At 70.8% G+C, this 57,029-nt stretch carries 46 protein-coding genes, 9 tRNA genes and 1 riboswitch (2 of these 56 cut by a window edge); of the genes, 28 read left to right on the top strand and 27 right to left on the bottom strand.

All coding sequences use genetic code 11. The features are described 5' to 3' along the window. From ACFY0P_RS11625 to ACFY0P_RS11610, 4 genes are all read left to right on the top strand, one after another. A protein-coding gene (locus ACFY0P_RS11625; protein WP_093501181.1) for an MFS transporter crosses the window boundary here: on the top strand, positions 1-944 show its 3' portion. Its footprint begins 481 nt before the window's first position; the window shows 944 of its 1,425 coding nt (coding positions 482-1,425); the start codon falls outside the window, past its left edge; it ends in the stop codon at positions 942-944. A 171-nt stretch (positions 945-1,115) separates the two neighbouring features. Then, positions 1,116-2,345, top strand: a complete 1,230-nt coding sequence (gene lhgO, locus ACFY0P_RS11620; protein WP_388910121.1) for an L-2-hydroxyglutarate oxidase — start codon at positions 1,116-1,118, stop codon at positions 2,343-2,345. Between the two features lie 41 nt (positions 2,346-2,386). After that, positions 2,387-3,283, top strand: a complete 897-nt coding sequence (gene trmB, locus ACFY0P_RS11615; protein ID WP_388910032.1) for a tRNA (guanosine(46)-N7)-methyltransferase TrmB — start codon at positions 2,387-2,389, stop codon at positions 3,281-3,283. A 10-nt stretch (positions 3,284-3,293) separates the two neighbouring features. Then, positions 3,294-4,646 carry a PrsW family intramembrane metalloprotease gene (locus tag ACFY0P_RS11610; RefSeq protein ID WP_388910029.1) on the top strand — a complete coding sequence of 451 codons (1,353 nt, stop codon included), beginning with the start codon at positions 3,294-3,296 and terminating at the stop codon, positions 4,644-4,646. Between the two features lie 116 nt (positions 4,647-4,762). Here the strand turns inward: ACFY0P_RS11610 and ACFY0P_RS11605 are convergent, their stop codons facing one another. The 4 genes from ACFY0P_RS11605 to ACFY0P_RS11590 all read right to left on the bottom strand — a co-directional run bounded on the left by ACFY0P_RS11605 (position 4,763) and on the right by ACFY0P_RS11590 (position 8,776). After that, entirely contained in the window at positions 4,763-5,707 is a 945-nt protein-coding gene (locus ACFY0P_RS11605) for an aldo/keto reductase (RefSeq protein ID WP_388910026.1), read from the bottom strand. Positions 5,708-5,859: 152 nt separating this feature from the next. Beyond that, on the bottom strand, positions 5,860-6,894 hold the full coding sequence (locus ACFY0P_RS11600) for a M23 family metallopeptidase (RefSeq protein WP_388910023.1): 1,035 nt from the start codon (positions 6,892-6,894) through the stop codon (positions 5,860-5,862). Between the two features lie 7 nt (positions 6,895-6,901). After that, positions 6,902-7,061: riboswitch (cyclic di-AMP (ydaO/yuaA leader) on the bottom strand. A 317-nt stretch (positions 7,062-7,378) separates the two neighbouring features. Beyond that, positions 7,379-7,452 (bottom strand) — tRNA-Met (locus tag ACFY0P_RS11595). A gap of 193 nt (positions 7,453-7,645) precedes the next feature. Then, positions 7,646-8,776 carry a dihydrofolate reductase family protein gene (locus tag ACFY0P_RS11590; protein ID WP_388910020.1) on the bottom strand — a complete coding sequence of 377 codons (1,131 nt, stop codon included), beginning with the start codon at positions 8,774-8,776 and terminating at the stop codon, positions 7,646-7,648. Positions 8,777-8,885: 109 nt separating this feature from the next. Between ACFY0P_RS11590 and ACFY0P_RS11585 the strand changes: the two genes are divergently transcribed. The 3 genes from ACFY0P_RS11585 (at position 8,886) to ACFY0P_RS11575 (ending at position 10,876) form a co-directional block, all read left to right on the top strand. Continuing rightward, entirely contained in the window at positions 8,886-9,410 is a 525-nt protein-coding gene (locus tag ACFY0P_RS11585; RefSeq protein WP_388910017.1) for a MarR family winged helix-turn-helix transcriptional regulator, read from the top strand. A gap of 180 nt (positions 9,411-9,590) precedes the next feature. Further along, on the top strand, positions 9,591-10,232 hold the full coding sequence (gene ribA / locus ACFY0P_RS11580; RefSeq protein WP_388910014.1) for a GTP cyclohydrolase II: 642 nt from the start codon (positions 9,591-9,593) through the stop codon (positions 10,230-10,232). Between the two features lie 56 nt (positions 10,233-10,288). Beyond that, on the top strand, positions 10,289-10,876 hold the full coding sequence (locus tag ACFY0P_RS11575) for an O-methyltransferase (protein ID WP_388910012.1): 588 nt from the start codon (positions 10,289-10,291) through the stop codon (positions 10,874-10,876). 539 nt (positions 10,877-11,415) lie between these two features. Here ACFY0P_RS11575 and ACFY0P_RS11570 read toward each other — a convergent pair. The 6 genes from ACFY0P_RS11570 to ACFY0P_RS11545 all read right to left on the bottom strand — a co-directional run bounded on the left by ACFY0P_RS11570 (position 11,416) and on the right by ACFY0P_RS11545 (position 19,172). Further along, a tRNA-Lys gene (locus tag ACFY0P_RS11570) sits at positions 11,416-11,488 on the bottom strand. A gap of 109 nt (positions 11,489-11,597) precedes the next feature. Further along, positions 11,598-13,124 carry an amino acid permease gene (locus ACFY0P_RS11565; protein ID WP_388910009.1) on the bottom strand — a complete coding sequence of 509 codons (1,527 nt, stop codon included), beginning with the start codon at positions 13,122-13,124 and terminating at the stop codon, positions 11,598-11,600. A 113-nt stretch (positions 13,125-13,237) separates the two neighbouring features. After that, positions 13,238-15,361: an FG-GAP repeat domain-containing protein gene (locus ACFY0P_RS11560; protein ID WP_388910006.1), complete on the bottom strand. Its 2,124-nt coding sequence runs from the start codon at positions 15,359-15,361 to the stop codon at positions 13,238-13,240. Between the two features lie 176 nt (positions 15,362-15,537). Beyond that, the gene (locus tag ACFY0P_RS11555) at positions 15,538-17,739 is read right to left on the bottom strand and encodes a DEAD/DEAH box helicase (protein WP_388910003.1); all 2,202 of its coding nucleotides are present in this window, start codon (positions 17,737-17,739) and stop codon (positions 15,538-15,540) included. Positions 17,740-18,207: 468 nt separating this feature from the next. Beyond that, on the bottom strand, positions 18,208-18,732 hold the full coding sequence (locus ACFY0P_RS11550; RefSeq protein ID WP_388910000.1) for a hypothetical protein: 525 nt from the start codon (positions 18,730-18,732) through the stop codon (positions 18,208-18,210). 86 nt (positions 18,733-18,818) lie between these two features. Beyond that, positions 18,819-19,172, bottom strand: coding sequence for a metallopeptidase family protein (locus ACFY0P_RS11545; RefSeq protein ID WP_218162377.1), 354 nt, complete (start codon positions 19,170-19,172; stop codon positions 18,819-18,821). A 105-nt stretch (positions 19,173-19,277) separates the two neighbouring features. Between ACFY0P_RS11545 and ACFY0P_RS11540 the strand changes: the two genes are divergently transcribed. The 4 genes from ACFY0P_RS11540 to ACFY0P_RS11525 all read left to right on the top strand — a co-directional run bounded on the left by ACFY0P_RS11540 (position 19,278) and on the right by ACFY0P_RS11525 (position 21,357). Beyond that, complete coding sequence (locus tag ACFY0P_RS11540) at positions 19,278-20,984, top strand: metallophosphoesterase (RefSeq protein ID WP_388909996.1); 1,707 nt, start codon at positions 19,278-19,280, stop codon at positions 20,982-20,984. Positions 20,985-21,074: 90 nt separating this feature from the next. Next, positions 21,075-21,147: transfer RNA gene (locus ACFY0P_RS11535), tRNA-Glu, on the top strand. A 37-nt stretch (positions 21,148-21,184) separates the two neighbouring features. Next, positions 21,185-21,259, top strand: a tRNA-Asp gene (locus tag ACFY0P_RS11530). 24 nt (positions 21,260-21,283) lie between these two features. Beyond that, positions 21,284-21,357 (top strand) — tRNA-Phe (locus tag ACFY0P_RS11525). A gap of 38 nt (positions 21,358-21,395) precedes the next feature. On the opposite strand, the gene ACFY0P_RS11520 is transcribed toward ACFY0P_RS11525, so the two are convergent. Next, on the bottom strand, positions 21,396-21,878 hold the full coding sequence (locus ACFY0P_RS11520; RefSeq protein ID WP_388909993.1) for a PH domain-containing protein: 483 nt from the start codon (positions 21,876-21,878) through the stop codon (positions 21,396-21,398). 184 nt (positions 21,879-22,062) lie between these two features. Between ACFY0P_RS11520 and ACFY0P_RS11515 the strand changes: the two genes are divergently transcribed. From ACFY0P_RS11515 to ACFY0P_RS11490, 6 genes are all read left to right on the top strand, one after another. After that, complete coding sequence (locus ACFY0P_RS11515) at positions 22,063-24,942, top strand: PKD domain-containing protein (protein WP_388909990.1); 2,880 nt, start codon at positions 22,063-22,065, stop codon at positions 24,940-24,942. An 18-nt stretch (positions 24,943-24,960) separates the two neighbouring features. Next, complete coding sequence (locus ACFY0P_RS11510) at positions 24,961-25,158, top strand: DivIVA domain-containing protein (RefSeq protein WP_388909987.1); 198 nt, start codon at positions 24,961-24,963, stop codon at positions 25,156-25,158. 68 nt (positions 25,159-25,226) lie between these two features. Further along, on the top strand, positions 25,227-25,514 hold the full coding sequence (locus tag ACFY0P_RS11505; RefSeq protein ID WP_388909984.1) for a hypothetical protein: 288 nt from the start codon (positions 25,227-25,229) through the stop codon (positions 25,512-25,514). A 276-nt stretch (positions 25,515-25,790) separates the two neighbouring features. After that, positions 25,791-29,735: an ATP-dependent RNA helicase HrpA gene (gene hrpA / locus ACFY0P_RS11500; protein WP_388909981.1), complete on the top strand. Its 3,945-nt coding sequence runs from the start codon at positions 25,791-25,793 to the stop codon at positions 29,733-29,735. A 94-nt stretch (positions 29,736-29,829) separates the two neighbouring features. After that, positions 29,830-29,904 (top strand) — tRNA-Asp (locus ACFY0P_RS11495). A gap of 586 nt (positions 29,905-30,490) precedes the next feature. Further along, positions 30,491-30,682, top strand: coding sequence for a DUF6274 family protein (locus tag ACFY0P_RS11490; RefSeq protein ID WP_388909978.1), 192 nt, complete (start codon positions 30,491-30,493; stop codon positions 30,680-30,682). 515 nt (positions 30,683-31,197) lie between these two features. Here ACFY0P_RS11490 and bldC read toward each other — a convergent pair. Next, on the bottom strand, positions 31,198-31,404 hold the full coding sequence (bldC, locus tag ACFY0P_RS11485) for a developmental transcriptional regulator BldC (protein ID WP_003949541.1): 207 nt from the start codon (positions 31,402-31,404) through the stop codon (positions 31,198-31,200). A gap of 619 nt (positions 31,405-32,023) precedes the next feature. Further along, positions 32,024-32,866, bottom strand: coding sequence for a hypothetical protein (locus ACFY0P_RS11480; protein WP_388909975.1), 843 nt, complete (start codon positions 32,864-32,866; stop codon positions 32,024-32,026). 254 nt (positions 32,867-33,120) lie between these two features. On the opposite strand from ACFY0P_RS11480, the gene ACFY0P_RS11475 reads away from it, so the two are divergent. Together ACFY0P_RS11475 and ACFY0P_RS11470 are read left to right on the top strand one after the other, a co-directional pair. Beyond that, positions 33,121-34,212 carry a Leu/Phe/Val dehydrogenase gene (locus tag ACFY0P_RS11475; protein ID WP_388909972.1) on the top strand — a complete coding sequence of 364 codons (1,092 nt, stop codon included), beginning with the start codon at positions 33,121-33,123 and terminating at the stop codon, positions 34,210-34,212. 300 nt (positions 34,213-34,512) lie between these two features. After that, positions 34,513-34,776, top strand: a complete 264-nt coding sequence (locus ACFY0P_RS11470; RefSeq protein ID WP_046733692.1) for a DUF3073 domain-containing protein — start codon at positions 34,513-34,515, stop codon at positions 34,774-34,776. A gap of 117 nt (positions 34,777-34,893) precedes the next feature. Here the strand turns inward: ACFY0P_RS11470 and purM are convergent, their stop codons facing one another. From purM to ACFY0P_RS11435, 7 genes are all read right to left on the bottom strand, one after another. Beyond that, on the bottom strand, positions 34,894-35,970 hold the full coding sequence (gene purM, locus ACFY0P_RS11465; RefSeq protein WP_388909969.1) for a phosphoribosylformylglycinamidine cyclo-ligase: 1,077 nt from the start codon (positions 35,968-35,970) through the stop codon (positions 34,894-34,896). A 34-nt stretch (positions 35,971-36,004) separates the two neighbouring features. After that, positions 36,005-37,534: an amidophosphoribosyltransferase gene (gene purF / locus ACFY0P_RS11460; RefSeq protein WP_388909967.1), complete on the bottom strand. Its 1,530-nt coding sequence runs from the start codon at positions 37,532-37,534 to the stop codon at positions 36,005-36,007. A 231-nt stretch (positions 37,535-37,765) separates the two neighbouring features. Then, positions 37,766-38,188: an META domain-containing protein gene (locus tag ACFY0P_RS11455; protein WP_388909965.1), complete on the bottom strand. Its 423-nt coding sequence runs from the start codon at positions 38,186-38,188 to the stop codon at positions 37,766-37,768. A 66-nt stretch (positions 38,189-38,254) separates the two neighbouring features. Next, entirely contained in the window at positions 38,255-39,052 is a 798-nt protein-coding gene (locus ACFY0P_RS11450; RefSeq protein ID WP_388909963.1) for a sterol carrier family protein, read from the bottom strand. Between the two features lie 24 nt (positions 39,053-39,076). Further along, complete coding sequence (locus ACFY0P_RS11445; RefSeq protein ID WP_388909961.1) at positions 39,077-41,095, bottom strand: esterase-like activity of phytase family protein; 2,019 nt, start codon at positions 41,093-41,095, stop codon at positions 39,077-39,079. Beyond that, the gene (locus tag ACFY0P_RS11440; RefSeq protein ID WP_388909959.1) at positions 41,092-41,436 is read right to left on the bottom strand and encodes a hypothetical protein; all 345 of its coding nucleotides are present in this window, start codon (positions 41,434-41,436) and stop codon (positions 41,092-41,094) included. The genes ACFY0P_RS11445 and ACFY0P_RS11440 overlap by 4 nt, the downstream gene beginning before the upstream one ends. A gap of 124 nt (positions 41,437-41,560) precedes the next feature. Then, on the bottom strand, positions 41,561-42,199 hold the full coding sequence (locus ACFY0P_RS11435) for a TetR/AcrR family transcriptional regulator (protein ID WP_388909957.1): 639 nt from the start codon (positions 42,197-42,199) through the stop codon (positions 41,561-41,563). Positions 42,200-42,294: 95 nt separating this feature from the next. Here ACFY0P_RS11435 and ACFY0P_RS11430 point away from each other — a divergent pair, with 95 nt between their 5' ends. Beyond that, entirely contained in the window at positions 42,295-43,746 is a 1,452-nt protein-coding gene (locus ACFY0P_RS11430; protein WP_388909956.1) for an MFS transporter, read from the top strand. Between the two features lie 7 nt (positions 43,747-43,753). On the opposite strand, the gene ACFY0P_RS11425 is transcribed toward ACFY0P_RS11430, so the two are convergent. From ACFY0P_RS11425 to purS, 4 genes are all read right to left on the bottom strand, one after another. After that, on the bottom strand, positions 43,754-44,266 hold the full coding sequence (locus tag ACFY0P_RS11425; protein WP_388909954.1) for a GNAT family N-acetyltransferase: 513 nt from the start codon (positions 44,264-44,266) through the stop codon (positions 43,754-43,756). 132 nt (positions 44,267-44,398) lie between these two features. Further along, a complete protein-coding gene (purL, locus tag ACFY0P_RS11420; RefSeq protein WP_388909951.1) occupies positions 44,399-46,657 on the bottom strand; it encodes a phosphoribosylformylglycinamidine synthase subunit PurL in 2,259 nt (752 codons plus the stop codon). Beyond that, on the bottom strand, positions 46,654-47,334 hold the full coding sequence (gene purQ, locus ACFY0P_RS11415) for a phosphoribosylformylglycinamidine synthase subunit PurQ (protein WP_388909948.1): 681 nt from the start codon (positions 47,332-47,334) through the stop codon (positions 46,654-46,656). The genes purL and purQ overlap by 4 nt, the downstream gene beginning before the upstream one ends. Next, positions 47,331-47,594, bottom strand: coding sequence for a phosphoribosylformylglycinamidine synthase subunit PurS (gene purS, locus ACFY0P_RS11410; RefSeq protein ID WP_093501106.1), 264 nt, complete (start codon positions 47,592-47,594; stop codon positions 47,331-47,333). The genes purQ and purS overlap by 4 nt, the downstream gene beginning before the upstream one ends. Positions 47,595-47,978: 384 nt before the next feature. Between purS and ACFY0P_RS11405 the strand changes: the two genes are divergently transcribed. The 8 genes from ACFY0P_RS11405 to ACFY0P_RS11370 all read left to right on the top strand — a co-directional run bounded on the left by ACFY0P_RS11405 (position 47,979) and on the right by ACFY0P_RS11370 (position 52,513). Beyond that, positions 47,979-48,296 (top strand): Lsr2 family protein, encoded by a 318-nt coding sequence (locus tag ACFY0P_RS11405; protein WP_388909944.1) that lies wholly within the window; start codon positions 47,979-47,981, stop codon positions 48,294-48,296. Between the two features lie 137 nt (positions 48,297-48,433). Further along, positions 48,434-48,505 (top strand) — tRNA-Gly (locus tag ACFY0P_RS11400). A gap of 81 nt (positions 48,506-48,586) precedes the next feature. Then, positions 48,587-48,662: transfer RNA gene (locus ACFY0P_RS11395), tRNA-Gly, on the top strand. A gap of 142 nt (positions 48,663-48,804) precedes the next feature. Then, a complete protein-coding gene (locus ACFY0P_RS11390) occupies positions 48,805-49,728 on the top strand; it encodes an ABC transporter ATP-binding protein (RefSeq protein WP_388909941.1) in 924 nt (307 codons plus the stop codon). Continuing rightward, a complete protein-coding gene (locus ACFY0P_RS11385) occupies positions 49,725-50,540 on the top strand; it encodes an ABC transporter permease (RefSeq protein ID WP_388909938.1) in 816 nt (271 codons plus the stop codon). The genes ACFY0P_RS11390 and ACFY0P_RS11385 overlap by 4 nt, the downstream gene beginning before the upstream one ends. A gap of 19 nt (positions 50,541-50,559) precedes the next feature. Continuing rightward, on the top strand, positions 50,560-51,807 hold the full coding sequence (locus tag ACFY0P_RS11380; RefSeq protein WP_388909935.1) for a sensor histidine kinase: 1,248 nt from the start codon (positions 50,560-50,562) through the stop codon (positions 51,805-51,807). Then, positions 51,804-52,418: a response regulator gene (locus tag ACFY0P_RS11375; RefSeq protein WP_388909932.1), complete on the top strand. Its 615-nt coding sequence runs from the start codon at positions 51,804-51,806 to the stop codon at positions 52,416-52,418. Before ACFY0P_RS11380 ends, ACFY0P_RS11375 begins: the two co-directional genes overlap by 4 nt. Before the next feature lie 22 nt (positions 52,419-52,440). Then, positions 52,441-52,513 (top strand) — tRNA-Gly (locus ACFY0P_RS11370). 89 nt (positions 52,514-52,602) lie between these two features. Here the strand turns inward: ACFY0P_RS11370 and ACFY0P_RS11365 are convergent. The 3 genes from ACFY0P_RS11365 to ACFY0P_RS11355 form a co-directional block, all read right to left on the bottom strand. Beyond that, positions 52,603-53,502 (bottom strand): phosphoribosylaminoimidazolesuccinocarboxamide synthase, encoded by a 900-nt coding sequence (locus tag ACFY0P_RS11365; protein WP_388909929.1) that lies wholly within the window; start codon positions 53,500-53,502, stop codon positions 52,603-52,605. 92 nt (positions 53,503-53,594) lie between these two features. Continuing rightward, a complete protein-coding gene (locus ACFY0P_RS11360; protein ID WP_388909926.1) occupies positions 53,595-55,091 on the bottom strand; it encodes a N,N-dimethylformamidase beta subunit family domain-containing protein in 1,497 nt (498 codons plus the stop codon). A 376-nt stretch (positions 55,092-55,467) separates the two neighbouring features. Further along, positions 55,468-57,029, bottom strand: partial view of a hypothetical protein gene (locus tag ACFY0P_RS11355; RefSeq protein WP_388909923.1) — the 3' portion only. 259 nt of this gene lie beyond the right edge of the window; 1,562 of the gene's 1,821 nt are visible here — the last part of the coding sequence; its start codon lies off the right edge, out of view — the gene reads right to left on this strand; the stop codon is at positions 55,468-55,470.

The raw sequence follows: 57,029 nt of genomic DNA, 5'->3' as shown, positions 1-57,029 counted from the left end.
ACGCCGTGGACGGTTCGGGCGCACCGCTCAAAGTCGGCCACAGCGACGTGCAGAAGCTGCGGGAGGCCGCCGAGGACGCCAGGCGCTGGGACTCCAAGTACGGCGGCGGCGACTGGCGGTCGTCGATGGTGCCGGAGTGTTTACGTGTGGAGGCGGCACCGCTGCTGCTCGGCGCGTACTCCGACGAAGTCGGGCGGGCGCTGTTCGGAGCGAGTGCCGAACTGACGCGGCTGGCCGGGTGGATGGCCTTCGACACCGGACAGCAGGAGGCCGCTCAGCGGTACTACATCCAGGCGCTGCGGCTCGCCCGCGCGGCGGCCGACGTACCGCTCGGCGGCTACGTCCTGGCATCGATGTCCCTGCAGGCGACGTACCGGGGCTTCGGCGACGAGGGCGTCGACCTCGCGCAGGCCGCCGTGGAGCGCAACCGGGGGCTGGCCACCGCGCGGACCATGAGCTTCTTCCGGCTGGTGGAGGCGCGGGCACACGCGCGTGCGGGCGACGCGCAGGCCGCGGGGGCCGCGCTGAAGGCCGCGGAGGGGTGGCTGGAGCGGGCGCGGGAGGGGGACAACGATCCCTCCTGGCTCGGTTTCTACGGCTACGACCGGTTCGCCGCGGACGCGGCCGAGTGCTACCGGGACCTGAAGGCCCCGCGGCAGGTGCGGCGCTTCACGGAACAGGCCCTTTCCAAGCCGACCGAGGAGTTCGTGCGGTCGCACGGGCTGCGGCTGGTCGTGTCGGCCGTCGCCGAACTGGAGTCGGGGAACCTCGACGCGGCCTGCGAGCAAGGCGTGCGGGCGGTGGAGGTGGCCGGGCGGATATCGTCCGCGCGGACCACGGAGTACGTGAAGGATCTGCTGCACCGGCTGGAGCCGTACGGGGACGAGCCGAGGGTGGTGGAGCTGCGGGAGCGGGCGAGGCCGTTGCTGATGGCGCCGGCGTGAGGATCGCCTGGTCGTCTGCCGGGCCGCTGTGGTCCTGCGGGTGCGGGTGCATGGGGGCTGGTAGGGCAGTTCCTCCCCCAGCCTTCGGCCGGGGGTACCCCAGCGCCCCTTACAGGGCGCTTCACCAACCGTACGTTTGAAGTGGCTGTCAGTGGCGCAGTGCACTATCGGATGCGGGAGGTGGTGCAGGTGTCTGCCGGGGTTGCGTACGACTGTGATGTGCTCGTCGTGGGGGGTGGGATCGTCGGGCTGTCCACCGCGTATGCGATCACCCGTGCCGCGCCCGGGACCCGGGTCACCGTGCTGGAGAAGGAGGCCGGGCCGGCGAGGCACCAGACGGGGCGCAACAGCGGGGTCATCCACAGCGGGATCTACTACCGGCCCGGGTCGCTGAAGGCGCGGTACGCCGTCAAGGGTGCCGCGGAGATGGTCAAGTTCTGCGCGGAGTACGGCATCGCGCACGCCGTCACCGGCAAGCTGATCGTCGCCACCGAGCGGGCGGAGCTGCCCCGGCTGCACGCCCTGGTGCAGCGCGGCCGGGAGAACGGGATTCCGGTGCGGGAGCTCGGCGCCGCGCAGATCGGGGAGTACGAACCCGAGGTGCGGGGGCTCGCCGCCATACACGTCGGGACGACCGGGGTGGCCGACTTCGTGGGCGTCGCCCGGCAGCTCGGGGAGGCCTCGGGGGCGGAGATCCGGTACGGCGCCCAGGTGGTCCGCGTGGACCGGCGCCCGGAGCGGGGCGTGGCCGTGCTCACCTCGCGCGGGGACGTCGTACGCGCACGCGTGCTGGTCAACTGCGCGGGGCTGTACTGCGACGAGGTCGCCCTGCTGACCGGGGACGAGCCGGGGATGCGGATCGTGCCGTTCCGGGGTGAGTACTACGAGCTGGCGCGGCCGGAGCTGGTGCGGGGGCTGGTGTACCCGGTGCCGGACCCGGCGTTCCCGTTCCTCGGGGTGCATCTCACGCGCGGGATCGACGGAGGCGTGCACATCGGTCCCAACGCGGTGCCGGCGCTGGCCCGGGAGGGGTACGGGTGGGGCGTCGTACGGCCGCGGGAGGTCGCCGGGACGCTGGCCTGGCCGGGGTCCTGGGCACTGGCGCGGCGGCACTGGCGGTACGGGGGCGGGGAGCTGCTCCGGTCGGTGTCGAAGAAGGCGTTCACGACGGCCGTACGGCGGCTGCTGCCCGCCGCGGAGGAGGGGGACCTGGTACCGGCGGCCGCGGGGGTGCGGGCGCAGGCCGTGCTGCGGGACGGGACGCTAGTCGACGACTTCCTGATCAAGGAGGGGCCGCGCGCGGTCCACGTGCTGAACGCGCCCTCGCCCGCGGCGACCGCCTCGCTGCCGATCGGACGGGAGGTGGCACGGAGGGCGCTGGAGACGCTGGGCTCGGTGTGATCCCGTCGGCCGCCTGGCAGGGGCCGTAAAATCGACGCACTGTGTCTGACTCCCTCAATGCCCCCGAAGCCCACCGGCCCACCGAGACCGGCCCCGCCCGGCACGCCCCCGGTGAGCACCCCGACCACGCCCCCGGGGTGTCCGTCCGGCACACCCGGGCCAAGGGGGAGCCGCGGTTCCCGGACGGGCCCAAGGCCGATCCGGCCGGGTCGCACTTCGAGCGTCGGATCCGCAGCTTCCAGCCGCGCCGCAGCCGGGTCACCGCCGGGCAGGCCGACGCGCTGCAGCGGCTGTGGCCCAAGTGGGGCCTGGACATCGACGGGCAGCGGGTCATCGACCTCGGCGAGCTGTTCGGGAACGGCGACCCGGTGGTCCTGGAGATCGGGTTCGGGATGGGCGAGGCGACCGCGCAGATGGCCGCCGAGGATCCCGGTGTCAACATCCTCGCCGTCGACGTGCACACGCCGGGACAGGGGAACCTGCTCAACCTCGCCGACCAGAACGGGCTGTCCAACGTCCGCGTCGGGAACGGCGACGCGATCATCCTGCTCCGGGAGATGCTGACGCCCGACTCGCTGGACGGGCTGCGCGTGTACTTCCCGGACCCCTGGCCGAAGAAGCGGCACCACAAGCGGCGGCTGATCCAGCCGGAGTTCCTCGACCTCGCCGCGACCCGGCTGCGGCCCGGCGCGATCGTGCACTGCGCGACCGACTGGGAGCCGTACGCCGAGCAGATGCTCGAAGTGCTGGAGGCTCACCCGGAGTTCGAGAACACGCAGGCCGACGGCGGTTTCGCGCCACGTCCGGCGCACCGGCCGCTGACCCGTTTCGAGGGCCAGGGACTGGACAAGGGACATGTGGTGAACGATCTGCTCTTCCGTCGCGTACAGCACCGGGTGCCGCAGAGCGAGCAGCACCGTCAGGAGTCACCTCGTTAGGGTCGATACCGTGGCCACCTCCCCGCCGCCGTACTCGCCGTACCCGCAGCATCCACCGCAGCCGTCGTATCCACCGGACCCCGCCGGTCACGGTCTGCGGCATCCCCGCTGGTGGCAGCGGCGCTGGGTGCGGTACGGGGCGCTGAGCACACTGCTCGCCCTCTCCGGCCTGGTGATCCTCGCGCTGGTGCGGGAGCAGACCGGGACGGAGGGCTTTCTCGTCGGGCTCGGGCTCGCGGTGCTGCCCGTGCCGCTGCTCGTGGGCGCGTTCCGGTGGCTGGACCGGGTACAGCCCGGCCCCTGGCGGAACGTGCTGTTCGCCTTCGCCTGGGGCGCCTGCGCGGCCGCGCTCATAGCCATCGTCGCCAACAGTTTCGCGACGCGGTGGATAGCGACGGCGACCGCGGACCCGAGCAGCGCGGACACGCTCGGGGCGACCGTGATAGCGCCGGTCGTCGAGGAGTCGGCGAAGGCGGCGGCCGTGCTCCTCGTCTTCCTCTTCCGCAGACGGGACTTCACCGGGATCGTCGACGGGGTGGTGATAGCCGGGGTCACCGCCACCGGGTTCGCGTTCACCGAGAACATCCTCTACCTCGGTACCGCCTTCGGGACCGACCAGCTGACCGGTGACAGCGGGATCGCCTCCGTCACCGCCGCGACGTTCTTCGTGCGCATCGTGCTGTCCCCGTTCGCGCATCCCCTCTTCACCGTCCTCACCGGCATCGGCTTCGGCATCGCCGCGCTCTCCGGGGAGCGGCAGCGGGCACGGCGCGTGCTGGTGCCGGCGGCCGGGCTGCTGCTCGCGATGAGCATGCACGCGTTCTGGAACGGGTCCTCGACGTTCGGGCAGTACGGGTTCTTCGCCGTGTACGGCATGTTCATGGTGCCGGCGTTCGGGCTGCTGACCTGGCTGGCCGTCTGGACCCGTCAGCGGGAGCTGCGGACCGTACGGGAGGAGCTGCCGGCGTACGTCTACGCGGGGTGGCTGGGGGCGGCCGAGCCGTTCGTGCTCGGGTCGATGCGGGCGCGGCAGATGGCCCGGGAGTACGCCGCGTACCACTTCGGGAAGGCGGCGGGGCGGGCGGTCGCCGAGTACGAGGGGTACGCGACGGCGCTGGCACTGCTGCGGCGCCGGGGGCAGCGGGGGCGGGCGGGGGCCGACTTCGTGGCGCGGGAGCGGGAGCTCCTCACGGAGCTGTGGAGCCGGCGGGAACTGGTGCGGCCGGCCCTGGAGTACGCGGCGCGGACGGCCGCGCCGGGCGGGTGGCCGGGGTACGGCGGCCAGGCGCCGTCGGCTTACGGGGGACCGGGGTGGTACGGGGCGGCGGTGCCGTATCCGGCCCACAACCCGTATCGGAGTTAGCACTCCGGGGTCGCGGCCGGCTCGGCACCGCCGGGATGCGCCGTGGGCGCTGAGCACCGTTGCGGCCGAAAGATGTGTGAGCGGCGGGAGAAGGAGAAGGAAGGCGGCCGAAGCCGTCAGGCCGAAGCCGTTGTCAGCTTCGTCAGTTCCTCGTCCGTCAGGGTCAGGTCCGCCACGCCCAGCAGGGGCGGGAGCTGTTCGAGGGTGCGGGCCGAGGCGATCGGGGCCGTGATGGTGGGCTGGGCCGCCAGCCAGGCCAGGGCGACCGTGGGGATCGGGGCCTCGTGGGCCGCGGCGATCTCGTCCAGGGCCGCCAGGACCTTCTGGCCGCGCTCCGACTCGGCGTACTGGGCGGCGCGGCCCGCTCGCGCGCTGTCGACCGTCGTACCGGGGCGGTACTTGCCGGTGAGGAAGCCGGCGGCCAGCGAGAAGTAGGGGACGGCCGCGAGGCCGGTGCGGGAGGCCAGGTCCTGGAGGGGGCCCTCGTAGGTGTCGCGGGAGACCAGGTTGTAGTGGGGCTGGAGGGCGACGTACCGGGCGAGGCCCTCGCGGTCGGAGAGGTCCAGGGACTCCTGGAGGCGCTCGGCGGTGATGTTGGACGCGGCGATGTGCCGGACCTTGCCCGCCCGCACCAGCTCGTCCAGCGCGCCGATGATCTCCTCGACCGGGATCTCGGGCTTGTCGAAGTGCGTGTAGTAGAGGTCGATGTGGTCGGTGCCGAGACGGCGCAGGGACGCGTCGGCGGCGGCCTTGATGTTGGCGGCGGACAGGCCCGGGTAATCGGGGTGCTGGCTGACCTTCGTCGCGATGACGACGTCGTCGCGGTTGCCGCGCGCCTTGACCCACTTGCCGATGATCGTCTCGGACTCGCCGCCCTTGTTGCCCTCGATCCACGCCGTGTACGAGTCGGCGGTGTCGACGAAGTTGCCGCCCGCGGCGGCGTACGCGTCGAGGACGGCGAAGGAGGTGGCCTCGTCCGCGGTCCAGCCGAAGACGTTGCCGCCGAGGGCGAGCGGGAAGACCTCGAGGTCGGAAGAGCCGAGTTTGCGAAGAGCAGTCATGCCCAACTTCAACACGGGCCGCCCGGTGACCCATCCCGTCGATTACGAAGGTCTCGTAAAAGCGGAATCCCCGGCTCGTCACCCCGGCGGCCCTGACGCCGGAGGGGTGCCGTCAGGGCCGCCGGAGGCCGGTCGGTGAGGTCCGGATCAGGTCAGGGGTTGAGGCCCTTGCCGCGCAGCCAGGTCATCGGGTCGATGGCGGTGGCCTGGCCGTTCGGGTGGACCTCCAGGTGGAGGTGGGGGCCGGTCACGTTGCCGGTGGCGCCCACGCGGCCGATGACGTCGCCGGTGGCGACCTTCTGGCCGACCTTGACGCTGATCGAGGACTGGTGGCAGAACCACAGCTCGGTGCCGTCGTCGAGGGTGATGATCGTGCGGTAGCCGTAGGAGCCGGCCCAGCCGGCCTCGGTGACCGTGCCGCTGTGCACGGCCTTGATCAGCGTGCCGGTGGGCGCCGCGAAGTCGAGGCCGGTGTGGTAGCCGGAGGACCACATGGAGCCGGCCTGGCCGAAGGTGCCGGTGATCGTGTACGAGACGACGGGCAGCGTGTACTGCTTGGCCAGCTCGGCGAGGCGGGCGTGCTCGGCCTTCTGCTTCGCGGAGGCCTCGGCCTTCTCCTTGGCGGCGGCGGCCTTGGCGGCGGCCGCCTTCTCCGCCTTGGCCTCGGCGTCGGCGACCGCCTTGTCGGCGGCGGCGACGGCCTTGGCGCCGGCCTTGGTGTCGAACTGGTTCTGCTGCTGCGCGGCCTGGGCGATGATCCGGCTGCGCAGCGCCTCACCGGCGTCGGACGAGGAGGAGTCCGCGTCGGTGGCGGTCGTGGTGACGCTGCTCAACGCGGTCTGGGTGGCCTGGTGGCCGCCGTCCTCACCGAGCAGGGAGCCGACGGAGGACGGCAGGTCGGGCAGCGAGATGGAGACCGGCGGCTTGCCGGTGTTGGCGCTGGCCATGCCGCCCGCGCCGACCGCGGCGATCACGCCGACGCCGAGAACCGTGGAGCTGCGGGCGAGCCCGCCGCCCTTCTGCTTGGCGACCCGGTGCCGGCCGCGTACCGCGGAGAGGGACTCCTCGGTGGGGTTCCACTCCTCGAAGGGGCCCTCGTCGGTGCGGTAGCCGGGGTAGCCGAAGGTCTCGGGCTGACGCTGGCTGGGCACGAACGGGGCTGCCGGAGCAGGCGGGTTGGACGCCACGCGGGCGCACTCCTTTCCTTCCGCCGCCTACCGGGTTAGCTGACGGGTTCGGAGCGGGAAGGTCTCCTACGCGCGTATACCGGCCGTTTCGTACCGGCGGTAGCCGTGCGATTCACCCCAAGGTGGTGGTTCCCCGGTTCCCTTGCGGGATTCGGCGCGTGCGCACGGAGCCGTCTCGGGTGACGGCTGGGACGACCGCGCTGCGTTATCGAACGTTAATAGACCCGGCTATCGGATTCCAAGCTGTTCGCCTTGATCATTAAGCTTTCAAAGCTCGGACTTACCTGCCACGACAGGTCAAAAACGGTCGAGTCGACGGTGCGCGCTGCTCGGCTCAGGAGTCACACAGGTTTTGATGGTGACTCAGGTGTTATGCACAGGGCGGCCGTCCGGACACTGACCGTGACCGCGCAAAGGAACACGTGCCTGGACATGACTCAGGGCCGGAATCCTTGAATTCTGGGATTCCGGCCCTGGGCTTCAGTAGCGGGGACAGGATTTGAACCTGCGACCTCTGGGTTATGAGCCCAGCGAGCTACCGAGCTGCTCCACCCCGCGTCGGTGACACCAGCATACGCCATCCGAAGAGGGGGAGTCACACGGGTTAAGGCTCACGGGGCCGGCGGGGGCTGCGGGGAGGTCCCGTGACCGCGCCCAGAGGGGGCTCTGGGGGTACCCCCCGGCCGAAGGCCGGGGGAGGAACTGCGCGAGCAACCACCACGCACCCGGCCGCCGAACGCGCCCCACCCGCTCAGCCGAGCAGATGCACGTTGGGTGCCTTCGCCTCCCCCTCGTACTCCCCGAGCACCAGCACCTGCACCCCGGCCTCCCGCAGCGCTCCCGTCCCGTCGGCCGCCGCCACGAACGTGTCCGGCTCGCGCCACGCCGTCACCACCCGCCGTACCCCGGCCCGGAGGATCAGCTCGGCGCAGGGGTGCGGGCGGGAGGCGCGGTGGGTGCAGGGTTCGAGGCTGGTGTAGACCGTGGCCGTGGCCAGCCGGGGGTCGTCCGCGGGGAGCTTGGCCAGGGCCGCCTCCTCCGCGTGGACCACGGGGTCGCCGGCCTCCCGGGAGTGGCCGCGGGCCAGTTCCGTGCCGTCGGCCGCGACGACCACCGCGCCCACGCTGAACGCGGTCCGGGACGGCGGGCACTCGGCCGCGAGTTCGCAGGCGAGCCGCAGCCAGTGCCGGTCCGCGGCGGACGCCGAACCGCCGGTGCCGGGGGCGGTGGGCTCGTAGCGCATGAGGACGACGTCCTCGATACGGCGGGTTTCCAGCAGCCGCAGCCGCCCGCCCTGGTAGCCGCCGGGCCCGAACAGCCGCGGTGCCTTCGGGTCGCCGACGAAGAGGGGGGCCAGGACCAGCTGGAGCTCGTCGGCCAGGCCCTGCTGGAGGAGCTGGGAGTGGACGGTGCCGCCGCCCTCGACCATCAGACGCCGTACGCCCCGTACGTCGTGCAGGTGCTCGAGGAGCAGCCGCCAGTCGAGGTCGGCACCGAGGGAGACGACGTCGGCGGCGATCCCGAGGGCACGGGCCCGCAGCGCGCCCTCGTCCGTCGTGTACACGATCTTCTCGCCGCCGGTGTGCCAGAACTTCGCGTCCGGGTCGAGGTCGCCGGTCGCGGTGACCGTGACCTTGAGGGGGTACTCGGACCGGCCGGCGGCGGTCCGGGCCGTGCGCCGCTGCGGGGAGTTGACCAGGAGCCGCGGGTTGTCCGCGCGGATGGTGCCGGCGCCGATCAGGATGGCGTCGACGGAGGCCCGTACCTGGTCGACGCGGTCGAAGTCGGCGGGGGACGAGAGCAGGAGCCGGTCGGGGCCGGTGTCGTCGAGGTAGCCGTCGAGGGAGACGGCGGCGGACAGCAGGACGTAGGGGTACGGCATCGGACGCGCTCACTCCCGGCGGCGGGCGGGCTGGCCGGGATCGGCGATCGGCCTGCCTGCTCTGACATGGACGCTTGGTTAAAGTTTGAAACAAACCTACACTGGTGCCATGACGACTCGCTGGCTCACTCCGAAGGAGCAGCGCGCCTGGCGCGCCTACATGGCGGCGACGCATCTCCTCGAGGATGCGATCGACCGGCAGCTCCAGCAGGACGCCGGCATGCCCCATTTGTACTACGGCATCCTTGCCAACCTCTCCGAGGCGCCGGAGCGCAAGCTGCGCATGACCGATCTCGCCGAGAAGTCGAAGATCACCCGGAGCCGGCTGACGTACGCCGTGACCCGGCTGGAGAAGGACGGGCTGATCCGGCGCGAGGACTGTCAGTGGGACAAACGGAGCAGCTTCGCGATCCTGACGGACGAGGGCATGGCGGTGCTGGAGCGCACGGCGCCGGGCCACGTGGAGACGGTGCGGGCGGCGGTCTTCGACCATCTCTCCGCCGAGCAGGTGACACAGCTGGAGGAGATCAGCTCCGCGATCGCGCGCACCCTGGAGGGCGACGAGTCGACCCCCCGGCCGACGTCGGACGAGCTGCCGTGGCGGCGACGGTCGTCGCCCTGCTCCGGATCGTGAACCCCTGGCCCTGAACCCCGGATCTTGAACTCGATTTCCCGAAACCGTACGGAAATCTGTTGCTTCAAATTTAAAGCATGGGGTATGGTTCCAGCCGTGGATCTGCTTCAAATCTGAAGCAGGCACCCGCGACGTCCCGTACCGGGACTGCCGTCCTGCACCCGGACACTGGAGAACCCGATGACCGACTTCCCCGCCGCCACCCAGCGCGCCCGCGTCCGGGTTCCGCTGCGCTTCAACGACGGCTACAGCGTCAGCGCCGAACTCGTCACGTTCCACGGCCTGACCGACGGCCAGGAGCACGTCGCCGTCGTCCTGGGCGAGCCCGCCCCCGGCACCCTTCCGCTGGTGCGCCTGCACTCCGAGTGCCTGACCGGCGACGTCTTCGGCTCGGCCCGCTGCGACTGCGGACCCCAGCTGCGCGAGGCCGTCGAGCGCATCGCCGAGCGCGGCGGAGTCCTGCTCTACCTGCGCCAGGAGGGCCGCGGCATCGGCCTCTACAACAAGCTCGACGCCTACGCCCTCCAGGACCAGGGCCTCGACACCTACGAGGCGAACGCCGCCCTCGGCCTGCCCGAGGACGCCCGCGACTACACCGCCGCCGCCCAGATGCTGGCCGCCCTCGGCCTCACCGACCTGGACCTGCTCTCCAACAACCCCGACAAGGCGGAGCAGCTGCGCGGCCTCGGCGTCACCGTCCGGGACCGCGTCCCGACCGGCGTCTTCAGCACCGCCCACAACGTCCGCTACCTGCGCGCGAAGGTCCTGCACACCCAGCACACGCTGCCCCTGGCCGAGCTGACGGAACTCAACGCGGGCTGAGCACCGCCCGGCGAGGTGTGCCAGCAACGACGGGCACACCGACGAGGGGAGCCTCCGTGGACGACCAGCTGGCGCGTGTTCTCGACGACCTCTACCAGGAGGGGCGGGCACACGACGGCCCGCTGGCCGACCGGCTGCTGAGGCGTCGCAACATGACCCCGGACGCGGCCCGGCTGATCTCGACGCTGATCCGGGCCCGGCGCGCCACGTCCGTCCTGGAGATCGGCACCTCCAACGGCTACTCGGCGATCTGGTTCGCCGACGCCCTCCGCGACACCGGCGGCCGCCTGACGACGGTGGACACCGACGCCGACCGCGTCACCGCGGCGCTGGCCAACCTGGAGCGGGCGGGAGTCCGGGAGTACGCGGACGTCGTCCACGGCGACGGCGCGGAGACGCTGGCCCAGACCCCGGACGCGTCCCTCGACCTGGTCGTGCTCGACGCGGAGCGACCGGCGTACGTCGCCTACTGGCCGCACCTGCGGCGTGTCCTCGGGCCGTACGGCGTCCTCGCCGTCGACAACGCGGTCAGCCACCGGGACCAGGTGGCCGCATTCCATGAACTGCTCACTTCCCAGAAGGAGTTCGCCGTCGCCTTGCACGAGGTGGGTGACGGGGTGCTGACCGGGGTGCGGGTGCGCTGAACACCGTCACATCCGCACCAATCCCGGTGGGCGACGGCTCCGAATCACAGCTGAGGGCGCGTCGGGAAGCGGGCCCTCACCCGTCGCCCGGCTGCTGCCGGGACGCTCCAGCCGGGCGACGAGAGGCATGCGGATCCGACCGAAGCCGACTCAGGCGCCGCGCACAGCGTCCGGCGGCTTCTCCGCCTCCGGGTGCTTGGGCGATCGACCCGTCGACGGCATCCGGTCCAGGCAGACCGCTCGACTCGGCATCTGCCGTCCTACCGGGAACGTGCGCAGGACGACGGCCCGACGACGGTCCGCTCCAGCACGGCGGTCCAGTTGGGCAGGTGTCGTCGGGGCGAGCAAAGGTCTTGTCCACACGTCATTGATCGGCCTGTTCGAGACCGAGCTCATCGAACCCCAGCGGCCGCGGAAGACGCCCTCGCACGTCGAGCTCGTCACGCACGGGCCCGAAAACGAGTCAGCGTCCGGGTCGACCGAAGCCGACCCGGACGCTGCGTAGCAGGTCAGAAGAAGTTTCCCTCTCCCTGTGCCCGTAGGCCGTGTGGGACTCGAACCCACAACCAATGGATTAAAAGTCCACTGCTCTGCCAATTGAGCTAACGGCCCAGGCGATGTTGCCTCCCCGAGCATAGCCGGACGGAGGCGTCTCGCCGATCGGGTATCGGGGTCGTGGCGGCGTCGCGTGGCAGAAGTGGGGCGGACGTGGACCGTTGGGTCAGAGATCGACCAGTTTGGCGCGGTCCTCCGAATGCGCTCTGTCCGGGTTCAGGAACCAGTGGCGGGCCGAGGCCTGCCACCAGATCGCGGCGAAGCCGAGGACGGCCAGGACGGCGACCGGGGCGTAGTTGAAGGACTTCCAGGTGACCGGGGAGACCTGGGGAAGCATGAAGAGGACGGTGATGATCACGACCCACGTCACCGACACCACGCCCACGACGATCGACCAGCGGCCCAGGTGCCACGGGCCCCGCTCGAAGGCCGCCCCCTTCCGCACCCGCAGCAGCGTCGGGATCACGTACGCCACGTACAGGCCGATCACCGCGATCGACGTCACGGCGGCATAGGCCGTGTAGTTGATCAGGTAGGGGAGGCCCAGCGCGAGGGCGGAGAGCGCGGCGAGCCAGACCGCCGCCACCGGGGTGCGGGTGCGCGGGCTGACCGTGTGCCAGACACGGGAGAACGGCAGCGCGCCGTCGCGGGAGAAGGCGTAGATCATGCGGCTGTTGGCCGTCACCGAGGCCATTCCACAGAAGAGCTGCGCGCCGATGACGACGAGGAGCAGGAGCTTGCCGCTGGTGGCGCCGAGCGCGTCCAGGAGGATCTGGGCCGGGGGTGCGCCGGTCGGGGACGTCAGCTCCTTGTCGTACGACTGGATCGCGAACGTGAAGCCGAGGAGGAGGACGAAGCCGGCTATCCAGGACGTCCAGATCGAGCGGACGATGCCCTTCGGGCCCGCCGTCGCCGCGTCGTGGGTCTCCTCGGTCATGTGCGCCGAGGCGTCGTAGCCCGTGAAGGTGTACTGGGCCATCAGGAGGCCCAGGAGGACGACGTACGGGCCGCTGCTCCAGCCCGTCTCGTTCACGAACTTCGTGAAGACGAAGGACGCCGACTGGTGGTGGTCGGGGACGAAGGTCAGCGCGCCGACGATGACGGCGACACCCAGTACGTGCCACCACACGCTGACGCTGTTGAGGATCGCGACCATGCGGACGCCGAAGGTGTTGAGGAGGCCGTGCAGGACGAGGATCCCCGCGAAGAGGAGGATCGTCCGGCCCGGGGTGACCTTGAAGTCGAACTGCAGGTTCAGGTACGCGCCCAGGAAGGACGCGGCGCCGAAGTCGATGCCCGCGGTCACCGCCACCTGGCCCAGCACGTTGAACCAGCCCGTGAACCACGCCCAGGCCGCGGCCGAGCGGGGCGGGGCGAGCCGGTGGGCCCAGAAGTAGAGGCCGGCGGAGGTGGGGTAGGCCGAACAGATCTCGGCCATGGAGAGGCCGACGAAGAGGGTCATCAGGCCCACGGCCACCCATCCCCAGGTGATCACGGCCGGGCCGCCGGTGATCATGCCGAAGAGGTAGAGGGTGAGACAGCCGGAGAGGACCGAGATGATCGTGAAGGAGACCGCGTAGTTCGAGAAGGCCGACATACGGCGGGCCAGGACCTGGGTGTAGCCGAGCTGGGCGAGCCGCTCCTCGTCGGAGAGCGCGCCGGAGAGCGACTTGGCTGTCGCGTCATCTGTCATGCCCCCAGCGATTCCCTCGCCAGGGGCGTGACATGCGTCACAGCTTGGCCGAAAACAGGCTGGAACGGCCCGGAAACAGACTCCAGAAGCCCGATCAGAACCCTGATCAGGCCTTAGAAGAGCGCCTTGTAGCCCTGCCAGCCCGTCGCGATCCTCACACGCGCCGCGAACGACCCCTTGCCCGTGCCCGTCTGCCGGTACAGGTTGCCCGCGGTGTCGCGCATCACCAGGTCGTTCCTGCCGTCCCCGGTGATGTCGCCGACGCCCACGACCGCGTTGTACGAGGCGTTCCAGTGCGCGGCGACCTTCACCCGCTCCTTCACCTGGCCCGCCCCGGTGCCGTCGTAGCGCCACAGCGTCCCGGCCTTGTCGACCGCCAGCACGTCCCCGAAACCGTCGCCGTTCAGGTCACCGGCGCCGACGATCTTCGTGTACGCCGACCACGTGCGGATCTTCACCCCGGCCTTCAGCTTGCCGTTTCCGGCGTCGGCGAACAGGTAGACGTCCCCCGTGGAAGCCTTGCGGGCCAGCAGGTCGGTACGGCCGTCGCCGGTGAGGTCGCCGGGGGCGGTGAGGACGTTGTACGCGTTCCAGCCGGTGCCGAGGGAGATGTGCTTGTCCGACGGCTGGTACGAGCCGCCGCACTTGCCGGTGTACCGGCGCAGCTCCCCGTTCGGCATCCGCACCAGCATCTCGGCGCACCGGTCGCCGGTCATGTCCCCGAAGAGCACGGCCACCGTGCCCCCAGGCCAGCCGAAGGCCGCCCACTTCCCGCTGAACTTGCCGTTGCCCGTGGTGGAGTGGAGCGTGAGGCCGCCGGAGGAGCTGAGGGTGGCCAGGTCGCCGTAGTAGTACCCGCTCTGGTCGTGGAAGCCCTGCGTGCCGCCGGTGTAGCCGAACTTCCCGCTCGTCGTGTACGTACCCGAGCCCTCGACGGCGGTGGCGGTCAGCGTCCAGGTCTTCGGCCCGTTGAGCGGGTAGCCGCCGGCGTCGTTGGTCCCGTCCCAGTCGAGGTCGATCGACGCACCGCTGCCCTTGATGGTGCGGTCGGCGTGCCCGTGGGCGTCCTTCACGGTGAAGGTCCAGTTCGCGGGCTTGCTGAGCTGCCAGAGGCTGTCCCAGGTGGTGCTGCCCGAGACGCCTTCCCTGGCGTCCTCGTCCGAGTCGTCCACATCCGACTCGATCCCCGTCAGGGACTGCGTCGGCACCCCGCTCGGCACGATCCGGATCACGTCGTCCGGGCCGACGTACGCGATGTCGCCGCCGAACTTGTCCACGGACCAGGTCAGCCGCCGCTGGTCGACGGTGTGCCCGGCGGGCAGATCGGCGATCGCGCGCGCCGCGGCCGCCGTCCCGGTGTGGAAGTCCGTCAGCATGAGCTTGCCGGCGGTCCGGTCGTGCTGGACGAGGTAGCCGTCGCCGACCAGCGCCGGGCCGGAGGGCACCTTGACGTTCTTCTTCGCCGTACGGTCGTACACGCCCGCAGCGCCCGTCGGGCCGCAGTTCCAGTAGATCCAGCGGCCGACGACCTGGAGCTCCTTGACGGTGCAGGGAGCGCCGGTGGAGACGGTCGCGACCGTCTTCTTCGCCTCCAGGTCGTATCCGGTGACCACGCCGTTGCCGGTGCCCGGCGTCCACAGCGTCGAACCCCACACGGAGGCGGCGGTGATGGACCGGGTCAGCCGGACGTCCTCGTAGCGGTACGGGTTCACCGCGTCGACGTACTGCTTGCCGGTGGAGGACGCCTGGTAGACGTAGTAGCGGCCGGTGGCGTCGACGAAACGGCCGCCGGTGACGGTCGGTTCGGGACCGCCGTCCATCGTGCTGTCGGTCAGGTAGATCTGGGCCGTCTGCTTGCCGGCGCCGTCGTCCATGAAGTCGCCGACCCAGGTGTTGCCGAAGGAACGCATCGGCACACAGCCCTGCGGCCCCGCGTCGCACGGCACCCGCTGGAGATGGCTGCCGTCCGCGAACGTGTCGGCGAATCCGCGGTCCGACCTCTCCAGCACCGTGGAGCCGTCGGCCGAGATCTTCCGGCCGATCACCCACTCGTAGCCGCTCGGCGTGTTCTCCACGGTGGTCAGGAAGCCGCCCGCGTAGTCGATGCCCCGGACGCCGTCCGTCGTGATCGGCGTCGGGGTGGTGTCCGCGGCGGCGCTGCCCGCGGTGGTCAGCGAACCGGCGCCGAGGGCGGCCAGGCCGACGAGAGTGAGTGCGATCCGGGCATGCCGGCTCAAGGAACCCCCCAGGAAGTCAAAAAAGTCAAAGGATGTTAACAACCGGCCCACAGACATCAATAGTGAATTGACCGTGAACGGAAGGCGGTTGGCGGGGGCGGTCCGTCCGGGAACGGGAACGCGGAAGGGCCCGTACGACAGGTCGTCGTACGGGCCCTTCCTCACCTCACTCGGTGTCAGCCGTTGCGCTTCCAGCGCGGCTTGTCGTCACGGCGGCCGAAGGAGCCGGAGGACGAGCCGCCGCGGTGGTCGTCACGGCGGCCGGACGGGCGGTCGTGGCCGTTGTGGCCACCGCTGCGGAAGCCCGGTCGGTCGTCGCGGCGGTCGCGGTTGAAGGGGCGGTCGCTGCCACGGTGGCCGGACGGACGGTCGTCACGGCGGAAGCCGCCGCGGTCGTCACGGCGCTCGAAGGAGCGGCCGCCGCGGTCGTCACGGTCACGGTCGAAGGGGCGGCCGCCACGGTCGTCACGGCGGAACCCGCCACGGTCGCCGCGGTCACCCCGGTCGTCACGACGCTCGTCGCGGCGGAAGCCACCACGGTCGTCACGGCGGTCACGGTTGAACGGACGGTCGGTGCGGTCGCGGTCCCGGTCGAAGGAACGGCCACCGCGGTCGTCACGGTCGAAGGGGCGACGGTCGTCACGGCGTTCGAAACCGCGCTCGCGGTTTTCGCGGCGCTCGAAGGGGCGGCCGCCACGGTCGTCACGGCGGTCGTCACGGCGGTCGTCGCGACGCTCGAAGCCACGGTCGCGGTCACGGTTGAACGGGCGGTCGCCACGGTCCCGGTCGCGGTCCCGGTCGAAGGAACGCTTCTCGAAGCCGCGCTCCCGGTTGTCCCGGCGCTCGGTCTCCCGCGCCGCCGGCACCGTCGGCTCGGCCGCCACGACGGCCTCCTCGACCACGGCCTCCGCCTGGGCCTGCGCCTCGGCGACCGCCGCCTCCGGGTCCTCGCCGCGCTCGCGGGCGACCCGGGCGACCAGACGGTCGGCCTCGTCGCGCAGCTCCGCGGCCCGGCGCTGCGCCCGCTCCAGCTCCTTGGTGAGCTGGGCGACCTCACGCTCGGCCTGCTGAGCCGCGTTGGCCGCGGACTCGGACTGGACCTCGGTCATCGAACGGGCGCCGGTGATCTCGGCGACCTCGGGCTCGAAGGCCGTACCGGAGTTGATGATGTGACGCCCGGCGTCGACGCCCGCGTCCTCCATGAGGCGGAAGATCTGGCGCCGCTGGTGCGGCAGGGAGAGGGAGACGACCGTGCCGGTGCGGCCCGCGCGGGCGGTACGGCCGGCCCGGTGCAGGTAGTCCTTGTGGTCGCCGGCCGGGTCCACGTTCAGCACCAGGTCGATGCCGTCGACGTGGATACCGCGGGCGGCGACGTCGGTGGCGACGAGGACGTTGACGTAACCGTCCTTGAAGTCCGCCAGGGTCCGGGTGCGGGCCCCCTGGGTCATGCCGCCGTGCAGCGCGTCGGCCTTCACCCCGGAGTCGCGCAGCTGCTCGGCGACGCGGTCGGCGCCCAGCTGGGTGCGGACGAAGATGATCGTGCGGCCCTTGCGGGAGGCGATGGCCGCGGTGACCGGCGCCTTGTCCTTGGGCTTCACGATGAGGATGTGGTGGGACATGGTCGTGACCGCGCCCTGGGCCGCGTCCACCTCGTGGTGGACCGGGTTGTTCAGGTAGCGGTCGACGAGGGTCTTGATCTCGTTCTCCATGGTCGCGGAGAAGAGCATGCGCTGACCGCCGGCCGGGACCTGGTCGAGCAGCTCGGTGACCTCGGGCAGGAAGCCCAGGTCGGACATCTGGTCGGCCTCGTCGAGGACGGCGATCTGCACGTCCTCGAGGGAGCAGGCGCCGCGGTTGATGATGTCGCGCAGGCGGCCCGGGGTGGCGACGAGGATGTCGACGCCGCGCTCCAGGGCGTAGATCTGGTTGCCCATGGACGTACCGCCGCAGACGACCTTCATCTTCAGGCCGAGGACGTCGCCGTAGGGCTGGAGCGCGTCGGCGACCTGCATCGCCAGCTCGCGCGTCGGGGTGAGGATGACGGCACGCGGCCGCTTCTTCTCGGTGCGGCCACCGGCCAGCGTGGCCAGGGTGGGCAGACCGAAGGAGAGGGTCTTGCCGGAGCCGGTGCGGCCGCGGCCGAGGATGTCCTTGCCGACCAGGGCGTCCGGGATGGTCGCGGCCTGGATCGGGAAGGGGGTCGTCACGCCGTTCTGCGCGAGCTTGCGCACGACGCCCTCGGGGAGGCCGAGGTCGGCGAAGGTGGTCTGGGGGGTGGTGTCGGTGGTGTCAGCGGTCTCCTCGGAGACCTGGGTCACCAGTTCGTCGTCCTGGATGTTCTCGGGCACAACGATCTGATCATTACTGGACACGGACATGCGAATGCGAAACCTTCCGGAGTCTCTTCGGCACGCGCCCGTCAACTCCGTGATTCGCTCACGACCGCCTCAATGCGGTCCGCCACGGCAAGGGAGAGTACGCGCCACACGGCGCGCTCTGCGGTGGCGCCGGGCAAATGGGATCAAACGATCTACCACCATACGCACCCAACACCCACGAAGGCAAACCGAGCCACAATCTCGCAGCTCACAACAGGTTCACCACAACCCATCGACGCTCACGCCGATCCATCGACGCACGGATCACACAGATCACGTACACCGAGTCGGATAGACCGGACGCGCAGCCCTACAGACCCCCCAACACCCGACCCCACCATCTTCTTCCCCCACCCTGAACGCGGCTGCCGAGGGGGACTCTCGCCCGCCGCCCGAAAGTCTTCTCCGCCACCACGGCGCGCAGCCCCCGCCGCCCGACCCGGCGGTGCCGAAACCCGCCCGTGCCCCCTACGCCGGCGTCCCCGCCTCCGGTGCCGGCTCCCGCTGCACCAGCTGCGTCCCCGTGTCCTCGTGCGCCGACGAGGACGGCTCGGCCGACGGCGGGTCCGTCGCCGGGGGCGGCGGGGTGGGGGAATCCGGCGGCGGGGTGGGCGAGGCCGCTGGCGGCGCGGGCGTCGTCGGGGCCCCCGTGGGCCCGGCCGGCACCCCCGGCGCCACGCTCTTGCCCGGCTTCGCCGGTACGGCAGGCGCCGCGCTCGCCCCCTTCGTCGGCTTCGCGGACGCCGACGCCGACTCCCCCGGCTTCGCCTTCTCCCCGTGCCCGCGCTTCCCGTCCGCCACCGCACCCCCGTACCCGGCGCCGCCCTCGCCGGACACCCCGGACCCGCCGTCGGCCGCGTCACCGCCCCGGTGCCCCGCGGAGTGCGACGGCCTGGCCTTCCCCGCGTCGTCGCCCACGTTCACGCAGCCGGCGGCGGCCGCGACCGCCATCACCGTGACGGCCAGACGGACGGGTACGTACAAGGGGCGCACGGCGGCCACCTCCGGGGGCGGAGAAAGGAGTCAACCTGCCCAACTCCCGCCGCCCACAAGAGGACACGCAACCGACACGGCACCCGTCAGCCGTACCCCAGCGCATGCAACCGCGCGTCGTCGATGCCGAAGTGGTGGGCGATCTCGTGCACCACCGTCACCTCGGTCTCCGCGACCACCTCCTCGCGCGACGCGCACATCCGCAGCGTCGGCCCGCGGTAGACGGTGATCCGGTCCGGCAGCACGCCCGCGTACCACTCCCCGCGGTCGGTGAGCGGAGTGCCCTCGTAGAGCCCGAGCAGCTCGGGGTCCGACGGATCGTCGGGCTCGTCCTCGACGAACACCGCCACGTTGTCCATCAGCCGGGTCAGCTCCGGCGGGATCCGGTCGAGCGCCTCGGCGACCAGTTCCTCGAACTCCTCGCGCGTCATCTCCAGCACAGGGCCATTGTCCGGTACGGAACGCCCGTACGAGAGTCGCGAACCCCGGACATACAAGCCACGACCCCTCGCATATCAGCCCCCAAGCCTGGGCATACGGCACCAATGGCCCGCGTCCGCACCCGAACCCGAGCCCAGTCCCGAACCCGAGTCCAGACCGAGACCCGCACCAGAGCCCGAACCCGAACCCGCATCGGTGACCGAATCAGAGGCCGACTCGGTGACCGAATCGGCGGTCGAGCAGGACGTGTCCGGGCCGCGGTCCGCATCGGAGGCCGGGCCGGCCCGCCCGTCCTGGAACTGGCCCCCGAGGCACACCGGCCGCCCGTCTGGAGCCGCGTCCTCGGCCTGACCGCCGTCGTCCTCGTCGGCGCCTGGCTCGGCCTGCTGATCGTCGGGAACGTCCGCACCCAGGTCGGCCCGATGGACACGACGATGACGCTGCGCCCGTCCCTCACCGGCGGCACGAAGATCAACGTCTCCCCGCTGGGCGCCCTCTACCTGGACACCCACTCCGGTCCGGTCCGCCTCGACGTCAACGTCGACCAGCTCGACCCGGTCCGCGCCGAGGCGCTGGTCGACCACCCCGAGCGCCTCTCCGGACTCCAGGACGAGGTCGCCCACGACGTCGAGCACGGCACCCTCGACCTGGCCGTACGCTCCGGCGTGGCCGTCGTCGCCGGCGCCACCGCCCTCGGCCTCGCGGTCTACCGCCGCCCGCGCCGCGCCCTGGCGGCCGGCGGGCTCGCCCTCGCCCTGCTCGCGTCGTCCGGCGCGACCGCGTACGCCACCTGGAACCCCGAGTCGGTCCTGGAACCGAGGTTCTCCGGCCTGCTCTCCTCCGCTCCGGCGCTGGTCGGCAACGCCCGCAGCATCGTCACCGAATTCGACGTCTACCAGAAGGAACTGGCCCGCCTGGTGACGAACGTGACGAAGCTGTACGACGTCACGTCCACCCTCCCCGCCTACTCCCCGGACCCGGCCACCATCCGCGTCCTGCACGTCTCCGACATCCACCTGAACCCGGCGAGCTGGAAGATCATCGCCTCGCTGGTGGAGCAGTACAAGGTGAACGTGATCGTCGACTCCGGCGACACCATGGACCACGGCACGGCGGCCGAGAACGGCTTCCTGGACCCCATCGCCGACCTGGGTGTGCCGTACGTCTGGGTCCGGGGCAACCACGACTCCCGCACCACCCAGCGCTACCTCTCCCGCATGAAGAACGTGCACGTCCTGGACGACGGCCGCGCCCAGACGATCGCGGGGCTGCGCTTCGCCGGGATCGGCGACCCCCAGTTCACCCCCGACCGCACGGCCGTCCTCGGCGGCGACGCGGCCGAGGAGCTGGCCGGGGACCGCCTCGCCACGGCCCTGCGGGAGCAGCGGGCGGCCGACACCCCGGTGGACGTCGCGATCGTCCACGAACCGTCGGCGGCCCGGATGACGGACGGCGAGGTGCCCCTGGTCCTGGCGGGTCACCTCCACCACGAGCAGACGGAGATCCTTGCGCACGGCACCCGGCTCCGCGTGGAGGGCTCCACGGGCGGCAGCGGGCTACGGGCCGTCGAGGGCAAGTACCCGGACCCGATCGAGGCCTCGATCCTCTACTTCGACCGGGACAGCCACCGGCTCCAGGCCTGGGACGAGATCAAACTGGGCGGCCTGGGCGAGGCGACGGCCGAGGTCAGCCGTCACCTCCCGCAAGACGTATTCGATCAGCGGCTCCACCGCGGGCAACCCGGCGCGCCCCCGTCCCCCTCGCAGAGCCCGTCACCCTCAGGAGGCACGACCAGCACACCCTCGCCCTAGGCGCCGTAAACCGTTTTGGCGATACTCCCCGCCATCCCATATGCTTCTCACGTCCCCGACGCGCTGACGAAGCGCCCAGGCGGGCCGATAGCCCTCATCGTCTAGCGGCCTAGGACGCCGCCCTTTCAAGGCGGTAGCACGGGTTCGAATCCCGTTGGGGGCACGCAAGATCGTGTGCGACACTGTTGCACACACAGCTTGGTCCTGTGGAGCAGTTTGGAGTGCTCGCCACCCTGTCAAGGTGGAGGCCGCGGGTTCAAATCCCGTCAGGACCGCTGGGGTTTCACGTGAAACCTCGTGGCTGGGTAGCTCAGTTGGTACGAGCGATCGCCTGAAAAGCGATAGGTCGCCGGTTCGACCCCGGCCCCAGCCACAACAGACAGCCCCTCCGGGATTCCGGAGGGGCTGTTCTCATTCCACACCCCGCCCGCCGTGCTTCTTCCACTCCCGGCGCATCAGCTCCAGCTTGTCGTAGAAGTCGGGGTCCTCGGCGATGGTCCCGGAGGTGAAGGGGATGGGCAGCAGGAACGACTTACCGTCGGTCCGGGTGACTCCGATCTGCGTGATGGACCCGTTGCGCCCACGGCCCGAGAGCGCGTGGATGCTCTCGATGTCTCTCCAGCCCACGCGCCGGCGCCCGGTCATCCCGCGGGTGCTCAGGCCCTCCGCGTCGATGCGGGTCCAGCCCGTCGGCATCCCCGCCAGCGGCACGAACAGCACGGTCGGTATCAGTCCCAGCACGAGCCACAGGCTCACGGCAGAACCGGTCTGGCCGTCGGCCAGGTACCTGACGGCACGCACGCTCACCGCCCCGGCCCAGACCGCCATCCCCGACGCGAACGCCCACATCGCCAAGCGCTGCCTGCGCGTGTACCGAAAGACCGTCTCGTTCATCCGTGCAGTCTGACAGTGGCCCGCCAACCCGCTCCGCCGGGCCGCGTTTTGAGCAAGACCAGGGCGGAGTATGGCGTTCCTTTGGAGTCGGACTGCGATCATGACGACCGCATGACAACGCTGAGCTGACCTGCTTCCACCGGCGTTCTCGTGACCGCACCCGCGAACGCTCCGTGGAGACCCCGTGCACAGATCCCGTCCCGCCGTCGGACTGTCCCTCGCCATGATCGTCGTGGCGGGGGTGATGAGCGGCTGGGGGACAGGGCGCGCTGTGGCCGATCCCGGGCCGGGCAGGACGCTGTACGTGGAGCAGTACAGCACGGTATGCAGTGACAGCGGTACGGGGACGCAGAGCCGACCCTTCTGCACCGTGCAGGCCGCCGCGGACGTGGTCGAGCCGGGGGACACGGTCCGGATCCTGGGGGACTACTCCCTGTCCCCGCACCCCGAAGCGGTGACCCTCACCCGGTCGGGGACCAGCGACAAGCCGATCACTTTCAGCGGAGCGTCCCCCCTCCCGTCAGGTCGTCTGAGTACGGTGCTCGCCACTCCGGCCTCCGCACCGGCGCTGACGCTGAAGGGCGTGCACGACGTACGGGTCGAGTCGCTGGCCTTCACTGACGACCACCACTCGGACGTGGTGGCGGTGACCGGGTCCGACCATGTGACCATCGACGGGCTGACGGTCGAGAACGCCGCCCCGTTGAGCCCCGTCACCAGCACGGCGATCGGCGTGGACGGCACGTCCTCCGACGTGACCGTGTCACGGAACACGATCAACCCCAGCACCGCGTACGGCGTGCGGGTGGCGCCGGGAGCGGCCCGGGTCACCGTGACGACCAACAGGATCCTCACGCAGCAGCAGGCCGGCATCGCGGTGTCGGGGGCAGTCGACGCCGACGTGACCAGCAACACGGTCTTCGCACCCTGCGCCACCGCGATCTCGCTGGACGGCGGCAGCTCCGGGGTGGTGGAGAACAACGTGGCCGTCGACGTTACCAACGGCTCGATGCAGACCAGCATCTGCCAGGCGCCGACCGCTCCGTTCTACGCGGTGTCGGCCGACTCCGCGAGCCGGGTCACCGCCGACTACAACGTGGCGGCGCACGAGGTGTCCTCTTCCGCCCCCGCCCGCACCGAGTACTCCTGGGCCGGCACCTCCTACACCACCAGCGGGGCCTTCCGGGACGGGACCGGGCAGGGCGCGCATGACATCGACGGGATCAAGGCGTACTCGGCGACGCCGTCCGAGCACTCCCCTCTGATCGACTCGGCCGACGCCACCGCGCCGGGTGAACTCAGCACCGACTCCCAGGGGCGTGCCAGGGTCGACGACCTGCTGGTCGACGACACCGGCAACGGCACGGGCCACCCCGACCGGGGCGCCCTGGAACGGCAGGACACCCTCACCATCGCCTCCGGCGACGTTCCGACGCCCCCGAAGGGGCTCGCGCCGCTCGGCGTCTCCATGAAGACCGACGCCACCAGCTCCTGGGGCGCGCCTCTCACCTACTCGCTCGACTTCGGCGACGGCAGCGACCCGGCCACCGGCACGCCCGGCACCCCGGCCAGCCACACCTACACCACGCCAGGGCGGTACACGACGCGCATCACCTTCACCGAACCCGACGGAACGAGCGCCGGGAAGTCCTACGCCGGGGTGGCGGCAGGTACGGCCACCCCGCCCGCCACCGCCCTGTCGGTCGCCCCGGACACCGCGAACGGGCAGGTCGACGCCGGGTCCGCGCGGTTCACCGTGCCGGCACCGGCCGACGCATGGGAGGTCGACGGCCGAACCCTGAGCTACGGCGACGGCACGCAGGACAACCTGGCCGAGGGCGCCCAGCAGCCCACGCACCAGTACCCGGCCCCCGGCACCTACACCGCCACCCTGACGCAGACCGACCTGCTCGGACGTACCACCACCGCCACGGCCGTCTTCCACGCCGCGGACGCCTTCGTCGCCGTGACCCCGCAGTACGACACCCAGAAGACGATCGCCGCGCACGGCGTCCTGAAGCTCTCGGCGGCCACGCTGCGGGCCGACTCGAACGGCGTGGACGCGGTGCAGCTCCAGCTCGTCACCAGCAACGCGAAGGCGAGCGGCGCGCTCACCCTCTACCCCCACGGCACCACCCGCCCAGGCACCGCCGACACCGCCTTCGAGCCGGGCCGTACGGCCACCGCCGAGACCACGGTGAAGGTCACCCCGACCGGTTCGGTCGACCTCTACAACGGCAGCTCCGGCGCGGTGACGGTCAACGTCGCCACGGTCGGCCTCCAGTCCCACGCCCAGTACGCCGACACCTACCACCCGGCCGCTCCGGTCCGCCTGCTCGACACCCGCACCGGGACCGGGGGCGGGCGGAGCCCGGTCGCCGGCGGCCACTCGGTCACCCTGGCCGTCGGCGGCACCCACGGCGTCCCGGCGACCGCGGACGCGGTGGTCCTCGACGTCACGGCCACCACCACCAAGGCCTCCGGCGACCTCACCGTCGCCACGCACAGCACCAACGGCTCCGTCGTGAGCGGACCCCACTGGACCACCGGCCAGACCGCCACCACCCAGGTGGTGATCCCCGTGTACGACGGCAAGGTCGTCCTGCGCAACGAGAGCAAGGCGTCGGCGAACCTCGTCGCGGACCTCGTCGGCTGGTACGGCACCGCCACGGGCGGCTCGGAGTTCCTGCCGGTCGCCCCCGCCCGCGTCCTCGACACCCGCACCGGAACCGGCACCGGCAAGGTCGCCAGGCTCGCCGCCCACGCCACCCTCAAGCTCAAGGTCACCGGCGCCCACGGCGTCCCCGCGACCGGGGTCACCGCCGCCGACCTGAACCTCACGGTGCCCGCCCCGTCCGGAAACGGCTACCTCGTCGCCTACCCCGACGGGACCTCGCGCCCCGGCGTCTACTCGCTGAGCTTCACCAAGGGACACACCGCGGCCGGCCGCGCGCTGGTCAAGACCGGCACCGACGGCGAGATCGACCTCTACAACGCCGGTACCACCTCGGTGGACGTGTACGCGGACCTGCTGGGCGACTACGACGTCTTCCCGGCGGGCTGACCGGAGAGAGGGGACACGATGGCACCCGAGGTCCACGGCTTCGAGATCGTCCGGCGCGGCTACGACCGCGCCCAGGTCGACGCCTACCTCGCACTCCTGGTCCCGGGTACGGTCCCGGACCCGCCGCCCGCCTTCGACATCGTGCGCCGCGGATACGACCGCGCCCAGGTCGATGCCCGGCTGGCCGAGTTGAGGGCGTCCGGCGGACACACCTGAACCTCCTTGGCGGCACGGCCCGCCACCGCTAGGTTCTGGCGGGTCAACACGTCACCAGGGTGGGGAAGATGAGCCGGGATCAGGACATACAGCTGGAGAAGGACCGTGCGCGCTACGGCCTCCTCGCCGTCGTCGTCAGCAACCTCGCGATCGCCGCGGTCGCGATCTTCGGCGTCTGGCGGCTCAACGGCAACGAGTCCGTGATCATCGGCGTGCTCACCGCCGCCTTCACGGCGGTGAGCAGCATGACCACGGCGTACCTGGGCATCAAGGCCGTGTCGAACACGGCAAAGTCCATCGCCGCAGCCTCCGCCCCCGCCCAAACCCCTACGCCCCCTGCCCAGCGAACCCCCTGAGGGCTTTCACTCACCGGCGCCGACCGGGTGCCGCCACACCCACCCGTGCCGCCCTGCGGCCCGCCTGCCCGCAGCTATGCATGCAGGACGCGGCAAGACAGCGCCCCGTCAGGGGCGCTGGGGGTACCCCCGGCCGAAGGCTGGGGGAGGAACTGCGCGACCAGCCCCCACCGGCCCGCACCCGAACCGAACCGTCCGCCCCCGCACTCTCGGCCAAACCGCCGGAGGCAAAAGCGTTCGCCATGAATTTCCATGAGGTGAGATCCTGGACCGCGTATGTCTACGCATCCCGCCCCCGCCCTCGGCCCCCTAGCCCCCCGCCTGACCGAGCTCTCACTGCGCGACGCGCACCGGCTCGGGCGCAGGCTGGAAGGTGCGCGCAAGATCCGTAAGCCGGAGGCCCGGGCCGCCGTCCTCGCCGAGATCGAGGCAGAGGTGGCCAGGGCCGAGGAACGGATGGCCGGCCGGCGCGCCGTCGTGCCCGCCGTCTCGTACCCCGAGCAGCTGCCCGTCAGTCAGAAGAAGGACGAGATCGCCGAGGCGATACGCGATCACCAGGTCGTGATCGTCGCCGGTGAGACCGGCTCCGGAAAGACCACCCAGATCCCCAAGATCTGTCTGGAGCTCGGCCGGGGCGTGCGGGGCATGATCGGGCACACCCAGCCCCGCCGGATCGCCGCCCGTACCGTCGCCGAGCGGGTGGCGGAGGAGCTGCGGACGCCGCTCGGGGAGGCCGTCGGCTGGAAGGTCCGCTTCACCGACCAGGTGAACCCCGACGCCACCTTCGTCAAGCTGATGACGGACGGCATCCTGCTCGCCGAGATCCAGACCGACCGCGAGCTGCGCGCCTACGACACGATCATCATCGACGAGGCCCACGAGCGGTCCCTCAACATCGACTTCCTGCTGGGCTACCTCGCCCAGCTGCTGCCGCGCCGGCCCGACCTCAAGGTCGTCATCACCTCCGCCACGATCGACCCCGAGCGGTTCTCCCGGCACTTCGGCGACGCCCCGATCATCGAGGTGAGCGGCCGGACGTACCCGGTCGAGGTGCGGTACCGGCCGCTCCTCGAGGAGGACGCCGAGGACGCCGACCGGGACCAGATCACCGCCATCTGCGACGCGGTGGAGGAGCTCCAGGGCGAGGGGCAGGGCGACATCCTCGTCTTCCTCTCGGGGGAGCGGGAGATCCGGGACACCGCCGACGCGCTCACCAGGAAGAACTACAGGTTCACCGAGGTCCTGCCGCTCTACGCCCGGCTCTCGCACGCCGAGCAGCACCGGGTCTTCCAGCCGCACACCGGCCGCAGGATCGTTCTGGCCACCAACGTCGCCGAGACCTCGCTCACGGTCCCGGGCATCAAGTACGTCATCGACCCCGGCTTCGCCCGGATCTCCCGCTACAGCCACCGCACCAAGGTGCAGCGGCTGCCCATCGAGGCGATCAGCCAGGCCAGCGCGAACCAGCGCAAGGGCCGCTGCGGTCGTACCTCCGACGGCATCTGCATCCGGCTGTACAGCGAGGACGACTTCGTCTCCCGGCCGGAGTTCACGGACGCGGAGATCCTCCGTACGAACCTGGCGAGCGTCATCCTGCAGATGACCGCGGCCGGCCTCGGCGACATCGAGAAGTTCCCCTTCATCGACCCGCCGGACCACCGCAACATCCGCGACGGCGTGCAGCTGCTCCACGAGCTCGGCGCGATCGATCCGGCCGAGAAGGACCCGCGCAAGCGGCTCACCGAGACCGGCCGAAAGCTCGCCCAGCTGCCCGTCGACCCGCGGCTCGCCCGCATGGTCCTGGAGGCCGACAAGAACGGCTGTGTCCGCGAGGTCATGGTCATCGCCGCCGCGCTCTCCATCCAGGACCCGCGCGAACGCCCGGCCGAGAAGCAGACCCAGGCCGACCAGCAGCACGCCCGCTTCCGCGACGAGACCAGCGACTTCCTCGCCTTCCTCAACCTGTGGAAGTACGTCAGGGAGCAGCAGAAGGAGCGCGGCTCCAGCTCCTTCCGTCGCATGTGCAAGCAGGAGTTCCTGAACTTCCTGCGCATCCGCGAGTGGCAGGACATCTACACGCAGCTGCGCACGGTCGCCAAGCAGATGGGCATCCACCTCAACGAGGAGGACGCCCCCGGCGACCGCGTGCACGTCTCCCTCCTGGCCGGCCTGCTGTCCCACATCGGGATGAAGGACGTGAAGGACGGCGCGAAGAACGAGTACCTGGGGGCGCGCAGCGCCAAGTTCGCGCTCTTCCCGGGCTCCGCGCTCTTCAAGAAGACCCCGCGGTTCGTCATGTCGGCCGAACTGGTGGAGACCAGCCGCCTCTGGGCCCGGGTCAACGCGAAGATCGAGCCGGAGTGGGTCGAGCCGCTCGCCGGGCACCTCCTGAAGCGGACGTACAGCGAGCCGCACTGGGAGAAGGACCAGGCGGCCGTGATGGCGTTCGAGAAGGTCACGCTCTACGGCGTACCGATCGTCGCCGACCGGAAGGTGAACTACGGCCGGATCGACCCGGAGGCCAGCCGCGAGCTTTTCATTCGCAACGCACTGGTCGAGGGCGACTGGCGGACCCACCACAAGTTCTTCGCCGACAACCGCAGGCTCCTCAGCGAGGTCGAGGAGCTGGAGCACCGGGCACGGCGCCGGGACATCGTCGTCGACGACGACACCCTCTTCGACTTCTACGACCAGCGGGTGCCCGAACACGTCGTCTCCGGCGCCCACTTCGACTCCTGGTGGAAGCGGAAGCGGCACGAGCAGCCGGAGTTCCTGGACTTCGAGCGGGAGATGCTGATCCGGGAGTCGGCGGAGGCGGTCACCAAGACCGACTACCCGGATTCCTGGCGGCAGGGGCAGCTGAAGTTCCGGGTGACCTACCAGTTCGAACCGGGTGCGGACGCGGACGGCGTGACCGTCCACATCCCGCTCCAGGTCCTCAACCAGGTGAAGGACGAGGGCTTCGACTGGCAGATCCCGGGCCTGCGGGAGGAGGTGGTCACGGAGCTGATCCGCACCCTCCCGAAGCCGATCCGCCGCAACTACGTGCCCGCGCCGAACTTCGCGAAGCGCTTCCTGGACACCGCGGTCCCCCTGCAGGAGCCCCTCACCACGACCATGGCGCGCGAGCTGAAGCGGATGGTCGGCGTGCCCTTCGAGGCCGAGGACTTCGACTGGGCGAAGGTCCCGGACCACCTGAAGATCACGTTCCGGATCGTCGACGAACGGCGCCGGAAGCTGGCCGAGGACAAGGACCTGGAGGCGCTGAAGCTCCGGCTGAAGCCGAAGGCGCGCCAGGCCCTCTCCCAGGCCGCCGCGGCCACCGCGGAGCGCCAGGGCGGCGAGTCGCTGGAGCGCAAGGGCCTCACCGACTGGACGATCGGAACCCTCACCCGCGTGTTCGAGACGCGCCGGGCGGGCCAGCCGGTCAAGGCCTACCCGGCCCTCGTCGACGACGGCGACACGGTCTCCGTGCGCCTCTTCGACACCGAGGAGGAGCAGTCCGAGGCGATGTGGAAGGGCACGCGCCGGCTCATCCTCCGCAACATCCCGGTGAACCCGGCGAAGTTCGCGTCGGAGAAGCTGACGAACGCCCAGAAGCTCGCGCTGTCGGCGAACCCGCACGGCACGATCCAGGCCCTGTTCGACGACTGCGCGATGGCGGCGGCGGACAAGCTGATCGCCGACTTCGGGGGGCCCGCGTGGGACGAGGAGTCGTACCGGAAGCTGTACGACAAGGTGCGCGCCGAGATCGTCGACACGACGGTCCGCACGGTCGGGCAGGTGCAGCAGGTCCTTGCCGCCTGGCAGGCCTGTGAGCGCCGTCTGAAGGGTGTACGGAGCCCCGCGCTCCTCGCGAACCTGACGGACGTCCGCAAGCAGCTGGACGCCCTCGTGAAGCCCGGCTTCGTGACATGGGCCGGCATACGCCGGCTGCCCGACCTCATGCGCTATCTGGTCGCCGCCGACCGCCGGCTCCAGCAGATGCCGACGAACGTCCAGCGGGACACCACCCGCATGGAGAAGGTCCACGAGATGCAGGACGAGTACGCCTGGCTCCTGGAGCAGCTCCCGAAGGGCCGGCCGGTGCCGCAGCAGGTCCTGGACATCCGCTGGATGCTGGAGGAGCTGCGGGTCAGCTACTTCGCGCACGCGCTGGGCACGGCGTACCCGATCTCCGACAAGCGGATCGTGAAGGCGATCGACACGGCAGCTCCGTAACCGACCGGGCACGCTGGGTGAGTTCGACCAGGGCCCACCCCCTCCTGTACAGTCCTTCTCGCAGCACGACGCAAGACAGAGTGCCGCGAAACCTGGTCCTGTGGAGCAGTTTGGAGTGCTCGCCACCCTGTCAAGGTGGAGGCCGCGGGTTCAAATCCCGTCAGGACCGCATGAGACCGAGGCCCGCATCCCATCAAGGGACGCGGGCCTCAAGCATTGCCACCCCGGGACACCACCCTCGCCACCCCTCCAGCCGGAGGCCGCGCCCGCGGCGCAGCCGCAATCGAATCCAGCAAATCCCGTCAGGACCGCCCAACCGCCAAGGCCCGCATCCCGCAAGGGAAGCGGGCCTTGCGCATGCCCAGACCCCCCCCCTTCTTTTCCCGCCGCGACGGCGCTCAGCCACGACGGTGCCCCTCGGCGGTGCCGAACCCACCGGCCGCGAGCCGGTTCGGCACCGCCGGTCCGCGCCACAGTGGTGGCCTGCCGCGACGGCGGGAAAGAGGGGCGCCACAGCCCGGAGGAGGCGGCGAGGGCGGCGACACCGGGTCGACCCGCAAGGAGCGATCCGGAAGCAAGCGAGCCGGAAGAGGTCCTCTTCGGAGGTAAGTGGGCCGGAAAAGAGCCAGACCGGTCGTATGCAGTCGGCGTGGGGCGCGCAGTGAGTAGCGGCCGGCGCCCTTGACGGCGTCACATTCGCTGGCTACCCAGGAGGGAGGGCACGGTTGGTGTCGGCCCCCTTCTGGAGGTGGCGTATGGCGGCTTCGGTGCGGCACGAGACGCGGGCGTTGCTGAGGGCCCACCTGGCGGCCGCCTCGTCGTACCGGCATCTGACCCGCCGCTGCGCGGTCTGCCATCAGCTGCTGCGGCTGGCCATGGACTCCGCCCCGCACGCCGCGGAGCCCCCCGAGGACGCCACGGAGGATCAGGATCCCGTCGACGCATGACGGGACGCGACCGGCGCCGGGCCCAACGACCCTTCCCTCAAGGGCCGGTGGAGCGCGAGACTCCTCTAGCGCACCCGGGGCAGTACAAACAACCCGTGCGGTATGTGACGGGTGTCACCGCATGAGTTTCCGAAACGGCGGTACTTACCACCTTCCTACAACTGGTCAATTTAATATGTGCAATTGCACCACCCTGTGGACCCGCCCCGGACCCCCTCCGGGTGCCCGCACAGCAGATCCGACAGCGGTCCCCAGACTCCGACAAGGCTGCTCACAGAGGCGCTGGTTACGGTGGCCGAAGCCCCCACGGGACCCCATGGACGCACAAAAAAGATCGCGCTGGACCCGGCGGAGTCCAGCGCGATCTACGACGCACCCTGTGTCGCTTGCCTGAGAAGTTCTTGTCGGCCTGGGCGTGGGTCCCGTTGGGGCAGGTCCCGCGTCGCTTGGAGCTAGGGTTTCGGGCACCTCGGCCAGTTGGGGGACCGGTCGGTTTGCCCGCTATTCAGTTTTGGTCAGGCCTCGCTGCGCTGCTGCGGAATGCCCGCCAGCAGGGCGCGCACCTCAGCCTCGCGGTAGCGGCGGTGTCCGCCGAGCGTGCGGATCGACGTGAGCTTGCCGGCCTTCGCCCACCGCGTGACCGTCTTGGGGTCGACGCGGAACATCGTGGCGACCTCAGCCGGGGTCAGCAGCGGCTCGGCATCAGGGGTGCGAGCGGTCATGAGCGGCCTCCTCGGGAGAACCGAACCTTCTCGGTTCTTTCCTCTAAATTCTGCACCTTGACCCGCGTTGCCCGAAATGGCGGACGCGAGTCGAGTCGGTTATAGGACGAACGGCTTGTCCTCGGCACTACAACTACACCATCCGTCCAGCCGCGTCGGCCAAACCGATGGAATTGCCCTCCCAGGTAGGCATCAGCCGCGGAAGCCGATGGACCATGCCATAGCGGACAGTCACGCCACTGTGACGATCAGTCACAGGACGATCAGGAGTCACCAGACCCCCCAAAGCACGTAATGCTGAGAATCCGCCCACAGTGCACCACACTTGGACGGATGGAGCCCTCCCCGGACTCCTTGTCCTATTTTGGCACGAGGAGTGGCAAGAGGCGCAAGAGCCGCGTAAGTGCGATCCGTCACCCTTGGCGCAAAAGCCCGGATCGGGATCCAACGTCCTGTGCGTTCACTGAAGTGCCGTCAACGTACGTTGTTTCATGCCTTCTGGGCCGTGACGTACATCACTCACCGCACACACGTCACGCAGGTGTCATCCGGTTGTAAGCCACATCGGACGCCCCGTCACTCATTACGGATCACCGGGCATCCGCACTCAGAGCGGCCCTCAGTTCGCCGAACGGCGGTCCCGTACCGCCCGCCACCGCTCCACCAGCCGCCCGTACGCCTCCCCGGCCGCCGCCCCGTCGCCCTGCCGCAGCGCCTCGATGCCGGCCGCCACGTCGGCCGCCGAATGGTCGCCCTCCAGGTCCCCGGCCGGCAGGGTGTGCACGAGACCGCCGTAGTCCAGCTCGACCACCGAGCGCGGATGGAACTCCTCCAGCCAGCGGCCGACGTCCACCAGGCCGTCGATCAGCGGCCCTTCCTCCACGGTGTCCTTGAGCGTGCGCAGCGCCCGGGCCACCCGGCGCCGGGCCTGCACCATCGGCGTGCGGTAGCGCAGCATCGGGGGGATCTCGGCGGTGCCCTTCTCGTACCGGCGCTCCTCGTCGGAGACCAGCACGAACCAGTTCAGCGGCACCTGCCAGGTCGCCGTGCGGATCCACGGCCGGCAGTCGGGGTTGCGGACCAGCCAGCGCTCGTAGTCCATCGTGGCCTGCCGGCGCACGACCGGCGGCAGCATGGCGTCCAGGACCGACGCGGGCAGTTCGTCGGAGAGTTCCTGCAGGGCCTGCCAGCCGCGCAGCCGGGTCCGCCACGGGCAGACGCAGACGACCCCGTCGACCTCCAGGACGAAGGCTTCGCCGCTCTCCTGCACCGGCACCGGAATCGGCGGGGTGGGCAGCAAGTCGGCCAGGGAGCGCCGCAGTTCGTCCTGGTAGGAGGGCCGCTCGGGACGGCGGGCGTAGCGCGTCCAGTGGTCGCGCTCCCGGTCCGGGAAGGCGGCCAGCGGCTCGTACACACGCAGGTACGTGGCGTAGGGGACGACCACCGAGGACACCTTGGGCACGCCTGCTCCCTCCCCATCGGACCGGGCTCGAAACCAGCGGAACCCACGACGGAGTCGGCCGGGGCCGGCCGCGGAAACCACAGCAAATCGTCCCACGCTCATACGTGCACTCACGGCACGGGAGAGTGATCCTGAACACTGCGCGGATGGGGTACGGGCAATGGCTCTACGCTCATGCCAAGCCCCCGCCACCCTTACGGGAGCCCCCGCTTCCACCCGCCGCGACACACGCGACACAACCGGGAGTCACCACAGTGACCGACGTTTCCACCGGCGTCCTGCACACCCTGTTCCACTCGGACCAGGGCGGTCACGAGCAGGTCGTGCTCTGTCAGGACCGCAAGAGCGGCCTCAAGGCCGTCATCGCCATCCACTCCACCGCGCTGGGCCCCGCCCTCGGCGGCACCCGCTTCTACCCCTACGCCAACGAGGAGGAGGCCGTCGCCGACGCCCTCAACCTCGCGCGCGGGATGTCGTACAAGAACGCCATGGCCGGTCTCGACCACGGCGGCGGCAAGGCCGTGATCATCGGGGACCCGGACCGGGACAAGACCGAGGAGCTGCTGCTCGCCTACGGGCGGTTCGTGGCCTCGCTCGGCGGCCGGTACGTCACCGCCTGCGACGTCGGCACGTACGTCGCCGACATGGACGTGGTGGCCCGGGAGTGCCGCTGGACCACCGGGCGCTCCCCGGAGCACGGCGGCGCCGGCGACTCCTCCGTGCTCACCGCCTACGGCGTCTACCAGGGCATGCGGGCCAGCGCCCAGCACCTGTGGGGCGACCCCTCGCTGCGCGGCCGCGCCGTCGGCATCGCGGGCGTCGGCAAGGTCGGGCACCACCTGGTCGAGCACCTCCTGGAGGAGGGCGCCCGGGTGGTCGTGACGGACGTGCGCCGGGAGGCCGTCGGCCGGATCTCCGACCGCCACCCGCAGGTCCAGGTCGCCGCCGACACCGACGCCCTGATCCGCGTCGAGGGCCTCGACATCTACGCCCCCTGCGCGCTCGGCGGCGCCCTGAACGACGAGTCCGTGCAGGTGCTGACCGCCCAGGTGGTGTGCGGCGCGGCCAACAACCAGCTCGCCCACCCGGGCGTCGAGAAGGACCTCGCCGACCGCGGGATCCTCTACGCGCCGGACTACGTGGTGAACGCCGGCGGGGTCATCCAGGTCGCCGACGAGCTGCACGGCTTCGACTTCGACCGGTGCAAGGCGAAGGCGGCGAAGATCTTCGACACCACGCTGGCCATCTTCGCACGTGCGAAGGATGACGGGATTCCGCCGGCCGCGGCGGCCGACCGGATCGCCGAACAGCGGATGCACGAAGCGGCAACGGCGGGCGGCCACTGATCGAACACCGGGTTTCCGGACGGATTTCCGGTACCCGCCGACGGGCACTTGGAGAGAACTCTCACGTTCGTCGGCGGGTCGTCCGCCAGGAAGTGGTTAAAATCGTGGTTGACCAGCGGGGACGGGGCACCTCGCGGGTCGTGCAGCCAGGCGCGTGGTGCGGGCGACGTACCGTATGGGCGCGGGCTCAGGTACCGTGGAAGCCCTACGGACCGGTCTCTCCGAGGAGAGCCCGTTCCGGATCATGAACGCGTGTCAGACTCTGGGGCCGTCGAGCCCCGTCACCGAGGGGGTCGAGCCATGGGGCGCGGCCGGGCCAAGGCCAAGCAGACGAAGGTCGCCCGCCAGCTGAAGTACAACAGCGGTGGGACTGACCTGTCACGTCTGGCCAGCGAGCTGGGCGCATCGACTTCGAGCCAGCCGCCGAATGGCGAGCCGTTCGAGGACGACGACGAGGATGACGACCCGTACGCCCAGTACGCGGATCTCTACAACGACGACGATGAGGACGAGGACGAGGACGATCAGTCCGGTCCGCACTCCCAGCATCGTCGCGGTGCTTGACGCCAGCGGCTGCTGAGCCGCTTCACTGACCCGGTCCGGGATTTCATCGCCGGACCGGGTTTTGTGCTGGCTTCACGGGGCTCCGCCCCGGACCCCGCTCCTCAGAACGCCGGGGGGCTAGTTCGGTGCGTAGTCCCCCACCAGCTCCGCGCCGGTGGTGTGCTCGCCGCGCTCGGTGATCTCGCCGGCGACCCAGGCGTCGACCCCGCGGTCGGCCAGTGCGGTCAGCGCCACGTCCACCGATTCCTGCGGGACGATCGCGATCATGCCGACGCCCATGTTGAGCGTCTTCTCCAGTTCGAGCCGCTCGACGCTGCCGGTGCGGCCGACCAGGTCGAAGATCGGACCGGGGGTCCAGGTGGCGCGGTCGACGGTCGCGTGCAGGTGGTCCGGGATCACCCGGGCCAGGTTCGCGGCGAGCCCGCCGCCGGTGATGTGGCTGAAGGCGTGGACCTCCGCCGTCCGCATCAGGGCCAGGCAGTCCAGCGAGTAGATCTTGGTCGGCTCCAGGAGCTCCTCGCCGAGCGTCCGGCCCAGTTCCTCGATGTGCGCGTCGAGCGCGAGGCCCGCCTGGTTCAGCAGGACGTGCCGGACCAGGGAGTACCCGTTCGAGTGAAGCCCGGAGGACGCCATGGCGATCACCGCGTCACCCGTACGGATACGATCCGCGCCGAGCAGCCGGTCGGCCTCCACCACGCCCGTACCGGCGCCGGCGACGTCGAAGTCGTCCGCGCCGAGCAGGCCCGGGTGCTCGGCCGTCTCGCCGCCCACCAGGGCGCAGCCGGCCAGCACACAGCCCTCGGCGATGCCCTTGACGATGGCGGCGACCCGCTCCGGGTGGACCTTGCCGACGCAGATGTAGTCGGTCATGAACAGCGGTTCGGCACCGCAGACCACGATGTCGTCCATGACCATGGCGACCAGGTCGTGGCCGATGGTGTCGTACACACCCAGCTGCCGGGCGATGTCGACCTTGGTGCCCACGCCGTCCGTCGCGGAGGCGAGCAGCGGGCGCTCGTAGTTCTTGAGGGCGGAGGCGTCGAAGAGCCCGGCGAAGCCGCCGAGGCCGCCGAGGACCTCGGGGCGCTGCGTCTTCTTCACCCACTCCTTCATCAGCTCTACGGCGCGGTCGCCCGCTTCGATGTCGACGCCGGCAGCCGCGTAGGAAGCACCGGAGGACTGACTCTCAGACATTGCCTGGGATCTTTCGGGTTGGTTTCTACGAGGCTTACGGGCGACGGATCGCGTCGGCCGCGGCCGTGGCTGCCGGACCGGCCGCCAGCTCGGTCTCCAGGAGCTGCTTGCCGAGCAGCTCGGGGTCCGGGAGCTCCATCGGGTACTCGCCGTCGAAGCAGGCGCGGCACAGGTTCGGCTTGGCGATGGTGGTCGCCTCGATCATGCCGTCGATGGAGATGTACGCCAGGGAGTCGGCGCCGAGCGAGGTGCCGATCTCCTCGATGGTCATGCCGTTGGCGATGAGCTCGGCGCGGGTGGCGAAGTCGATGCCGAAGAAGCAGGGCCACTTGACCGGCGGCGAGGAGATCCGGATGTGGACCTCGGCCGCACCCGCCTCCCGCAGCATCCGCACCAGGGCCCGCTGGGTGTTGCCGCGGACGATCGAGTCGTCGACGACGACCAGGCGCTTGCCCTTGATGACTTCCTTCAGCGGGTTCAGCTTCAGGCGGATGCCCAGCTGCCGGATGGTCTGCGAGGGCTGGATGAAGGTCCGGCCGACGTAGGCGTTCTTGACCAGACCGTTGCCGAAGGGGATGCCGGAGGCCTCCGCGTAGCCGATGGCGGCGGGGGTGCCGGACTCCGGGGTCGCTATCACCATGTCGGCGTCGACCGGGGCTTCCTTGGCGAGCATCCGGCCCATCTCCACGCGGGAGAGGTAGACGTTCCGCCCGGCGATGTCGGTGTCGGGGCGGGCCAGGTACACGTACTCGAAGACACAGCCCTTGGGCTTCGCGTCAGCGAATCGCGAGGTGCGCAGGCCGTTCTCGTCGATGGCGACGAACTCGCCCGGCTCGATCTCGCGGACGTAGCTGGCGCCGCAGATGTCGAGCGCGGCGGACTCCGAGGCGACCACCCAGCCGCGCTCGAGACGGCCGAGGACCAGCGGGCGGATGCCCTGCGGGTCGCGGGCGGCGTAGAGGGTGTGCTCGTCCATGAAGACGAGGGAGAAGGCGCCCCGGACCTTCGGCAGGACCGCGTGCGCGGCCTCCTCGATGGTCAGCGGCTTGCCGTCCTCGTCGGTCTGGGCGGCGAGGAGGGCGGTGAGCAGGTCGGTGTCGTTGGTGGCCGCGACCCGGGTGGACCGGCCGTTGTGGTCCTTGGGGAGTTCGGCGACCATCTCGGCGAGCTGCGCCGTGTTGACGAGGTTGCCGTTGTGGCCGAGCGCGATCGAACCGTGCGCGGTGGCGCGGAACGTCGGCTGGGCGTTCTCCCACACGGAGGCACCGGTGGTCGAGTAGCGGGCGTGACCGACCGCGATGTGACCCTGGAGCGAACCGAGCGAGGTCTCGTCGAAGACCTGGGAGACGAGGCCCATGTCCTTGAAGACGAGGATCTGGGAGCCGTTGCTGACCGCGATACCCGCGGACTCCTGGCCCCGATGCTGGAGGGCGTACAGCCCGAAGTACGTGAGCTTGGCGACCTCTTCACCGGGAGCCCAGACACCGAAGACGCCGCAAGCGTCCTGGGGGCCCTTCTCGCCGGGGAGCAGATCGTGATTGAGGAGACCGTCACCACGTGGCACGGCACCGAGTGTAGGCGAGATCGACCACTGGTCCGAATTGGGGATACACAGCCGTAATGGATCTACGACCACGGACGCGGTTGTGGCTTTCTCCATTTCCGCAGGTCAGCACGGTAGGAGCTTTCTCCAGGCGGCGCCGGTTCGGGCGGACAAGTGCCCGCGCAACCCCCTCACACCGTATCTCTGAGTGAGGTGTCGCACATCATTCGGGGGTCGCGCGGGCGCCGGATGTCATGCCTTGGACAGCTGGACGCGGTCGCCGCCGCTCGCGGTGAGGGTGAGTTCCCGACCCTCACCCGTCATGGTCAGCGGTCCGGAGGTGAGCGTGCGGGAGAGGGCGCGCTCGAAGGTCATCCGCGCGTTGTCGCAGGCCATCCGCGTGGTGCGGACGTGGCTCAGCCGGAACTGGTCGCCGGTGATCTGTGCCGTTCCGCTGAACCCGTTGCACCCGAAGCCGCCGGCCGCCCGGCCGTCCTCGATCTTCATGTGGGCGTGCGCCGGAGCGCGGAGGGTGGCGCCGTCGACGGTCACGCTGTCGACGGTCCAGTCGATCCCCGTCACGGCCGGTCCGGTCCCCACGGTTCCGCCTCTCTCACTGCCACAGGCCACCGCGAGCAGAACCAGCAGGGCGGCCACCGCCGTCGTCAGGGTCATACGGCGCATGCGCTGTTTCAACCCGTACATACCGTTTCGACGGAACGCACCGGGTGATCGGTTCCCTCACCCCATGACGGGCAGGTAAGCCCCGAGGTCCGCCCGTTCCCCACTGGCGCTGACCCTGGCGTCCGCCACGGCCTCCTTCCACCCCAGCCGTCCGGTGGCCAGCCGGATCCACGTCAGCGGGTCCGTCTCGACGACGTTCGGCGGGGTGCCCCGGGTGTGCCGGGGTCCCTCGACGCACTGCACCACGGCGTACGGCGGCACCCGCACCTCGGTCGAGCCGCCCGGCGCCCTGACCGCGAGGGCGTCGGCGAGCAGCCGGGTGCAGGCGGCGAGGGCCTGCCGGTCGTAGGGGATGTCGAGTCCCGGGACCGCCGCGCCGAGGTCGTCGGTGTGGACGACCAGCTCGACGGCCCGGGTGACGAGGTAGTCGTCGAGGGAGAGCGCGCCGGCGCTGGTGGCGAGCAGCCGGGTGCCGGGGTGCGCGTCGAGCAGGGCGCGGAGGCTGCCGTCGGCGTCGGCGAGGTAGGCGTCGAGGTCGGGGTGGTCGGCGGCCAGGCGCCGGGTGAAGTCGGCGATGGCGGCGGAGTTGCCCGAGGTCCCGGACGGCCAGTCGAGCAGCACCGCGTCGGCCTTCGCCGGCTCGGGCTGGTCCAGCGCCCGGTGCACGGCGGTGACCGCCATGCCGATGTGGGCGACGAGGTCCCGCACGGTCCACCCCGCCAGCCGGGTGGGGAGCGCGAGCTGATCGGGGGTGAGGGTGCGGACGGCGTCCCGCACGTTCGCGAACTGGGCGAGGACCGCCGCACGGGTCCTGGCCGGGTCGTAACTGCGGGCGCGCTTCTTGGCCTGGGGCATGGCGGTGAGCCTATTCATGGGCGTTCATGGGCGCAGCTTCACGGCGAGCGAGTAGAAACGGGTGATCTGGGCTTCGCTGTCGTTGTCGTCGGAGACCAGGTAGAGCGGATGCCAGCCCTTGTACGTGCCTGATTTCCAGGGGTCGCCGAGGGCCATGCCCTCCACGTTGTCGAGGAGCGGGTGCTGCGGGTTCGAGCCCGGGACGGCGACCGCGCCGGGGCCGCCGGCGGGGCAGGTGGCCATGTCGACGACCAGTTCGTCGGCGGCGAAGATCTTGGCGGGCTGGTGCCACAGGGAGTGCAGCCTGGTGACGTCCTGGGCGTCGGCGAGGGAGAGCTGGACGATCCGGATCTCCGAGCCGAGACCGGCGGTGTACTGGCGTTCCAGCGCGAGGAGGTTGCCGTTGCCGTCGATGGCGGTGAGCTCGGACAGGTACATGCCGTCGTCGGCGAGGAACGCGTACTGCCCGTCCGGCGTGTAGTCGCCGCCGGGTGTTCCCGTGTAGCGCTGGATGCGGATGATGCTCCGGCCGCGGGTGTCGCCGTCGTCGGCCAGGGGCCCCTCCCAGCCGGCGTAGAGGTGGCGGCCGTCCGGGGAGACGGCGAGGGACTCGATGCTTCGGCCGGTCTGCGCGGAACCCTCGGGCGCGTAGCGCAGCTTCTTCGGGATGAGGAAGTCCTTGCCGACCTGCCGGCCGGTGGCGATGTCGAAGCGGCGGATGGCCGGGCCGGTCTCGGAGGCGACCAGCATGGTCTTGCCGCCCTTCTCGATGACCATGCCCTCGCCGTCGTACCAGTCGCCGTCGATCGGGAACTTCGTGCCGTTCGCGCGGCGCAGCGGCACGGCCGTGCCGGCGCTGAGACCGAGTCTGAACGGGGACCCGAGGGTGACGGGCCAGACCCGGCCCGGGGCGTTGTCGGCGAGCGCGAGCGCCTTGACGTCCTTGCCCTGCGAGACGAGGGCCAGGGCGGACAGGCCGTAGATGTCCTCGTAGTCGACGCTTTTCTTGTTCAGCGCGTCGGAGTGGTCGAGCAGCACGGCGCGGGGCGCCGCCGCGTCGTCCGGCGAGGGGGCCGCGCAGGGGCCGGCGGCGGCGGCCGGGTGGGTGTCGTGCCACCAGTGGACGAGGGGCGGGATGCCGAGGCCGAGGGCGAGGCCGAGGGCGCCCGCGGTCACGGAGAGAACGGGGGTGCGGATGCGCTGCCAGCGCGTGGGAGGGGGCAGGGGGACCTGCAGGGGCAACTGGGGCCCTTGGGCGACGTTGCGGACGAAGTCGAGGCCGCCGACGCCGTTGTGGTCCTCGTCCTGCGGCTCCTGCGGGACCTCGGGCTTGAGCGCGTGGATACGTCTCTTGGCCTCCAGGAAGAGGTCGCGCAGTCCGAGCATCTCCGGGCCGTCCGGCAGTCCCTGGCGCATGACGTCGACGAGGGCACCGGTGAACAGGGTGCAGCGTTTGGGGTCGGGGGCGTGGGAGGGCCGGTCGCGCGGGGCGGAGGTCATGACGTACGCCCCCTCGACGTCCCGCAGCGTCGACACGGCCACCTGGACGTCCTGGCCGTGGCCGTCCGTCATCTCCGTCAGCACATGGCCGCTGAAGCAGCAGTCGAGGATCAGGACCCGGCGCAGTGCGGAGCCCGTGTCGCGGATGGCGCGGCGGACGTCGCCGGAGCGGACACAGGTGTCCGGCTGGTCCTCGACCGAATCGGGCAGGGTGAGCAGCAGCTGCCGTTCGTGGCGGTCGATGAGCCCGTGACCGGCGTAGTAGACGATCAGCGTGTCCTCGGCGAGCGCGGCGGCCTCGCGGATCGGGCCGACCAGCTCGGCCGGGGAGGTCGGGTTGGCGACCGTACGGATCCGCTTCCGCTCGTCGTCGGGGATGCCCCAGATGTCCGGGTCGGTGAGCGCGGCGCGCAGCTCTCCGAGGTTGAGCTTGACGCTACGCAGCGGGTCCAGGTGGGTGTAGTCGTCCACGCCGATCAGGACGCAGGCGGAGCGCTCCGGGTCGATCCGGCCGAAACTCTCGACGGACGTGGTGTCCGTCACTGCGGCTCTCCGTCCGCGCCGTCGCCCTCCGCGAACCTGCGCATCAGCTCCGCGACCTGGTCGGGATCCCCGGTGATCTCGACGCTGACCCGGCTGCGCGGCCGGTGGCTCCGCCGCCAGGCCAGATAGGACAGGTGGAGCTGGCCCACGCTGCTCGCGGTGGACAGCACCGCGAGAACGGCGTCCAGGCCGGGGCCCATCCGTCCGGCGCCCGCACCGGCTTCCGCGACCCGGGTCACCCGGACCTGGCCGCGCAGAGCGCGGTCGGCCGCCAACCAGTCGTACAGGGACAGTAGTTCTTCCTCGCGCGCGGATCCCGCCGCTGCGAACCTGATCTCCATCCGGCTGCTCCCCCAGCTCGCTCACGGATGTGCCCACCCCTCCAACTACCCCATGGGCATCGGTAGTTGGCAAGTCACTTTTCCGGAGGTTAGCGGTGCCGCGGCCGCGCCCGAAGAGATGGCCCTACTCCTTCACCGCATATCCCCGCAGGCCCTTCTCGACCAGGCCGAAGGCGGCGCGGGCGCGTTCCGGCGCGTCGGCGGCGACGGCGTCGACGTCCTCGCCCTCGGCGAGCCGGCGGTGGTGCTCCTCGATGAGCGCGTTGCGGGCGTTGCTCAGCATGGCGGCGGCGATGGTGGCGAGCATCAGGTCGCCGGTCTCCTCGGCCAGCTGGGCCGCCATCTCCCGGGTGCCCTTCTGCATGGCGAGGAAGGCGCGCTCCATGAGGACCGGTGTCTCCACGACGAGCCGGCGGATCTGGTGGGAGAGCGGATCCCCGCGCAGGCCGATGGCGGGGTCGCGGGCCTCGACCATCTCCAGGAACTGCCGTCGTACGGCGTCCACCGCGGACTCCCCGGCCCGCCGTTCGCGCACCGCCCGGGCCGCGTCCCCGAAGTGCTCCTCGACCGGCATGAAGACCAGGTCTTCCTTCGTGCCGAAGTAGTTGAAGACGGTCATCTTGGAGACCTCGGCCGCGTCGGCGATCTCCTGCACGGAGACGGCGTCGAAGCCGCGCTCGGCGAAGAGGGCGATCGCGGCGTGCAGAATCCGGCTCGCCGTCTGCTGCTTCTTGCGCTCGCGCAGCCCCATCTCCTCACCCATGCCAGCACCGTACCAAGGCGAAATTTAGGCCCGGATGAAATTTAATCCGAGATGAAAGATTGACCGAGTACACAATCATCGGGCATGGTGCTGCCATGACCGAGACCCAGCGCAAACTAGGCATGCTCGTCTGCCTTGTGACGGTCGTTCTGGCCGTGCTCGACGCCCAGATCGTGTCCGCCGCGACCGTCCCGATCGTCCGGGACCTCGACCCCGAGCACGGCATCGGCAAGATCCCGTGGCTGGTCAGCGCGTACGCGCTCGCGACGGCCGCCGTGCTTCCCCTCTACGGCAAGCTGTGCGACGTACTCGGCGCCAAGCGGGTCCTGCTCGGAGCCGTCGCCACCTTCCTGACCGGCTCGGCGCTGTGCGGTGCGGCCCGGTCGATCGGGGAGCTGATCGCGGCCCGGGCGGTGCAGGGCCTGGGCGCGGGCGGGCTGATGAGCGTGACCATGGTGGTGCTTGCCCAGCTCAAGAGGCCCGGGGAGGAGAACGGCGGGAAGAACGCCGGCCTGGGCGGTGTGGTGGCCGGCGGCGGGATGGCCCTGGGCCCCTGGATCGGCGGTCTCCTCGCCGACCACGCCGACTGGCGCTGGGTCTTCTACGTCAACCTGCCCCTCGGCCTGACCGTCCTGGCGGTGGGCGCGGTGGTCCTCAAGCTCCCCCGGCGCCCGGTGAACCACGCGATCGACTACCCGGGCGCCGCTCTGGCCGCCGCCTTCTCCACCGCGCTCCTCCTGCTCACCGACTGGGGCGGCAAGAAGTACGCATGGTCCTCACCGGAGATCGCCGGCCTGCTGGTGACCGGCGTGGCGGCCCTTCTCCTCTTCCTGCACCGCCAGCGCACCGCCCCCGAGCCGATCCTCCCGCTCTCCATGTTCCGGATCCCCCAACTCCGCTGGGGCTTCGCCGTCCAGGGCCTGATGGGCGCGGCGATGATGGGCGCGATCTACTACGTCCTGCTGTACGTCCAGATAGTCCGGGGCGTGCACAGCTCCGCCGCCGGTCTGTACCTGCTCCCCCTCGCCGCCGGTCTGACCGCCGTCGGCATCACCGCCGGCAAGCTGGCCGAACACGGCTGGTCCGAGCGGACGTTCGTGATCTGCGGCGCGGCGGTCTCCTGCGTGGCCTTCCTTCTCCTGGCCACCACCGGCTCGGACACCTCCCTGTGGCTGCTGCGCGGCGAACTCCTCCTCATCGGGATCGGCTTCGGCCAACTCCTCGGCCAGTTGATCCAGTTGGTGCAGGACGCGGCCCCGGGCCACCAGCTGGGCGTCGCCACCACCGCGATCCGCTTCTTCCAGACGCTCGGCCAGGCCCTGGGCGCGTCCCTCTTCGGCACGATCGTCGTCCGCCTCTACGACGGCCCGGGCGGCACCCCGGACGCGGTACCGCACCTCACGGGCACGGCCAGGACAGCCGGCATCGAGGCGTACGTCTCCGCCACCGACACGGTGTTCCTGTGCGCGGCCGGGGTGATGGCGCTGTGCGTCCTGCTGGCGGTACGGCTGCCGAAGGCGCGGGCGCGGGTTTCCGTACCTGCCTGAGGAACGCTCACGGAACGAGGTCGCGGGCCGGGCTGATCACCCAGTAGTTGCTGTGGATGACCCGGTCGGCGAAGTCGACGTCGACCTCGCCGAGAAGGCGGAAGCCGAGGGATCGGCAGATGCCGTTGGAGGGGCCGTTGGCCGTCGCCGGGAAGGCGTGGATGTCGCCCCAGCGGTCCTCGTCCCGGGCCTGCTCGAGGAGGGTGCGGGTGGCGAGCCCGCCGAGCCCGCGCCCCTGGAACTCGGGCAGGACCATCCACCCGATCTCCGAGACCGGCTTCCCGTCCCCGTCGTGCGCCCAGACGCACACGTTCCCCGCGACGATGTCGGGAGCACCGGGATCAGGGACGATCATCTTGATCCACGAGGTACCGGCCGCCGCTTCCGCGGCGTCCCGGCGCACCTTGTCCTTCATGCCGTCCCTGGGCAACGGCCCGCCGAGGTCCCTCATCATCACGGGGTCGCAGCGCATGCGGACATAGGCGTCCACGTCGTCCGGGGTGACATCACGCAAGTACATGCCAGAAGGATGCGGCGTCCGGCTCGAACCCGAAAGGGTTCCGGGAGGGCGACGGGCGGTGAACCGAGTGGACCGGCAAAGGCCCCGCCCGGATCATGAATCCGGGCGGGGCCTTTGCCGTCGTACGACCGGTTACGCCAGCAGCGCCTCGATCGTGCCCTCGTGCGCCTCGCGCAGCTCCTCCAGGCCGATGCTGAACTCGCCCTGGATCTCCACCGCGTCGCCGTCCACGACACCGATGCGGGTCGCCGGGAGGCCCCGCGCGCCGCACATGTCGTTGAAGCGGACCTCCTCCGAACGCGGCACCGCGACGACCGCGCGGCCGGCCGACTCGGAGAGGAGGAAGGTGAAGGCGTCGAGGCCGTCGGGTACGACCAGACGCGCGCCCTTGCCGCCGAGGAGCGCGGACTCCACGACCGCCTGGATCAGACCGCCGTCGGACAGGTCGTGCGCGGAGTCGATCATGCCGTCGCGGGAGGCGGAGATCAGGATCTCGGCCAGGAGGCGCTCGCGCTCCAGGTCGACCTTCGGCGGCAGGCCGCCCAGGTGGTCGTGGACGACCTGGGACCAGGCCGAGCCGCCGAATTCCTCACGCGTGTCGCCGAGGAGGTAGAGCAGCTGGCCCTCCTCCTGGAAGGCGACCGGGGTGCGGCGGGCCACGTCGTCGATCACGCCGAGGACGGCGACCACCGGGGTCGGGTGGATGGCCACCTCGCCCGTCTGGTTGTAGAGCGACACGTTGCCGCCGGTCACCGGGGTGCCGAGCTGCTGGCAGGCGTCGGCGAGACCGCGGATGGCCTCCGCGAACTGCCACATCACCGCCGGGTCCTCGGGCGAGCCGAAGTTCAGGCAGTCGGAGACGGCCAGCGGCTTGGCGCCCGTGGTCGCCACGTTCCGGTAGGCCTCCGAGAGCGCCAGCTGGGCGCCCGCGTAGGGGTCCAGCTTGGCGTACCGGCCGTTGCCGTCGGTCGCGATGGCGACACCGAGGCCCGTGGACTCGTCGATGCGGATCATGCCCGAGTCCTCGGGCTGGGCCAGCACCGTGTTGCCCTGCACGAAGTGGTCGTACTGCGAGGTGATCCACTTCTTGGAGGCCTGGTTCGGGGAGCCGACCAGCTTCAGGACCTGCTGCTTCAGCTCCTCCGCCGTCGCGGGCCGCGGCAGCCTGTTCGCGTCGTCCGCCTGGAGCTCGTCCTGCCAGGACGGGCGGGCGTACGGGCGCTCGTAGACCGGGCCGTCGTGCGCGACCGTGCGCGGGTCGACGTCGACGATCTTCTCGCCGTGCCAGAAGATCTCAAGGCGGTCGCCGTCGGTCACCTCGCCGATGACGGTGGCGATGACGTCCCACTTCTCGCAGATCTCCAGGAAGCGGGCGACCTTGGCCGGCTCGACCACCGCGCACATGCGTTCCTGCGACTCGCTCATGAGGATTTCCTCGGGCGAGAGGGTCGAGTCGCGCAGCGGGACGTCGTCGAGGGTGACGGTCATGCCGCCGGAGCCGTTCGAGGCCAGCTCGGAGGTGGCACAGGACAGGCCGGCCGCGCCGAGGTCCTGGATGCCGACGACCAGCTTCTCCCGGAACGCCTCCAGGGTGCACTCGATGAGGAGCTTCTCCTGGAAGGGGTCGCCGACCTGGACCGCGGGGCGCTTGGACGGCTTGGCGTCGTCGAAGGTCTCCGAGGCCAGGATCGACGCGCCGCCGATGCCGTCGCCGCCGGTCCGGGCGCCGTACAGGATGACCTGGTTGCCCGCGCCGGAGGCCTTGGCGAGGTGGATGTCCTCGTGCCGCATGACGCCGATGGCACCGGCGTTGACCAGCGGGTTGCCCTGGTAGCAGGCGTCGAAGACGACCTCGCCGCCGATGTTCGGGAGGCCGAGGCAGTTGCCGTAGCCGCCGATGCCGGCGACGACGCCCGGCAGGACGCGCTTGGTATCGGGGTGGTCGGCCGCGCCGAAGCGCAGCGGGTCGACCACGGCCACCGGGCGGGCGCCCATCGCGATGATGTCGCGGACGATGCCGCCGACGCCCGTGGCCGCGCCCTGGTAGGGCTCGACGTACGACGGGTGGTTGTGCGACTCGACCTTGAAGGTGACCGCGTAGCCCTGGCCGACGTCGACCACGCCCGCGTTCTCGCCGATGCCGACGAGCAGGGCGTCCGACTGGGGCGCCTTCTCGCCGAACTGGCGCAGGTGGACCTTGGAGGACTTGTACGAGCAGTGCTCGGACCACATGACCGAGTACATGGCGAGCTCGGCGCCGGTCGGGCGGCGGCCGAGGATCTCCACCACCCGCTCGTACTCGTCCTTCTTGAGACCGAGTTCGGCCCAGGGCAGCTCGACGTCGGGGGTCGCGGCCGCGTGCTCGACCGTGTCCAGAGGCGTCCGGCTCATGCGTTGACCAGCTTCTTGAGGATCGAGGTGAAGAAGGGGAGGCCGTCCGTGCGGCCCGTGCCGATCAGCGGCTCGACGGCGTGCTCGGGGTGCGGCATGAGGCCGACGACGTTCCCGGCCTCGTTGGTGATGCCGGCGATGTCGCGCAGCGAGCCGTTCGGGTTGAAGTCCAGGTAACGGAACACGACCCGGCCCTCGGCCTCCAGCTGGTCGAGCGTGTACTCGTCGGCGACGTACCGGCCGTCCATGTTCTTCAGGGGGATGAAGATCTCCTGGTCCGCACGGTAGTCGGCCGTCCACGCGGTGTCCGTGTTCTCCACCCGCAGCTTCTGGTCGCGGCAGATGAAGTGGAGATGGTTGTTGCCGAGCATCGCGCCGGGGAGCAGGTGCGCCTCGGTGAGGATCTGGAAGCCGTTGCAGATACCGAGGACCGGGAGGCCGGCCTTCGCCTGCTCGATGACGGTCTCCATCACCGGCGAGAAGCGGGAGATGGCGCCGGCCCGCAGATAGTCGCCGTAGGAGAAACCACCGGGAAGGACCACCGCGTCGACCTGGTGGAGGTCCTTGTCCTTGTGCCAGAGAGCGACCGGTTCCGCACCCGCGAGACGGATCGCGCGCTGGGTGTCACGGTCGTCGAGGCTTCCCGGGAAAGTGACGACGCCAATACGAGCGGTCACTTCGCCGCCTCCGCGACTTCGTCGACACGAACCGTGAAGTCCTCGATCACGGTGTTGGCGAGGAAGGATTCCGCAAGATCGTGGATGCGGGCGAGCGCGGCCTCGTCGACCGGGCCGTCAACTTCCAGTTCGAATCGCTTTCCCTGACGTACATCGGAGATGCCTTCGAAACCCAGGCGCGGCAGCGCACGCTGGACCGCCTGGCCCTGGGGGTCGAGGATCTCCGGCTTGAGCATGACGTCGACTACGACGCGTGCCACTGGCACTCCCGGTGTTGTGGTGCTGACTGCTGAGCAGATACCCGTGATACCCGTCGGTGGTCTCCGACCGGTGTCTTCAGACTACCCGCACAAAATTTCTACGCGGGTAGAGTTGTAGGAAACTACGTGAGCCGCATCACGATCGGGTGACAGCGGCGGATCCTCACGAAAAATTCTGGGAAAGTTCCCCGGGTTCGTCCGCGACATCTATTGCGCTGGGGACACGCGGACGGATTTAGTCGGGCTTCACTTTGTATTGCCAGGCACTGTACAAATGAATTGGCAATAGCCGATACTCGGCACGTCATCTTCCGCCGTCGCGGTCGTCGCCGATGCGCTGACGATGAGCTGTATAGACGTGCCACACGAAGGGACCGAATATTCGTGGCGCAGAAGGTCGTGGTCACTCTCTTTGACGACATCGACGGCTCGGAAGCGGCGGAAACGATCGCCTTCGGACTCGACGGCAAGTCGTACGAGATCGATCTGAATCCAGCCAACGCCAAGAAACTGCGCAAGGCCCTGGAGCCGTACGTGGTGGCCGGCCGCAAGCGGTCGAGGTCGGGCAAGGCGTACAAGCAGACGGAGGTCGCCCCCGACCCGGCGGCCGTCCGCGCCTGGGCGCAGGCGAACAAGATGGATGTCCCGGCCCGCGGCCGCATCCCGAAGAAGGTGTACGAGGCGTTCAGCGCCGCCCAGTGACAAGGGGCGGCCGGCTGCTCTCAGGAGGCGTCAGCCGCCCCTGAGAGCAGCCGACTTGCGCTACCCCCCTGCTGATCAGCTAATGTCTGGAGCACGCCGACGGGCCCGGCCGAAAAGCCGAAGCCCACGGAGTACATGCGGGTGTAGTTCAGTAGTAGAACATCCCCCTTCCAGGGGGAAGGCGCAGTGTGCAATTCCTGTCACCCGCTCTGCACCGCCGGTCCTGAGCATGCTTGTGGATCAGGTAGGCTGGTGCTCGCACCGATCGGTGGGAGCCGGTCGGGAGCAGTGCGGACGTAGCTCAGTTGGTAGAGCGCAACCTTGCCAAGGTTGAGGTCGCGAGTTCGAGCCTCGTCGTCCGCTCCAGCTCGTAGAGGAAACCCCAGTCGTATGACTGGGGTTTTTTCGTGCGCCCACGTGCGGCTGCCGGGATCCCCCTGACATTTGTCATGGCGAGTGATGACACCGCGCACTGCTCCCGGACCCCCGCCGCCGGGACGCTGGAGTCATGGACGACGAACACGTGATTGAGGTCACAGATCTCCGGCGTGTCTACGGAGGCGGGTTCGAGGCGGTCCGCGGAATCACCTTCTCCGTGGGCCGCGGGGAGATCTTCGCGCTGCTCGGCACCAACGGCGCCGGAAAGACATCGACGGTCGAACTGCTCGAAGGACTCGCGCCGCCGGACGGGGGCCGGGTACGGGTACTGGGGCACGACCCGCACCGGGAGCGGGCCGCCGTACGCCCGCGCACCGGCGTGATGCTCCAGGAGGGCGGCTTCCCCTCCGAGCTGACCGTCCGCGAGACGGTACGGATGTGGGCCGGCTGTACGACGGGAGCCCGGCCCACGGCCGAGGCGCTCGGCCTGGTCGGGCTCGGCGGCCGGACGGACGTCCGGGTCAAGCAGCTCTCCGGCGGGGAGCGGCGCCGCCTCGACCTGGCACTCGCGCTGCTCGGCCGGCCCGAGGTGCTGTTCCTGGACGAGCCGACGACCGGACTCGACGCCGAAGGCCGCCGGGACACCTGGGAGTTGGTGCGCGCCCTGCGCGACGACGGGACGGCCGTCCTGCTCACCACCCACTACCTGGAGGAGGCCGATGACCTCGCCGACCGGCTCGCGATCCTGCACGAGGGGCGCATCGCGGCCGCAGGGACACCGGGCGAGGTGACCGCCGGCCGGCCCGCGCGGATGTCCTTCGAGCTGCCCACCGGCTACTTCCTCGGAGACCTGCCGCCGCTCGCCGCGATGGGCGTGTGCGGACACGAGCTCGACGGCAGGCTCGTACGGCTGCGGACCCGCGAGGTGCAGCGGACCGCCACCGGGGTGCTGGGGTGGGCCGAACGGACCGGGATCGAGCTGGGACGGCTGGAGGTGCGGTCGGCCTCGCTGGAGGAGGCGTTCCTGGGGATCGCACAGGAGGCGGCCGCATGACCGCGCCGACCACGCCGGCTCTCGGCGGACGCCCGGCGGTGGGCACCGCGGTCGCGGTCCGTCGCCGGCTGGCCGCCCTCGCCCGTGCCGAACTGCTGCTCCTCGGCCGCAACCGCGGCACGGTGCTCGTCGCCCTGCTCGTGCCGCTCTCCCTGCCGATCACCGTACGGCCCGCGATCGACCAGCTCGACGTCAAGGGGAAAGGGCTGAACACCGGCGTCCTGATGCTGACGGCCGCGATCGGCTTCTCCTTCCTCTTCGCCGTGTACACCTCCCTGGTGAGCGCCTACGTCGCCCGCCGCGAGGAACTCGTCCTCAAACGGCTGCGCACCGGCGAGCTCGCCGACGCGGAGATCCTGGCCGGGACCGCCCTGCCCGCCGTCTGCCTCGGCCTGGCGCAGGCGCTGGTGCTGACCGCCGGCTGCGCGGTGCTGCTCGACGCGGGCGCACCCGAGGCGCCGTACCTCACCGTGCTCGGTCTGCTGACCGGCCTGCTGATCAGTGCCGCGCTCGCCGCGCTCACCTCGGCCTTCACCCGGACCACCGAGAGTGCCCAGGTCACCGCGCTGCCCCTGGTCTTCGTCTCCATGCTGGGCTCGGGTGTCGCCGTCCCCGCGGACGCCCTGCCCGACCGGGTGGCCAGGGCCGGCGAGTTCCTCCCGCTCTCCCCGGCCGTCCGGCTGGTCCGGGCCGGCTGGACCGGCGAGCTGAGCACGGGCCAGGCCCTGGGCACCGTCCTCGTCGCGCTGGCCTGGACCGTGGTCGCGGTGTTTGCTGTACGGCGGTGGTTCCGCTGGGAACCTCGGCGCTGAGGGCGGGGGCGGGACCGGGATGAGCGGGGCAGCAGGCGGCTGGTGGCGGGGGAAGACCACGCCCGCCAAGGTCGAGACGTACACGCGGTGGTCGTTCCACTTCTTCGCGGTGATCGAGGTCGCGGCGATCGGGCTGCCGCTGTTCGCGCAGGCGCGAGCGGGGGTGGCCGGCTGGCTGGTGGGGATGGTCGTCGGTCACGCGCTGCTCTGCGCGCTGACCGCCTCCCGGGCGCTGGACTGGACGCGGGGTCGGCGGGAGCAGCCGGTGCGGCTGCTGTGGGTGCTGGGAGCGGCGACCTGCGTCTTCGCCGTCGCGGCTCTGGTCCTGCGCAAGCACGGTGGCGCAAGCGACGACACGGAGAACGCGACGGCGACCGTCTTCGCCATGGTCTTGGCTTTCGGGGCCGGCACCATGGCGCTGGGCGTACGGAGCCGGCGGCGCGTGGTGGCGCAGACCACGGGCTTCGCGTTCGGGGCGGCCGTGGTGTCCTTGCCGCTGGGCGTTCCTGGGCCTGAAGCAGTGGTCACGGCGTTCGTGGTGTTCCTCTCGGGCAGCTTCCTCGCCGCCACCTCCATCTTCTCCGTCTGGCTGCTGAACGCCGTCTACGAACTCGACGAGGCCCGCGAGACCCGGACCCGGCTCGCCGTCGCCGAGGAACGGCTGCGGTTCGGGCGCGATCTGCACGACGTCCTCGGCCGGAACCTCGCCGTCATCGCCCTCAAGAGCGAACTGGCCGTCCAGCTGGCCCGGCGGGAACGGCCCGCCGCCGTCGAGCAGATGATCGAGGTGCAGCGGATCGCGCAGGAGTCGCAGCGGGAGGTACGGGATGTCGTACGGGGCTACCGGGACGCCGACCTGGGGGCCGAACTCGCCGGTGCGCAAGGTGTGCTGACCGCCGCGGGATTCACCTGCGAGGTGACCGGCGACGCCACCGGGCTGCCCGCCGAGGTGCAGTCGGCACTCGGGTGGGTGGTGCGGGAGGCGACCACCAACGTGCTGCGGCACGGGGATGCGGGGCGGTGCGCGGTGGGACTGCGGGTGCGGGAGGGATCTGTGGTGCTGACGGTGGAGAACGACGGGGTTGTGGTGCGCGGGAGCGGTGGGGGTGGTGGGTCCGGGCTGGCCGGGCTGCGGGAGCGGCTCGCGGTGGTCGACGGGTCGCTGGAGGCGGGGCCGGTCGGGGCGGACGGCTTCCGGGTGGTGGCGTCGGTCCCGCTGTCCGGTCGTACGACGGCCGATACGAGTGTGAGTGGAGTCACTTCATGATGTCTCCGGTACGGCTGTTGCTCGCGGACGACGAGCATCTGATCCGGGGCGCCCTGGCCGCGCTGCTCGGGCTCGAGGACGACCTGATCGTCGTCGCCGAGGCGGCGAGCGGGCCCGAGGCGCTGGCCATGGCGCGGGCCCACCGGCCCGACGTGGCGGTGCTGGACCTGCAGATGCCGGGAGCCGACGGTGTGAGGGTCGCCACATCGCTCCGTGCCGAACTGCCCGGCTGCCAGGTGCTGATCGTCACCGGTCACGGACGGCCCGGCCATCTGAAGCGGGCGCTGGCCGCCGGTGTGCGCGGGTTCGTCCCGAAGACGGTGAGTGCCCAGCGGCTCGCGGAGATCATCCGGACCGTGCACGCCGGAAACCGCTACATCGACCCGGAGTTGGCCGCCGACGCGATCTCCGCCGGGGACTCGCCGCTCACCGCGCGGGAGGCGGAGGTGCTGGAGCTGGCCGCCGACGGGGCGCCGGTCACGGAGATCGCCGAGCGGGCCGCGCTGTCGCCGGGGACCGTGCGGAACTACCTCTCCTCGGCCGTCACCAAACTCGGTGCGGAGAACCGTCATGCGGCAGTGCGTCTCGCACGGGAGCGAGGTTGGGTATAGTTGCTCTCGCGCCACGGCGCATGCGGACGTAGCTCAGTTGGTAGAGCGCAACCTTGCCAAGGTTGAGGTCGCGAGTTCGAGCCTCGTCGTCCGCTCAGAGAGAAGGCCCCCGGTTTCCGCCGGGGGCCTTCCGCGTTCGCGGCCTTCGGTTCTCCCGGGCCCGGGGGCCCGGGAGATGCCTCCGTCACGACCAGGTGCTGCCCGTCAACCGCTCGTACGCCTCGATGTACTTGGCGCGGGTCGCCTCGACCACCTGCTCCGGCAGCGGCGGCGGGGGCTGCTCGCTCTTGCGGTCCCAGCCGGACTCGGCCGAGGTCAGCCAGTCGCGCACGTACTGCTTGTCGAACGACGGCTGGGCGCGCCCCGGCTGCCACTCGTCGGCCGGCCAGAACCGGGACGAGTCCGGGGTGAGGACCTCGTCGGCGAGGACCAGGGTGTCGTTCTCGAAGCCGAACTCGAACTTCGTGTCGGCCAGGATGATCCCCCGGTCCCGGGCGATGTCCCGGGCCCGCCCGTACACCGCGAGGGTGGCCTGACGCAGCTGAGCGGCCGTCTCGGCGCCGACCTGGCGGGCGACCTCCTCGTACGACACGTTCTCGTCGTGCTCGCCGACCTCGGCCTTGGTGGCCGGGGTGAAGATCGGGGCGGGCAGCTCGGAGCCGTCGACCAGGCCCTCGGGGAGGGCGAGGCCGCAGACCGTGCGGGACTCCTGGTACTCGGCGAGGCCCGAGCCGGTGAGGTAGCCGCGGGCCACGCACTCCACCGGGAGCATCTTCAGGGACTTGCAGATCAGGGTGCGGCCCGCCCAGTCGGCGGGGGCGCCCTCGGGCAGCTCGGTGCTGATGACGTGGTTGGGTGCCAGGTCGGCGAGCTTGTCGAACCACCACAGGGAGAGCTGGGTGAGTACCCGGCCCTTGTCGGGGATCTCGGTCGGCAGCACCCAGTCGTAAGCGGACAAGCGGTCGCTGGCGACCATCACGAGGTCTCCGGCCGCGTTCTGGTACAGCTCGCGCACCTTGCCGGTGTGCAGATGCACCAGACCCGGCACCTCCACGGGCTCGGGCTTTTCGACGAATCCGGACACGGTTCCTCCCCGTGGTTCTGTACAGGTGCCCTCGATTCTCCCGTATGCCGGGTTGCGCACGGACAGCGGGGCCGCGCGGACACCTGTGCGCATCAGTCGTGTTTGCAGATGCGGTCCAGGAGGTTGGCGGTGGCGCGCTGGACCCGGGGGTCGATGTGGCCGGGCCGGTCCAGGGCCGGGGACCAGGCGAAGGTGCCGGCGGCGAAGACCAGGGCACCGGAGGGGGCGCGGTAGAGGGAGGTCTCCTGGTGGCGCAGGACGCCGTCGTTGTCGGTGTAGGGGGAGTGGGCGAGCAGGATGCGCTCCTCGTGCTCGGGCAGCGCGGTGCGCGGGAAGTAGCGGTCGGCCTCGCCCGCCACCAGGCCCGGGAGTTCGTCGCCCTCGTGCGCGCCGGTGGCCTCCCAGAGCCAGTGCCCGGCGTTGCGCACGATCAGGGGGTACGGCTCTGGCACCCGGCCCGCGTACTGGATGCCGACCGTCTGCTGTTCGGGCCGGTCGATCTCGCGCCAGAGCACGGGCTTTCCCGGGCCCTTGCGTTTTCGGCAGGTCAGCAGGCGGTCCGCGACCCCGGACGGCGAGGGCCCCAGCTCCACCTGCCAGTACATGGTGTTGGCGGAGAGGAAGACGAGGCTCGTACCGCTGTCCCGGGCCAGCTCGACCGCGCGGCGCATCTGCGGCGACCAGTACTCGTCGTGGCCCGGGAAGACCAGGCCCCGGTAGCGGGCGGGGTCGACGCGGCCGGCGTGCAGGTCGCGGGCGTCGGCGTAGGCGATGTCGTAGCCGTAGCGCTCGGCCCAGCGGATGAAGTCGTAGGCGTGGCCGACGTGCAGGGGCAGGCCGGCGCCCGCGTACGGCCGGTCGAAGGAGACGGTGGTCGCCGCGTCGGCCTCGCCGAGCAGCCGGCCCCGCTCGTCCCAGGCGTGGTAGAGGCTGGCGCCGGTGTGGCCGTCCTCCGGGTAGAGGTTGTACGCCTGCCAGGTGATGTCCGGCAGCAGGAGCAGCAGGTCGGCCGGGTGGTTGTCGCGGATCGTGAAGGGCACGTGGGAGCGGTAGCCGTCGGCCGTGGTGAGCACGGCGACGTACGCGCCGATGCTCCAGTACGACGGGACCTGCAGCCGCCAGGACAGCCACCAGTGGTGGCAGGAGACCGTGCGGTCGGCGGCCAGCGGCGGCGGCTGGACGATGCCGGACAGCCGGGGGCTGGTGGTGATCTTGGATGCGCCGTCGCCGCCGTAGTGGCCGATGCGGTAGATGTCGACGCTGAATTCCTGCGGCGGGTCGACGGTGATGTGGAAGTCGACGGCCTCGCCCGGGGTGACCGCGCCGGTCGAGGTGAATCCTTTGATCTGGCGGTGCACGTCGTCCGCCGAGCGTGGGCCGCCGATGGCGGTGCGCGGTGCGGGGACCCGGGGGTTTTCGCCGGTGGGCTGTGGCCGGCTGGGGTCCACGTACCAGGGGACGACATGACCGGTGTCGTCGAAATAGGTCTCGCTGCCGCGCAGCCAGGGAACGGGCCCCTGACCGAAGGGATCCGTGACGGCGTGCGCGAGTGCTCCCGACTCCCAGCGGCGGATCTGGTCCGATGCCATGGTGGCTCCCCTCCCTCGTGCCCCCGTGAAGTGTGCTGATACGAGCCGATGTGCGATGTGCGATGCCTGTGTGCGTCTTTTGCCGTCGTGCCTGCGGCTGTGCTCTTGCGGCTGCGTTCTTGCGGCTGTGCTCGTCGCCTGCGTTGTTGCGGCTGTGGTCTTGCGCCTGCGTTGTTGTGCCTGGTTGCGCCCGGTTCTGATCCGACCGGCCGCGCTGTGCCGTGCTGTGACTGTGGCGTCTGTCTTATGTCGGATGCGCTTGCCACATCCGCGAACGATCCCAGCACATCACATAACGCACGCGTCCGGTCACGGTTCGTTGCGAATTTGCCTGAAGTGGAACAGTTTGCTCCGCTAAAGCGCCGAAACGCCGAGGTCAGACCAGTCGGACCGGTTTCTCGGGACGTATTCCGGATTCGACCAGCCAGGCCCGCAGCGGGGCCGGGTCTCCCTCCTCGATGAGGCTGAGGACTCTGGGCGTCAGGTCGGCGGCGCGCTCGCCGTCGACCAGCAGGGCCGGGCCGTCGAGCCAGTCCAGGCCGGGGGTGGCTCCGGCGGTGTCCACGGCCGCACAGCACACCATCGCCTTCACGTGGTCGGCGAGGAGTTCGCGGGCGGTGCGCGGGGGCTGGAGCGGGAAGAGGGGCAGGGCTCCGTCGTCCCAGAGGGGACTGCCGGGGCCGCCGCCCTGGCCGGCGGCCGCGGGGGAGCCGGGGCGCGCGGTGTCGGTCGCTCCCGTGTGCGTTCCCTCGTGCGCTCCCTCGTGCTCCTCGCGGGCGAGGGCCGCGGTGAGGCCGGCGGCGAGGGCGGCGCTGCGTTCGGTACCGGTGGGCTCGTCGGCTTCCTCGTCGTAGCCGGAGGTGCGGGGGTCCTCGTCGTACGCCGGAAGGCACCGGCGCCTGCCAGGGGCGGCCGGGTCGGTCAGGTGGTCCAGGACCCGGGCCAGGGTGGGACCGCCGGGGTCAGGGGCGGCCGGGTCGAGGGTGGCACGCACGCCGAGGGCGTCCAGGACGCGGTGCAGGCGGGCCGCCTCGGTGCGCCAGGTGCGGTCGACGACCTCGTCCGGGTACTCCTGCCAGGCCACCGGCGACCAGGCCGGGCCGGGCTCGGCGGGGCCGCCGTGGAAGAGGCGGGCGGCGAGCAGCGAGGCGGCCTCGTCCACAAGCCCCGGCTCCTCCAGCAGGTCGCAGGCGGGCCGCTCGCCCAGCCGGGAGGCGAAGCCCTCCGCCAGCCGGTCGCGCCGGGACAGCTCGGTGAGGGCCGCGACCACGCCCGCGTCCAGCCGGGAGGGCCAGCGGCCCATCCGCCAGGCGGGCAGCGCGACCCGGGTGAGCAGGCGGTCCCAGCCGGCATAGGCCAGGCCGACCTGTTCCTGGGCGACGATCCGCAGTCCGTAGTCGACGGCCTGCGCCCGCTCGGCGGCCGCGGCGGCGACCCCGCGCTCCATCAGCGCCGCGTGCTCCCGGCAGCCGCGCAGCAGCAGCCGGGCCACCCAGGCGACGCCCGCGCACACCAGGCGGGTGGCCGGACATCGGGCGGGCGCCGCGGAGACCGCCACCGCCGCGTCCAGGCCCCGTACGAACCGGCGGGCGGCGGCTATGTCCGGCTGCGCCGAGGGTCCCGTACCGGCGACGACCGGGGCGAGGACCGCGCGGAGCTCGCCGACCCGCATCCACCACAGGAACGGGGAGCCGATGACGAGGACGGGGGCGGCCGGGGTGCGGCGGTGCGGGCCCAGGGTGCCGAGCTCGTCGCCGCCCTGGGGCGCGGGCGGGCCGTGGGCCGGGTGGGTGCGGTCCTCCAGCCAGCTGTCGCAGTCCGGGGTGAGCGCTATGGCGGAGGGCGCCGGCACGTCGAGGCGGTCGGCCAGGTCGCGCACCATCCGGTACAGGTCCGGGGCGGAGTCCTCCGGGATGGGGACCGTGGGACTCACGGCCG

Origin of the sequence: Streptomyces sp. NPDC001714, from assembly GCF_042892755.1 — a bacterium.
Taxonomy (GTDB): Bacteria; Actinomycetota; Actinomycetes; order Streptomycetales; family Streptomycetaceae; genus Streptomyces.
The sequence above is the reverse complement of the archived record's forward strand: the minus strand, read 5'-3'. Positions and strand labels throughout refer to the sequence as shown.

Bases quoted from the DNA above. Each gene is read 5' to 3' on its own strand.
- purL (WP_388909951.1), bottom strand. From the start codon at position 46,657: ATGAGCCGGACGCCTCTGGACACGGTCGAGCACGCGGCCGCGACCCCC.
- ACFY0P_RS11380 (WP_388909935.1), top strand. From the start codon at position 50,560: ATGAGCGGGGCAGCAGGCGGCTGGTGGCGGGGGAAGACCACGCCCGCC.
- ribA (WP_388910014.1), top strand. From the start codon at position 9,591: ATGACCGACTTCCCCGCCGCCACCCAGCGCGCCCGCGTCCGGGTTCCG.
- hrpA (WP_388909981.1), top strand. From the start codon at position 25,791: ATGTCTACGCATCCCGCCCCCGCCCTCGGCCCCCTAGCCCCCCGCCTG.
- purM (WP_388909969.1), bottom strand. From the start codon at position 35,970: ATGTCTGAGAGTCAGTCCTCCGGTGCTTCCTACGCGGCTGCCGGCGTC.
- ACFY0P_RS11435 (WP_388909957.1), bottom strand. From the start codon at position 42,199: ATGGGTGAGGAGATGGGGCTGCGCGAGCGCAAGAAGCAGCAGACGGCG.
- ACFY0P_RS11360 (WP_388909926.1), bottom strand. From the start codon at position 55,091: ATGGCATCGGACCAGATCCGCCGCTGGGAGTCGGGAGCACTCGCGCAC.
- ACFY0P_RS11440 (WP_388909959.1), bottom strand. From the start codon at position 41,436: ATGGAGATCAGGTTCGCAGCGGCGGGATCCGCGCGCGAGGAAGAACTA.
- ACFY0P_RS11520 (WP_388909993.1), bottom strand. From the start codon at position 21,878: ATGAACGAGACGGTCTTTCGGTACACGCGCAGGCAGCGCTTGGCGATG.
- ACFY0P_RS11450 (WP_388909963.1), bottom strand. From the start codon at position 39,052: ATGCCCCAGGCCAAGAAGCGCGCCCGCAGTTACGACCCGGCCAGGACC.
- ACFY0P_RS11375 (WP_388909932.1), top strand. From the start codon at position 51,804: ATGATGTCTCCGGTACGGCTGTTGCTCGCGGACGACGAGCATCTGATC.
- lhgO (WP_388910121.1), top strand. From the start codon at position 1,116: ATGCGGGAGGTGGTGCAGGTGTCTGCCGGGGTTGCGTACGACTGTGAT.
- ACFY0P_RS11385 (WP_388909938.1), top strand. From the start codon at position 49,725: ATGACCGCGCCGACCACGCCGGCTCTCGGCGGACGCCCGGCGGTGGGC.
- ACFY0P_RS11605 (WP_388910026.1), bottom strand. From the start codon at position 5,707: ATGACTGCTCTTCGCAAACTCGGCTCTTCCGACCTCGAGGTCTTCCCG.
- ACFY0P_RS11390 (WP_388909941.1), top strand. From the start codon at position 48,805: ATGGACGACGAACACGTGATTGAGGTCACAGATCTCCGGCGTGTCTAC.
- ACFY0P_RS11540 (WP_388909996.1), top strand. From the start codon at position 19,278: ATGGCCCGCGTCCGCACCCGAACCCGAGCCCAGTCCCGAACCCGAGTC.
- ACFY0P_RS11555 (WP_388910003.1), bottom strand. From the start codon at position 17,739: ATGTCCGTGTCCAGTAATGATCAGATCGTTGTGCCCGAGAACATCCAG.
- ACFY0P_RS11455 (WP_388909965.1), bottom strand. From the start codon at position 38,188: ATGACCCTGACGACGGCGGTGGCCGCCCTGCTGGTTCTGCTCGCGGTG.
- bldC (WP_003949541.1), bottom strand. From the start codon at position 31,404: ATGACCGCTCGCACCCCTGATGCCGAGCCGCTGCTGACCCCGGCTGAG.
- ACFY0P_RS11425 (WP_388909954.1), bottom strand. From the start codon at position 44,266: ATGTACTTGCGTGATGTCACCCCGGACGACGTGGACGCCTATGTCCGC.
- ACFY0P_RS11470 (WP_046733692.1), top strand. From the start codon at position 34,513: ATGGGGCGCGGCCGGGCCAAGGCCAAGCAGACGAAGGTCGCCCGCCAG.
- ACFY0P_RS11430 (WP_388909956.1), top strand. From the start codon at position 42,295: ATGACCGAGACCCAGCGCAAACTAGGCATGCTCGTCTGCCTTGTGACG.
- ACFY0P_RS11510 (WP_388909987.1), top strand. From the start codon at position 24,961: ATGGCACCCGAGGTCCACGGCTTCGAGATCGTCCGGCGCGGCTACGAC.
- ACFY0P_RS11590 (WP_388910020.1), bottom strand. From the start codon at position 8,776: ATGCCGTACCCCTACGTCCTGCTGTCCGCCGCCGTCTCCCTCGACGGC.
- ACFY0P_RS11565 (WP_388910009.1), bottom strand. From the start codon at position 13,124: ATGACAGATGACGCGACAGCCAAGTCGCTCTCCGGCGCGCTCTCCGAC.
- ACFY0P_RS11490 (WP_388909978.1), top strand. From the start codon at position 30,491: ATGGCGGCTTCGGTGCGGCACGAGACGCGGGCGTTGCTGAGGGCCCAC.
- ACFY0P_RS11505 (WP_388909984.1), top strand. From the start codon at position 25,227: ATGAGCCGGGATCAGGACATACAGCTGGAGAAGGACCGTGCGCGCTAC.
- ACFY0P_RS11585 (WP_388910017.1), top strand. From the start codon at position 8,886: ATGACGACTCGCTGGCTCACTCCGAAGGAGCAGCGCGCCTGGCGCGCC.